This window comes from Kocuria carniphila (assembly GCF_004136555.1).
GTDB classification, from domain to species: Bacteria; Actinomycetota; Actinomycetes; order Actinomycetales; family Micrococcaceae; genus Kocuria; species Kocuria carniphila.
Window position 1 is genome coordinate 115,343 of the sequence record NZ_NOIT01000002.1, and the last position, 55,246, is coordinate 170,588.

A 55,246-nucleotide genomic window follows, 5' to 3' on the forward strand; every position below is an offset into this window, starting at 1 on the left:
CGAAGAAGAAAAAGCCTCCGAAGAACTGCGTGCCGAGAAGGACGCGGAGAAGGCGGCCGACGAAGTGGACTGACTCCTCAGCTATCAGCAACTGATCACCACGGGTGAGCAGTGAGAACCAGCGGAAGCGGCCCGGGATTCCCAGGCCGCTTCCGCTGTCTGCGAGACCGGCCAACAACACAGGAGCATCCCTGGCATTTGTGCGCGAAAACACTAAGACTTGAAGGGAGAAAGTGATCCCGAAGAGAAGGAGTGGATATGTCTGAGTTCAGCGGGCGCGTGGCATTGGTGACCGGAGCGGCGTCGGGAATCGGTGAGGCGATTGCCAAGGATCTGGCCAGGCGCGGTGCCAAGGTCGTGGTGACCGACATCGATTCGACCGGTATCGACAACGTGGTCCAGGCCATCATGGCCGCCGGTGGTGACGCCGCAGGTATTCGCCAGGACGTCTCCAAGCGCGAGGATGCGCAGGCGTCCGTGGACTTTGCCGTGCAGACCTACGGTGGCTTGCACTACGCCGTCAACAATGCGGGTGTGGGCGGCCAGGTCGAGGCCTTGGGCGAGACCGATATGGACGCGTGGGACCGCACCGTGGCCATCGACCTCAACGGTGTTGCGTACGGCATGGCCGCCGAACTTCCGGTGATCGAGCAGCATGGCGGTGGGGCCATCGTGAACATCGGCTCGATCCACTCGACCGTGGCCACCGGTGTCGGAAACAGCGCGTACACCGCCGCCAAGCACGGCGTGGTGGGCCTGACCAAGCAGACCGCCGTGGACTACGGACAGCGCGGAGTGCGCATCAACGCGGTGGGTCCGGCGTACATCGAAACCCCGTTGCTCGCGAACCTCCCTGCCGGTGCCAAGGAAGCATTGATCAACGCCCACCCCATGGGTCGTCTGGGCACCTCGGAAGAGGTCGCGCAGCTGACCACGTTCTTGCTGTCGGAGGGCGCATCCTTCATGACCGGCGGCTACTACCTGGTGGACGGTGGCTACACGGCCATCTGATCCGTCGCGTCTCTGAAACGTGCGGCCCGGAGCCTGGAAAAGGTCCGGGCCGCACGCCTGTTCCCAGTCAGTGGTGAGTGGGCCTGTGGCATGCGTCCTAACCCGCCAGTAGGTGACGTGTGTACACTGGCTAAGTTCCCTCGTGCATTTCACGAGGTTGGCGCGCCGGTCCAAGGCGCGCAGTTCGCGCCCCAGATTTGGCTTATGGCGCGTGCGCGCGGAATCGTTTCGCGTGGACCAACCTGAAAGACTTTCCTTGTCTACTAATTTCGTAAACCTCGGCGTGCCCGAGGTCCTTTCGGCTGACCTTGCCCGTACCGGCATCACCGAAGCCTTCCCCATTCAAGAAAAAACCCTTCCCGATTCGCTGGCCGGCCGGGACGTCCTGGGCCGTGGTCGCACAGGCTCCGGCAAGACCGTGGCCTTCGCGTTGCCGCTCGTGGCTCGCCTGGCTGGCATGGTCGACGACGCCGCTCGCGCACCTCGTCGCGCCAACCGCCCCACCGGGCTGGTGCTGGCTCCCACCCGCGAGCTAGCAACCCAGATCGACCGCACCGTGGCCCCGCTGGCCAAGGCCGCCGGCCTGAGTACCACCGTGATCTTCGGCGGTGTGTCCCAGAAGCGCCAGGAGCAGGAACTCGCCAAGGGCGTTGACATCGTGGTGGCTTGCCCGGGCCGCCTGGATGACCTGCTCAAACAAGGCGTTCTGACCCTGGATGAGATCCGCGTGACGGTCCTCGACGAGGCCGATCACATGGCCGACATGGGCTTCTTGCCCGTGGTCACCCGAATCCTGTCCCGCACGCCCAAGGGAAGCCAGCGTCTGCTGTTCTCCGCAACCTTGGACAATGGCGTGGACACCCTGGTCAAGAAGTTCCTGAGCAATCCCGTGTTGCACTCGGCGGACGTTGCCAAGGCAGCGGTGACCACCATGGATCACCACGTGCTGGTCGTGAACAACGACGACAAGCAGGCGCTCATCGAGACCCTGGCCTCCGGTACCGGTCGCCGCGTGATGTTCACGCGCACCAAGTACCGCGCCAAGAAGATGGCCAAGAAGCTCAACCAGTCGGGTATCCCCGCGGTCGACTTGCAGGGCAACCTGTCGCAGAACGCTCGTGACCGCAACCTGGCCGCGTTCTCCGAGGGCGAGGTGCGCGTGCTCGTGGCCACTGACGTGGCCGCCCGCGGCGTGCACGTTGATGACGTGGAGTTGGTCGTTCACATCGACCCGCCCGCCGAGCACAAGTCCTACCTGCACCGCTCCGGTCGTACGGCTCGCGCCGGCGCTTCCGGTTCCGTGATCACCATTTCCACGACCGAAGAGCGCGGCGACGTGGACAAGCTCATGCAGAAGGCCGGCGTACGCGCTCGCATTGACGCCGTATCTCCCGGTTCCGAGATCGTCGCGGACCTGGTGGGCGAGCGCGCCGAGCGCGTTGCCTACCAGCCCGCGCCCCAGTCCGGTAACGGTGGCGGCCAGGGCGGCCGTGGTTCCAAGCCGCGCTCGGGTGGTCGTTCCGGTGGCCGTAACGACGCCGCTCGCTCCGGCGGCCGCAATGGTGGCCGTTCCGGCTCAGGCCGTTCCCGCTCCGAGCGAGACGGTTCCCCTCGCGGCGGTGAGGCTCGCACCGAGGGCAAGCGTTCCGGTGGTACCCGTTCGGGCGGTGCGCGCAGCAACGTGTCCCGTTCCGACGCCGCCGGTTCCGGCAACCGTCGCTTCGGCGGCAAGTCGCAGGGTTCCGGTTCGGCATCGGGCGCTCGCAGCGACAAGCCTCGCGGTGAGCGCAGCGGCTCCGGCCAGCGTTCGCACTCGTCCGGTCAGACTCCGGATCGCGCAACCGCCGCGGCACAGCGCCGTCGTCGGGCGAATCGCCAGGACCAGGGCACCCGCTAAACTCGGGCACTGATCAAGTAGGGCGGCCAGTTTCGATCGAAACTGGCCGCCCTACTTTCTGTCGTCTGAAAGTGCTGTTCAGCTATTCAGCGCGTGAGCGTCACGGCTTGAGCATCCTCAGGAAGTCCAGGGTGAGCTCCGAGTGGTTGGGAACGTGCACCACACCGGGCTGGGGTGGGATCTCCTGTTCGCCCGGGACCGCCACGGTGATGATGCCTGCGGCAACGCCGGATTGTGCGCCCGAGGGGGAATCCTCGATGACCACGCAGTCCTGCGGCTCCACACCCAGGCGCTTGGCGGCCTGGAGGTAGGCGTCCGGATCAGGCTTGGGCTTCACACCCGCGGCGACCTCTTGGTCACCGATGATCACCTGAAAAAGGTTGTCCGGCGCGATCGATGCCGTGTACTTGGCGACGTCCGTGGTCGCATTGGTAACGATCGCCGCGGGGATCCCGGCCTCCGCGAGGTCTTTGAGCAGCGGCTCGACGCCCGCGATAAAGCCCGGAGGGTTCTCTTCGAGGATCTTCTCGAGCACGGTGTAGAACTCCTGGAACACCTGCTCCAGGTCACCGGGAACACCGAGCTCGCTGAGGCGCTCGACCGTCTTGGCGATGGGCTTGCCCAGGGTCGCGTCCGTATCGGCCTGGGTCCATTCCCCGCCGTGCGTTGCCGCCAACTGCTCCTTGCCCTGGGCCCACAGGGGCTCGGTGTCCACCAGGGTTCCGTCGTGGTCGAAAAGTACTGCGCGAGGGAATGAAGTAGCGGTCATAGTGTCACTGTACTGGCCGCATCTGACACCAAAGTGGGCGTGACTGGCGCCAAGATAGGGCGACAGCTGGTCTTCGTGAGGTGGGCGCTAGGATACTCAGCCGCTTGGGGACAGCCCGAGGGCTGCCATCAGTCCGGGTGCGATGAGATTCATGGTTCGGGGGCTCAGTGCCCCTGCGGGTTCAGCTTGGTTGAGATCTTCATCCCAGAGTTCCGTCAAGGAATCGCATACGATCCATCCGTGAATGCTCTCGCCCGCGGGGAGGGCGATAACTGTCGGAAGGTTCGCTTGGCGGTTTGTCGTGGTCACGCGAACCGCAAGCGCGGTGTCGAAGTTTCTATTTCGAGGATTGTGAGAGACGACGACCCACATTTTCGAGCCCACGGTCTGATCCAGTGTCGCTTCCCAAATTTGCCCCCGGAGCATCCGGGTCACTGGGGGCCCGCTGTGCCGCGAGGCCGTTGGGTAGCCCGCTTGCGTCGACTATCCCGGGAGTCTTGGATTTCCACTGCGATTTGGGCGTACTGAAGGTCCATATGGAACTCGCGAATTCGCTGGAAGCCCATTTCAACAACCGCATGAAGAAGGGCCGCATCGGATGACTTTTCGGAGACGTTACCGGGGAGGGTCTCAAGTACCTCGGGCGCTCGTCTGAGAGCCTCAAGATCTGCTTCGTCCCGATCTGAGAGGGGGAGGGATAGACGCCGGGTCTTTTGTGGGGATGACATGCATCAATCTTTGCAGCATAAATTGAATCACTCAAGAGCGGTGGGGCCGTAATTCACCTTGTTGTCTGGGCAGGGAGGTCGCAATCTTCGATGGCGGCGCACTTACGATGAAGACATGAGCACCTACGAAATGCATCCCCGCGAATTGCACCGATCCGGTTCTGCATGGCGACGCGCGTTGCCGGGGATGATGTCCACGGTGGCCATGGTGTTGGTGATCTGGGTCGTCTTCGGGCGGATCCTCGTGGATGCACTGGGGTCGCTCGTGTGGGTTTACGCCTTCGCGTTGGGACTTCCGCTCATGGTGCTGCACACGGTGGCCGCGGTGCTGTTCAGCAAGGACGCCAAGTTCTACCCCTCCCAAGCGGTCACCCAGCGCGCGGGTCTCACGGCGATTGGTTCATGGATCGTCACCGCGCTCTTCGGATTCTTCCTCCCGGACTCCACGCCGGACGGTCCAGAATCCGTGTTCACCGCCCTGACCGGCCCGGACATGTTGGGCATCTCCTATGGTTTCGCCAATACCTTAGGTGTGATTTCCATGGCCATGGCGGTCGCCCTGGTGCTGCTGGCGCTCACCGATCTCCGTAACACCCGGCGGGCCATGAGCGGAGAACCGCTCAGCGAGGACGAGCTGCTTGATCGTATGGAGGCCCAGCACGCCCGTGGTGAGTCTGGACAGGAAGGCGGCGCAGCGGCGTCGTCGGAATCGAACCTGCAGTGACGCGACCCCTGAAGACGGCGCGACTGATCTTGCGACCCTACTCGGTCGACGACGCCGCGTTCGTCCAGGACCTCTATTCGCGCGCGGACGTGCAGCGATACCTGGGCGACGGTGCGCAACGCGTGCGGACTCCGGAGGCCGCGCGAGCCAAGATCGCGGCGTGGAACGAGCGCTACGTGGCCGATCCGGTGCAGGGGTTGTGGGCGGTGTGCCTGGCGGACGGAACCATGACGGGGTCTCTGCTGCTCAAACCCATTCCCGACAGCGGTACCAAGGCGGAGCGGGACATCGAAATCGGCTGGCATTTCCACCCCGACCACTGGGGCCGCGGTTACGCAACCGAAGCAGCGCGGGTGGTCCTGGAGCACGCTTTCGCGGCCGGTCTCGATCGCGTAGTGGCCGTGACCAATCCGGCCAACAAGCCATCCCAAGCGGTGTGCCTGCGACTGGGCATGACGCACCTGGGGCTGAGCGAGGCTTATTACGACGCCGCCTGCGAACTTTTCGAGCTCACGGCACCGGCCGTGGGGAAGGGGCACTCGCGTGGCGAGCAATCCTGATCTGGTCATCGGCGAGGACGGGCTCGCGCGGCCCGTGTGGGCCGCCAAGGACCCGTTGCTGCGCGACTACTACGACACCGAGTGGGGCATGCCAGTCCGGGACGAGACCGGGATGTTCGAACGGGTGACGCTAGAGGCGTTCCAGGCCGGGCTGTCGTGGCGCACGGTCCTGGCCAAGCGACCGGCCTTCCGGGAAGTGTTCAAGAACTTCGACCCGGGCATCGTGGCGGAGTTCGGCCAAGCGGACGTGGACAGACTGTTGGAGGACGCCCGCATCATCCGGAACCGACAGAAGATCGTCGCGGCCATCAACAACGCCAAGGCCACGGTGGCCCTGCGGGAGGACGGAGGACTGGTGGATCTGGTGTGGTCGTTCAAACCCGCCGACACTCCGCGACCCGAGACGTTCGCGCAGGTCCCGACCGTCTCCAACGAGTCCAAGGCCTTGTCCAAGGAACTCAAGAAACGTGGATTCTCGTTCGTCGGGCCGACCACCATGTTCGCTTTGATGGAAGCGATCGGCATGGTGGACACCCACCTCCTGGGTAGTCACCGGCGAGGGACCTCCGGGGTGTGGGCCTGACACTTAAGGAAGCGTTCGTGTCTGATCGATACGGTGGAACGGAAGGCGCTGATCCGCGCCCCATCGCCACCAGCTTCTCCGGCTAGGAAAGGACATCACATGGCTCGTTTCACCGACAAAGTAGTGATCATCACCGGCGCAGCATCCGGCCTGGGCCTGGAATCCGCCGTTCGCATCGGCTCCGAGGGCGCCAACCTGGTCCTCGTGGACCTCAAGGAAGACGCACTGGAAGCCGCCAAGGAGCTGGTCCTCGAAACCGCCCCCGAGGCCAAAATCCTGACCGTGGCCGCCGACGTCTCCGACGAAGCCCAGGTCCAGAAATACGTGGACGCCACCGTCAACGAGTTCGGTAAGATCGACGGGTTCTTCAACAACGCCGGAATCGAAGGGCGGCAGAACCTCACCGAAGATTTCGGCGCCGATGAATTCTCCAAGGTGCTCTCCGTCAACCTCAACGGCGTGTTCTACGGTATGGCGGCCGTCCTGAAGGTGATGCGTGAGCAGGGCTACGGTTCCGTGCTGAACTGCGCGTCCGTGGGTGGCATTCGCGGTGTGGGCAACCAGTCGGCTTACTCCGCCTCCAAACACGGCGTGGTGGGTCTGACCCGCAACTCGGCGGTCGAGTACGGCCAGTACGGCATCACCATCAACGCCATTGCCCCGGGTGCCATCATGACCGCCATGGTCGAGGCGTCCCTCAAGCAGATGGACCCCGAGAACTGGGAGGAAGCGGGCATGCAGTTTGTATCCGTGAACCCGTTCAAGCGGTTTGGCAAGCCTGAAGAAGTGGCCTCGGTGGTCGCGTTCTTCCTGTCCGGCGAGGCTCCGTTCGTCAACGGCACGGTACTGCCTATCGACGGCGGGCAGTCCGCCAAGTACTGACGGTTGCGGCGGCGTCGGCCCGCTCGCCGACGCCGCTCACGAACTTGCCCCGCGAATCTCAACGATTCGCGGGGCAAGTTCCGTTCTCGAGATTTATTGGCCGCGGCGGCGCAGGTAGGTGTGCCCGTTGGCGTCCTTGACCATCTCGAAGTCGTCCTGGAGGTTCTGGTACCAGTCCTTGGCCTCGTCACTCATTTCGGTATTGCCGCGCAGGTTCATGGAGCTGCGGTTGGCCGGGCCCACGAAGCGCATCACGAAATTGTCGAAGCGACGGAACCGGCTCGGTTTGCGCGGAGTGGGCTGCTCGGACGGGGAATCGCTGGCCACGGTGGGTCCCTTCGGAAACGGCGGGCGAGGTGCCGGAATGCGGCACCGGTGACGGACACTATCTACTGTCCAGCTTAAGGCACTAAGTGAGATGGTGGGGACGCGTCGAGGGCCCCTGACCGTTTCCTATCAGGGGCCCTCGACATCATGCACAACCGTCAGGTACTAGGCCTGCTGCGTGTAGTCCTTGACGTTCTTGGCGGAATTCTGAGCCGAGCCCTTGAGCTGGTCTGCTTCACGCTGACCCTGGGACTTGACCTCTTCAGCACCGGACTGTGCGGTCTCCTTGACGGACTGCGCGGCTTCCTTGGCCGGCTCCTTCAGGTCCTGCGCGATATCCTGTGCGGCTTCCTTGGTGGAGTCCACGGCGCTCTGGACGTGCGGCTGAACGCGGTCAGCGGCATCGGCCACGAGTTCCTGTTCCTTCTTGCTCGAAGGCAGGAGCGAACCGACCAGCCAGCCGGCACCGAGGGCAATCAGGCCGGCGGCCAGCGGGTTGCCACGGGTCTTCGCCTTGGCTGCGGCCGGAGCATTGCTGACGGCGTTGCCTGCCTGATCCATGCGGTAGGAGGCCTCGTCGCGCAGATCGTGGGCGGCGTGGTGGCCAGCGACACGGGCGTCGTCCGCGGAACCCATGATGGATTCACGCACATCCTGGATCTTGTTGCGGGCCTTGTTCTTCTGGCGATCCACGACGTTTTCGGGGGTCACCTTTTCGGTGACGGCGTCCACGTCTGCGCTCAGGCGAGCACGGGTGGCTTCGATCTCGGCGCGGATTTCTTCGGGGTTCTGCTGGCTCATCGGGTCTCCTTGGAAGGCTTCACGGTATCCGGGATTTCGCTGACGGTTTCGCGGGTTCTCGGCAGCGGATCGCGAGTGGCGTGAGCCATCTTCCGCTTGCCCTGGTCGAGATTCTTCTTGCCCACTACGGCGAGGATCGCAGCGATGATCGCCCAGATGACCGCGACGATCAGCGCGGACCAGCCCAGGCCCATCACGTTGCCCAGGCCCCACATGAGTGCGAGGGACAAGAACAAGAGGACGAAGTGGCCGGCGACACCGGCACCGCCCAGGATGCCCGCGCCCTTACCGGCGTCTTTGGCTGAATCCTTGGCTTTCTCGACGGACTGAGTTGTCTCCGCCTTGGCCAGCGCAATTTCCTGCTGGATCAAGGTGGTCAGGTTGGTGCTCAGTGACTTGAACATCTCACCGAGCGATTCGTGCTCCGCCCGCTGCTCAGGCTCTGACGGTGGAATGGGGTGGCTCATCGACGCTCACCGTGCTCTCCGGGGTAAACGGAACCGGGAACCTGGTCGGTGTAGGTGCGGGGAGCCTGACCCTGTGCGTCAGCGTGGTACGCGTAGGTCTCGTCCGCAGCGGGAGTGCCGTAGACGCGCGGCTGATTGACGGCAGCGGCGTTGTTGCTGTTGCCGATCTCGTCGCTGTCCTTGGCACTGCGAGTTGCGCGGCCGGCCAGCAGGCCGATGCCCGCGGCGATCGCCAGGAAGGTACCGGGACGGCGAGCGGCGAAACGGCGAACGTCGCCGAGCAGATCCTCAGCGTTCTTGTTCTCGAGGGAGGAAGCAAACGAATCAACGGTGCCGGAGACATTGCCGAGCAGACCGGATACGTAGTCGGTTTCGGGCTTCTTGCCCTGAGAAATGGCGTTGACCTCGTCGCTCACGGAGCGCGCGGTGGACGCGAGACGCTCCTGCTGCGGGCCCACGTAGCTCTGCAGGTCGTCCTTGAGCTGGCCCAGGAGATCCTTGGCCTGGTGTGCGGCTTCGTCCTTGGCGGCTACGGCCTGGTCCTTGGCCGTCTCCTTCACTCGGCGGCCGGATCCGGCTGCCTCGTTCTTGAGCTGCTGACCTTCGGCCTTGCTGGATTCTGCCGCGATGTCCTTCTTGGAAGGCACTTCGGTGGAACCCTGGGTGTTGGCCTTCTGGCCGCCCGGACGCTGGTTGTTCTTGTTGCTCATAGTGGCACCTTTCATACAACACATGGTCGACTTGATAAGGGTACAGATCTTTTCCCAACAAATAAGGTTGCGTATTAACTTTTCCGCTGTCAGCACCGAACCTGGGGTGCGGGGTCATGGGCATCACATTCCTCGATTTGCTTTTTCGTGCTTTGACCCCTTTACATTCAGACTTGAGCGTAGTAGACTCAACTTAGCTGAACTAGCAAGAATCACAACTGTCAGAAGGAGCTGCTGTGGACACCAAATTCACCACTAAGTCTCAAGAGGCGTTGGCTGCAGCGGCCACGAATGCCTCGACCGCGGGTAACCCGCAAATCGAACCGGCACACCTGCTCAAGGCCCTGATGGACCAGCGCGAAGGCGTGGCCGTTGCCGTGCTCAAGGCCACCGGCGCCAACGTGGACGCCGTTTCCGTGAAGGCCAGCGACATCATCAGCCAACTGCCCAGTGCATCGGGCTCCAACACCGCGCAGGCACAACTCAACCGGGCGGGACTGCAGGCGCTGCAGGCTGCGGAGAACTACGCGCGTGAACTCGGCGACGACTATGTCTCCACCGAGCACTTGCTCTTCGGAGTCGCCTCCGGCAGTGACAAGGCCGCGAATGCTCTCGAAGAAGCAGGCGCCGGTCCCGCAGAACTGCGCAGGGTGATTCCTGCCGTCCGCGGGGATCGCAAGGTGACCAGCCCGGACCCGGAGGGAACCTTCCAGTCCCTGGAGAAGTACGGAACGGACCTCACCGCCATTGCCCGTGACGGAAAACTGGACCCGGTGATCGGCCGTGATTCCGAGATCCGCCGCGTGGTCCAGGTGCTGTCCCGCCGTACCAAGAACAACCCCGTGCTGATCGGTGAACCCGGTGTCGGTAAGACCGCCGTGGTCGAGGGGCTGGCTCAGCGCATGGTCGCCGGTGACGTACCGGAGTCTCTGCGTGGCAAAACACTGATCTCCCTGGACCTGGGCTCGATGGTCGCGGGTGCCAAGTACCGCGGTGAGTTCGAGGAACGCCTCAAGGCCGTCCTTGACGAGATCAGGCAGTCCGAAGGTCAGATCGTGACCTTCATCGACGAGATTCACACCGTGGTCGGTGCCGGCGCCTCGGAGGGTTCCATGGACGCGGGCAACATGCTCAAGCCCATGCTGGCGCGCGGCGAGTTGCGCCTGATCGGTGCAACCACCCTGGACGAGTACCGCCAGAACATCGAGAAGGACGCCGCCTTGGAACGCCGCTTCCAGCAGGTGTACGTGGGTGAGCCATCGGTGGAAGACACGGTGGCCATCCTGCGTGGCCTCAAGGAACGCTACGAGGCACATCACAAGGTGCAGATTGCGGACTCGGCACTGGTTGCAGCAGCCACGCTGTCCAATCGGTACATCCCGAGCCGTCAGCTGCCGGACAAGGCCATTGACCTGGTGGATGAGGCCGCTTCGCGGTTGCGTATGGAGATCGACTCCGCTCCGGAGGAGATCGACCAGCTGCGCCGCCAGGTGGACCGCCTGACCATGGAGGAACTTGCCCTCGAGGACGAAACGGACCCGGCGTCCGTCGAACGCCTTGCAGCGCTTCGCCAGGACATGGCGGACAAGCGGGCCGAATTGGATGCACTCAACGCTCGTTGGGAAGCCGAGAAGGCCGGTTTGAACCGCGTCGGTGATCTCAAGGCCAAGATCGACGACCTACGCTCGCAGGCCGAACGCGCCCAGCGCAACGGTGATCTGGGGGAGGCTTCGCGATTGCTGTACGGCGAGATTCCTGGTCTGCAGAAAGACCTTGACGCTGCACAGGCGCAGGAGGAAGAGGCCGGCGAGACCCCCGAGGACACCATGGTCTCGGAAGAGGTCACCGCGGATGACATTGCCGAGGTGATTTCCGCCTGGACCGGTATCCCCGCCGGCAAGATGCTGCAAGGTGAGTCCGAGAAGCTCCTCGACATGGAGGAGATCCTCGGTAAGCGTCTGATCGGTCAGAAGCCCGCTGTGCGCGCCGTGGCGGACGCCCTTCGTCGTTCGCGTGCCGGGATCTCGGACCCGGACCGCCCCATCGGGTCGTTCCTGTTCCTGGGCCCCACCGGTGTCGGCAAGACCGAGCTGGCCAAGTCCCTCGCGGATTTCCAATTCGACGACGAGCGCGCCCTGATTCGTATCGACATGTCCGAATACTCGGAGAAGCACTCCGTCTCCCGTCTGGTCGGTGCCCCTCCGGGCTACGTCGGCTATGACGAGGGCGGCCAGCTGACCGAAGCCGTACGGCGTCGTCCGTATTCGGTGGTCCTGTTGGACGAGGTGGAGAAGGCTCACCCCGAGGTCTTCGACATCCTGTTGCAGGTCCTCGATGACGGGCGTCTGACCGACGGCCAGGGCCGCACCGTGGACTTCCGCAACGTGATCCTGATTCTGACCTCCAACATGGGCAGCCAGTTCCTGGTCGACCAGAACTTGGACATGGAGCAGAAGAAGGAAGCGGTCATGAACGTGGTCAATGCCTCGTTCAAGCCCGAATTCTTGAACCGTCTGGACGACATCATCATGTTCGATCCGCTGTCGGTCGAAGACCTCGCAAAGATCGTCGACATTCAGGTGGCTCAGCTCGCCAAGCGGCTTGAACCGCGTCGTCTGACGCTGGATGTCACCTCGGCTGCCAGCGAATGGTTGGGCCTGGCCGGTTACGATCCCGCCTACGGTGCTCGCCCGCTTCGCCGTCTGGTGCAGCGCGAGATCGGCGACCGCCTGGCTCGCGGCCTGCTCTCCGGAAACATCGTGGACGGTGACACGGTGGTCGTGGACGTCAACCCTGACGTCGCCACCGAGGGCCTCACGGTTACCTCGTCCCACGACGCCGCCGCCGGCTCGCCTTCCAGCAGCAACGACGATGACATCGTGGACGCGGAGATCGTCGAAGACTGATCCGCGGTAATACTGATCCGCGGTAATTAGGCAGACATCAACCCAGTCTGACCGATGCAATACAGCGCCGGTAGTGGCCCCGAGGGGGGTTACTACCGGCGCTTCTGCCTGTCCGCTGTCTTGGTGTGGAAGCGCGGAATGTTCAGTGGGCCCCGTGAACCGCTCTTCGATCAGGTGGAGTTCGATTGGCGGGAACCGGTCGGGGCTGTCCGGCGATTGCTACTGCGCCGATAGTCGCAGCTGCGAAAAACACCAGGGGTGCGGAACCGAGGTCTTGCAGCGTGCCGAGAAGCCAGGCGCCAACGGCCTGTCCCAGTGCCAGGGCCACAAAAAGAACGACCGTTCCCGCAGCGGCCGAGCGTGGGGTCAACCGCATGGCCCACACGATCAGGACGCCCGTCATGGCGGTGTAGCCCGCGCCGAACAGTGACACCGCTGCGAAGGCGATCACCGGGTGCCCGGGGTCCACTCCGACCCCTGCGGTGCCCACTAGCATCGCCAGGTTGGTCAGCGACCACGCCCGACTCAGCGACCAGCGTTGAACGAGTCGGGCGGCCAATGCGCCGGCAACGCTCATGGCACCCAGCAGAATCCAGGCCGTGACCGAATATGACTGCCCGGTGAAAAAACTGGGGGAGGCCGCATCGAGTGCTGATCGGCCGAAGGTCCATACGGCGGCACTCCCCGCCCCCGAGCACAGGGCGATAGCAACGACGCGTCGCAAGGCGAGAAGGTCGTGCGGGCGGACGTGTGCATCTGCAGCCGGCTCACCGAACCTCGAGGTGTGGTGAGGGTGCCCGGCGCGAGCCGAGGTGAGTGTGGCCACCGTGGCAAGCGCCGTGGTGATGGCGATGATGGTCCATCCGGTACGCCAATTCTCGGTTGTCGTTGCCAACAACAGGCCGGCGGCAACAAGCCCCACGCCCGTGCCCGAATTGACCGTGGTCTGGGCGCCTTCTCTTTTGGCTTCCCCGATGATGCGCGAGATCAGTCCCACGGTTCCCGGTGTGGCGAAACCTGCGCCGGCGCCGGCCACCACCACTCCGATCCCCAAAACCACGGTACTGGGGGCAGCCGCCACCGTGAGTGCACCCGCCGAGGCAGAGGCTCCAGCGCAGACCACGAGGAGACGAGGCCATGTGGCTCCGCGCGCGGCAATTACGGCGGCGACACAGTAGGACAGGAAACTACCCGCCTGAATCATGCCCGCGGTGGCGCCATCGAGATCGAAGGCCTGCTGGAACTGCGGAAGAAATAGGCCGTATCCGAACCGCGCCAAACCGTACGTGGCGGCGATGAGTCCCATGCTGCTGAGGATGAGGCGCATAGGAAGCTCCTTTCTAAAACGTTCGTTACACTTATAGTAACGTACGTTCTAGTTTCCTCGGTTTAGAGTTGAGTTGATGATGGTGACGAGGACCCCGGCGCGGACCCGATTGTTGGAGGCGGCGGATCGACAGCTGTTCACGCGTGGCGTTCAGGCGACCCCGGTGGACGATCTTCTGCGCGAGGCGGAGACCTCCGCGGCAACGCTTTACGCGCAGTTCGGAAGCAAAGACGGTCTGCTGGCGGAAGCGCTCGAAGGCCGGCTGGCGAATTGGCAGGCCGCGTGGGACGCGCACATCGCCGAAGCTTCTGACGACACGTCTCGTTTGCTGGCGATTTTCGACGCTCTACTCGCATACCGCGAACGTGGCCGCCCATCGGCACGGTGGTGTGCCTTCCTCGCGACGGCTTCGGAAATGTCCGACCCGCCGAAACCAGTGCGGTCCGTTCTGGAAGCGGACTCGGCATTACTGCGGAAACGACTGCTCCATCTCTCGCATCCCTTGGCCGGAGAGCGAGCGGCGGACTTGGCCGATGCCGTGGAGCTCATTTACTCGGGCGTTCTGGCCTCGCTCCTCCGGGATGACCCCGTGGATCCGATAGCTGTTGGCCGCCGCTCGGCAGCGGTGGTAGCCGCTTCCTACGGTTCTTAGAAAGGACCCCGCATGAGCGCTACATCGAGCCTGGCCCGCGTGGACGATTTGCTGCGCTCGCGGAACTCCGTGCATCACGCAGTAGTCCTCCTGGAAAGCGCAGACGGGTCTCGGCGCCACACGGCGACCACCGGTCGGGCGAACGTGGATGGGCGATTCATCACCGCGTCCATCAGCAAACTCTTCGTTCACGCCATCACGTACGCGCTCGTGGATCAAGGGATTCTCGAGTTCGACCAGCCAGCCGCTCAGTGGCTCGGTGCTGACTCTCTTCGCGGTGTGCATGTCATCAGGGGGCGCGACTATGGCGACGAGATCACACTGCGCCATCTCGTGACGCACACCTCCGGCCTTCCCAACCTGGAAACGGCCGGAGTCAACGGGGCACCGTCCCTTGAGAAGCAGGTCTTGCGGAGGGACCGTGAGGTGCCCCTTTCAGAGGTCTTGGACCTCCACCGCCACGTGGCCGCCAAATTTCCGCCCGGCGCGGGTCGCAGGGCGCAGTATTCAGATACCAATGCAGACCTGCTGGCGTTGATTCTCGAACGCACCACGGACACGCCCTACGAGCAGTTGATCAGGGACTACGTCCTGGAACCATTGGGCCTTGGTCGCACGGGCCTCGTTCGCGCCGATACGACCGATACCGCCCCGGTCTTCCGACGACGCCGCCCCGTCACCTTCAATCGCTATATCTCGTCCCAGCGTGGTTCCGGAGGAATCGCGGCATCAGCCTCGGACCTCATGAAGTTTTTGCGCGCTTTCATGGAGGGCGAGCTGTTCTCCCCGGAGCACCTGTCGAACCCTGATTGGCGACGGACTCAGTACGGGCCGCTGCAATAGGGCCCGGGCGTGATGCGATTGCAGCTCCCACGATTGATGTCGCCGTTCTTGCCCGCCCCGGAGATCATCGGGCACTCGGGGTCGACGGGCAGTTTCGCGTTCTACAGTCCGCCCTATGAGACCTACGTCGTGGGTACCGTCAACCAGATGTCTGGTATCCCGTTCGAATACGTCTACCGGTATCTCAACGCGTTCGCGCGGTAGGTGGCGCGAGCGGCGTCGTCGGCGGGGGAGGAAAGCACACAGCGCCGGCGACCTTCCCGAATAGGGGCGGCCGACGGCGCTGTGCAGTGCGAGGACGCTACTTGGCTGGTTCGTCCTCCACGTACTTGTCCTCGCGGTAGTCGTAATCAATCGGACGATCGTCTTCGTCGGTGCGCTGATACCAGGCGCTGATGCGCTCCGAGGTGGAATCGACGTCGTGACCGGCCGCAGACGGGCCCTTCTCGTGGCGGATCTCGATGGCGAAATCATCACCGTGCTGGTCCATACCCTGGCGCACGGCGTTGTCCAACGCCTTGCGGGCGTAACGGTGTCGCAGGCTCATGGGGTCGGTGCTCAAATCCCGCAGGAACGCGGGGATCAGGGCGAGCAGGATGATTGCGAACGGTAGCGCCGCCACGGTGACCAAGTCTTGGAGCCCCTGCAGCGCATCCGAACCACCCACCAGCAGCATCACGGAGGACACGCCGGCCAACGCGAGTCCCCAGAAGATGGTGATCTTCTTGTCCGGGTGCGGCTTCCCCTGCTGGGACATGGACGCCATTACCAGAGTTGCGGAGTCCGCGGAGGTGATGAAGAAGACGGCCAGCAGGATAATGATCGCGATGGGCGTGATCTGGCTCAGGGGCAGCGCACCGAGCATCAGGAAGAGCATTTCCTCGGGGGAAGCCGCGCTGGCGATGTCTGCGCCGGAACGCTGCAACCAAATGGCGGTGCCGCCGAAGATGGAGAACGCGAGCACGCAGATCAGGGTGGGTGCCAGAAGCACCACGGTCACGTACTGGCGCAGGGTGCGACCGCGCGAAATGCGGGCCACGAAGACACCCACGAAGGGCGCCCAGGAAACCCACCAGGCCCAGTAAAACAGGGTCCAGTAGCGCATGAACTCTTCGGCCTCGGGACCCCAGGACGCGGACATCGAGATCATCTGGAACATCTCGCCGAAGTAGGTTCCGACCACGGAAGGGATGAAGTTCAGCAGGAATACGGTGGGGCCGGCCACGAACAGGAAGAACGCGACGATGGCCGCCAGGACCATGTTGAAATTGGAGAGGCGACGAATGCCCTTGGCCACTCCGGACACGGCGGAAATCAAGAACACGCAAGTCAGTACGGCAATGATGCCGATCAGCAGGCCGTTGCCCACCTCGCTCATGCCGGTGATGATCTGCAGACCGCTACCGATTTGCAGGGTGCCCAGACCCAAGGAAGCGGAGGTCGCGAACAGGATGCCGATGATCGCGAAGGTGTCGATCAGTCGACCGCCCACGGTTAGGTGCGCGCGCTGACCGAAGATGGCGGACATCAGCAACGGCCGACCGCGGCGGTAGGCCGCGTACCCCACGGCCGCGCCCACCAGCGCGTATATGGCCCACGCCTGCAGGCCCCAGTGGAAGATGGTCTGTGCCATGGCTGAGTGCATCGCCTGGTACGTTTCGGCTTCCGCACGGCCCGGCGGAGGAGTCATGTAATAGGTGATCGGCTCGTACACGCCGAAGAAGATCAGGCCCACGCCCATGCCCGCGGCAAAGAGCATCGCGATCCACGAACCCATGGAATAGGCGGGAGCTTCGCCGTCCTTGCCGAGGGGAATCCTGCCGTAGCGGGAGAAACCCACGTAGAGCAGGAACAGCAGCACGACCGCGGCCAGCAGTGTGAAGACCCAACCGCCGTACGTTACGACGCCGGTCAGGGCTGCGGAAGCGACCTGGGTGAGGGTTTCGGTGGACACCGCACCCCACACCACGAATCCCACGATCAGCGCACCGGCCACACCGAACGTGATCTTGTCGGTGCGGTAGCGGACGCGCTGTTCTTCCACGGAGACACCGGGGATCAAGCCCGGGTGTGTGTCGTGGGGGTAACTGGCGGGGGGATCGTCGGACCCGGATACCGGGCGGGACGAGGAGCTCATAACGGAACCTGCGTTCTGAACTGAAGATGGCGGCGTCGGCCGCCCGGACCGTTAGACCTTACCGGTTTCTACTGAGACGCAGCGTCATGAAGGTGTCCACCGAAAAGGCACTAACCGACGAGTAGGCACTGTCCATAAGCTCATGAGGGGCTGGAAACGACCCGGGGAGTGGGCAATTTCACGTTCAATGGGGAACCAACATGACAATTCAATATCGATCCATGATCCGTTCGACGTTGGCTTTCGCCGCAGCGTCGTTCATGATCGTCAACGCCATGCCGGCCGCGGCCGCAGAAACTGAAGAGGACTCGTTCTCGTTCGCGACGCTGGGTATGTGCGACCAAGAACCTGTGCGTAACCTGTACTGAATCACCATGAATGGTGACACCAGCGCGAATAATTACCTGAAATTCACCGTAAACCCGCACGTTCCGGCGGGTGGGTCAACCACCGGGTCCAGCTCAGGCGAAGTGGTCAATTACGAGCGGGTTCGCTTCGACCGAGGTCATGTAGAGGGTTTCTCCCAATGTGAGTGACCCCTCGTCAGCAAGGGCGGGTAAAAGCATGTAACCTGGACCTACGAAAAACTGACAAGATACTCCGGGGCCGTACTGTGTGCGCAGTGCGTTGAACAGTGCCGCCCATCGGACACGAGACGCAGAGGGGGTCACGCCATGGGGCGCGGCCGTCAAAAGGCGAAGGCGACACGGCAGGCGCGGGAGATGAAGTACTTCAGCCCGCAAACCGACTACTCGGCGCTGCAGCGCGAGCTGCGGTCCAACAAACCGTCCACCCGAGCCGTAGACCACGAGGATCGTCATGAGGAAGAAGATGATTACTCGGCCTACGCGGAGAAGTACTCCGACTACGACTGACCTGGTTCACGCGGAAACCCACTGAGGCCCGCACGACCGGCAGTGCAGCGCATGCGTCACGCGAACGTGGAGCACCACGTTTCGGGTCCAAGGACGTTGTAGTTCACAAGGAACCGCCCCACACCACGAGTGGTTGGGGCGGTTCCTTGTGCGCTTTTCTTCCCGCTCCGCGAATGACTCAGTGGGCGTACTTGCCCGTCATGAGCACCCCGCCGCCGTTCACGCCCTTGGCGCCTTGGACCCAGTCCAACCCGGCGTCCTTGGCGGACGGATCCACGGGGCCCACATGACCCATGATCCAAGAGCTCACGCCGCGCTTGTTGAGGTGCTCCACCGCGGCATCTGCGACTGAGGGGTCAACGATTGCGACCATGCCCACACCCAGGTTGAGGGTGCGTTCCAGATCGGGCTGGGGAACGTTGCCCAGCTGACCGACCAGCTGGAAGATGGCGGGCAACTCCCAGGTGGAACGATCCACGGTGGCCTGCAATCCTGCGGGCAGCACGCGTGCCAGGTTGGCTGCCAAACCGCCACCGGTCACGTGCGAGAAACCGCGCACGCCGTGGCCCGTCTGCCCGTCTTCTCCGTTGACGGGGAAGGCCCGAGCCAGGTCCAGGACATCAGCCGCGTACACGCGCGTGGGCTCAAGCAGTTCTTCGCCCAGGGTGCGTCCGAGTTCCGAGACCTGACGATCCAGCTGCCAGCCGGCCACATTGATCACCCGGCGCACCAGGGAGTAGCCATTGGAGTGAATGCCGGAGGATGCCATGCCGATGATCACGTCACCGGACTGCACGCGGTCCGGGCCGAGCAGCTCGTCGGCCTCGATGATGCCGGTGGCCGCTCCCGCGACGTCGTACTCGTCCGGGGCCAGCAGGCCCGGGTGCTCGGCAGTCTCGCCACCGACCAAGGAGGTTTCGGCGGCGTCGCAGGCCGCGGCAATGCCACGCACGATGTCCGCGATGCGCTCTGGAACCACCTTGCCGGTGGCGATGTAATCGGTCATGAACAACGGCTTGGCGCCCACCACCACGATGTCGTCCACGACCATGCCCACCAGGTCCCAGCCAATGGTGTCGTGGATGTCCAGGCTCTGGGCGATGGCCACCTTGGTGCCCACACCGTCCGTGGAGGTCGCCAGGTAGGGCTTGCGGTACTTGGTGAGTTCCGAGACATCGTAGAGACCGGCGAATCCGCCCACCCCACCGACCACGTTGGTCGAGTGAGTGGCCTTGACCGCGGACTTCATGAGTTCCACGGCGCGATCACCGGCTTCAACGTCCACTCCGGCGCTCGCGTAGGTCACGGACTGGGCGCTGGCGCCGTCTTGGATGTTGCTCATGCGCTGTTCTCCTGGGTGGCAGGTGTCTGAGGTTCGGTCTCGTTCAGCTCGTGGTGCTTCGCCGACGGCGCTGAGCTGCCCGGCGCTTCAAGCACGGCCTTTCCGAGCTTGTCGGCTTCGGGCAGGGGAGTGGGGTACGTGCCGGAGAAGCATGCGGTGCACAGGATCTCCCGCGGCTGCTTGGTCGCCTCGACCATGCCTTCCTGAGAGATGTACCCCAAGGAATCGGCACCCAGCGAGGCGCGGATGTCTTCCACTGCCAGCCCGTTGGCGATCAGCTCCGCACGCGAAGCGAAGTCGATGCCGTAGAAGCACGGCCACTTGATGGGCGGGGATGAGATCCGAATGTGGATTTCCGCCGCACCGGCTTCGCGCAGCATGCGCACCAGTGCACGCTGGGTGTTGCCGCGCACGATCGAGTCGTCCACGACGATCAGCTTCTTGCCCGCGACGATCGAACGCAGCGGGTTGAGCTTGAGCCGGATGCCCAGTTGTCGGATGGTGTCCGAGGGCTGAATGAACGTGCGTCCGACATATGAGTTCTTGACCAGGCCGTGACCGAACGGAATACCGGCTGCCTCCGCGTAGCCGATGGCCGCGGGGGTTCCGGACTCCGGGGTGGGCATGACCAGATCGGCCTCGACCGCGTGCTCGCGAGCCAATTGGCGGCCCATTTCCACGCGGGATTCGTACACGGAGCGGCCGTTGATGGTGGTGTCCGGGCGGGCCAGGTACACGTACTCGAACACGCAACCCGCGCGCTTGGGTTCGGCGAATTGACGGGTGCGCAGGCCGTTCTCGTCCACGGCAATGAACTCGCCGGGCTCGATCTCGCGAACCAGCGAGGCGCCGACGATGTCCAGGGCGGCGGTCTCGGAAGCGACCACCCAGCCGCGCTCCAATCGACCCAGCACCAGCGGGCGGATGCCCTGGGGGTCGCGAGCGGCGTAGAGCGTGGTCTCGTCCATGAAGGACAAGCAGAAGGAGCCGGTGAGCTTGGGCAGCAGGTGCATGGCGGCGTCCTCGAGCGAATTATGAGGATGCTCCGCCAGCAAGGCCGTGATCAGCGCGGTGTCCGTGGTGTTGCCCTGGGCCATTTCGCCGCGCGACGGGAAACCGGACTTGTCGATCAGCTGGTCGTACAGCTCAGCCGAGTTGGTCAGGTTGCCGTTGTGCGCCAACGCCACGGTTCCGTGCGGGGTGGCACCCAGCGTCGGTTGTGCGTTGGCCCAGTGCGATCCACCCGTGGTGGAGTAGCGGCAGTGGCCCACGGCCACGTGCCCCTGAAGGGTGTTCAGGACGGTCTCGTCGAAGACCTGGGAGACGAGACCCATGTCCTTGTAGACCGAGATACGGTCGCCGCTGGACGTGGCAATACCCGCGGACTCCTGCCCGCGGTGCTGCAACGCGTAGAGACCGTAATACGCAAGTTTGGCTACGTCCTCGCCGGGGGCCCACACACCGAAAACGCCGCACGCGTCCTGGGGGCCTTTTTCGCCGGGGAAGATGTCATGAGTGAGTTTTCCATCGGATCGAACCACAACAGCAGTGTCTCACGATCCGGGGCGGTCACCACTGTCGTGTACGTCATCAACCTGTGCGGTGACATCGCGGGTGCGCTTGAGCGAAATCTTGTCGACGATCAATGACACGACCGAGCCAAGGCCTGCGCCGACCACCAGGCCGATGACCAGGAAGAACCCCATGATGGAGCCGCGGGTGTAGAACTGGGATTCCGGACCCAGCAACCCGAACAGGACGCCGGCCACGGCACCCAGAATCGCACCGGTGATGAGGAATGCGAGCAGATTGGGAGCGCGGCGAATGGTCATCTTCTCTTCGCGCGAAGGCTCGTCGGATGCGTGTTCGGGGGTGGTGTGGGGCATGGAACTCATGGGTTCCAGGCTATCGCGGGTTCGCCGTGACCGCTCACACCAGCGCTGGCGGGGGACCGGGGGTTTGCTGACAACCCGGTCAGCTGAACAGCGGTAGCCAGTCCGAGAGGTCGGTTCTGGTTCCCGACGCCGCCACGGTCCCGTTCCCCACGGCGCTCGCCCAGTCGAGTTGTCCGGTGGCCAGCCGGAGCCAGGTGAGAGCATCGGTCTCCACCACGTTCGGGGGAGTACCGCGCGTGTGCCGAGGCCCGGCCACGCACTGGGTCACACCGAACGGGGGTACGCGTACTTCCACCGAGTTGCCCTCGGCGCGGGTTGCCAGCTCTTCCAAGCAGTAGCGCACGGCCAACGCCGTGGTCTTACGCGGTGTCGATTCGGGGTCCTGACGCCACTGGGTCAGTGCCAGGGTGCCGTCCGCGGGATTGATCTTGCGACGCACGCTCACGGTGCAGTGCCTCCAGGAATAGGTGCGACATGGCTGGTGCGGAACAGTTCGCGACAGCTCGGGTCAAGACGGCGTGGGACAGAGGATGAGTGTGCGGGTCAGGCGAGCAGGTCCAGAACGGGACGCGCGAGCTTGATGGCCCCCACGGGTTTCCCGGCCCCGGTAATGGGGCGCAGGACCTTGTCCAGGACGCGAGCGACGTCGTCGGAGGAAATGGCACCTACCTGGGCGAGGAGTGTGAGGCCCACCAGCGCATTGGCTCGAGAGGAACCGTCGAGCATCTTGATGGCCACGGACCAGCCGCTACGCGTGCCCAGACCCAGCACACCTTCCGCGCCGAGCTTGGTGATCACGTCGAGTTCCTCCATGATCACGGTGTTGGAGCGGCCGGGGCCTTGAACGTATTCGGGGTAGTCGAGCATGGAGGTCGCGACCGTGGCGGCGCGGGCGTCGGCCTGAATATTACGTGCCGCGCGGCCCAGCGTGGAGTACATGCGAGCCAGGCCGGTAAGCGTGAGGGCGGTAAGCGGTGCACCGCAACCGTCGATGCCCACGTGCTGGACCTGTTCACCGGAGAAGTCCTCGATGGTCTCGACCACGAGCTTCTGCAGCGGGTGCTGCGGATCCAGGTAGCTGTCCAGGGGCCATTCGTTGACCACGCAGGCCCACAAGAAGGCCGCGTGCTTGCCCGAGCAGTTCATGCACATGCGGTTCTTGCCACGCTCGGTGCGGATCAGCCAGGCGCGGGTGTCCTCGTCCTGCGGCCAGTCCTTCGGGCACTGCAGGGAGTCTGGGGTCAGGCCTGCCGCCTTGAGGATGGAACTCACGGCGTCCAGATGGTCGAACGTACCGGTGTGGGAGGCGGCTGCGATGGCCACCTGATCCCCGCGCAACGGCGCGCCGGCCTTCATGGAGGCGATGGCCTGGAACGGTTTGAGCGTTGAGCGGGGGAAGATCAGTTCGTCCGGGGCGCCCAGTGACAGGGCCACGGAGCCATCGGGTGCCAACACCACGGCCGAGCCGCGATGCCGGGATTCCACGAACCCGCTGCGCTCCACCTCGGCGAGATCGACGGCCTGTTCAGAACTGAATGTGTGCATGAAGTCCAGTATGTCAGCGCGATCATGCGAAACGTTGGAGTAGGTGGACCCAGTGCCGATACGCTGAGCACGTGAAGGTTTTGGTGGTGGGCCCAGGCGGCCGAGAACACGCGATAATCAAGTCCCTGCTGGCAGATCCCAAGGTCAGTGAAGTCCACGCTGCGCCAGGTAACGCCGGGATCGCCCAGGATGTCCCCGTGCACGCCGTCAACGCGCAGGATCCCGAGGCGGTCACCGAGCTGGCTCGCCAACTGCATGCGGATCTCGTGGTCGTGGGCCCCGAGGCGCCACTGGTCGCGGGCGTGGGGGATGCCCTGCGCGCGGCCGGCTTCCCGGTGTTCGGGCCCTCCAAGGATGCCGCGCACATCGAAGGCTCCAAGGCGTTCGCCAAGGAGATCATGTCCGCCGCCAATGTGCCCACCGCGCGTGCCGTGGCCACCTCCGACATGGCCGACGTGCGCGAGGCGCTCACTGAGTTCGGCGCCCCGCACGTGGTCAAGGACGACGGTCTGGCCGCGGGTAAGGGCGTGGTGGTCACGGACGAGCGTGACCGCGCAGAAGCCCATGCCCGCGAGTGCATCGAGGCCGGCGGCGCGGTGGTGATCGAGGAGTTCCTGGACGGCCCTGAGGTCTCCTTGTTCGTCATCACCGACGGTGAGCGCGTGGTTCCGTTGATCCCCGCGCAGGACTTCAAGCGCGTGCGCGACAACGACCAGGGCCCCAATACCGGTGGCATGGGTGCTTACACGCCTCTGGGCTGGCTGCCCGAGGGCTTCACGCACGAGGTCGTCGAGCGCGTGGCTCGGCCCGTGGTCAACGAATTACGACGCCGCGGCGCACCCTTTGTAGGCGTGCTCTACTGCGGCCTGGCGGTCACCAAGCGCGGCGTGCAGGTCATCGAGTTCAACGCGCGTTTCGGAGACCCCGAGACGCAGTCCGTGCTGGCAATGCTCGAATCCCCGCTCGGGGAGCTCATGCTCGACGCCGCGCAGGGTCGCCTTTCCGAGGACCGAGCGCTGCAGTGGAAGCCCGGCGCATCCGTGACCGTGGTGCTTGCCGCCCAGAACTACCCCGGCGCCCCGCGCAAGGGCGACGTCATCACCGGGCTGGAGCAGGTCGGGACCGTGGACGAGACCCACGTGATCCATGCCGGCACCGCCACGAATGACGCAGGAGAGGTTGTTTCCGCAGGTGGCCGCGTGCTGGCCGTGGTGTCCCACGGGGCGGACCTCAACGAAGCGCGTGAGCGTGGTTATCGTGGGATGGAAGTGATCTCCCTCCCCGGCGCGCACTACCGCAGCGACATTGCGCTCGCTGCTGCCGAGGGGCGCATCACCTTCCCGACCACAGCTGAGGAGCAAGCATGAGTGAGCACCCCGCACCGCTCGAGATCCCCGGGTGGAAGCACGCCTATACGGGCAAAGTTCGTGAACTCTACATTCCGGACGAATCCCGCCTGCGCGCTACTGGCGTGGCCATCAACGACAACGCCGAGTATCGCGCCGGATCCGTGCTGGTGGTCGCAAGTGATCGGATTTCCGCTTTCGACCAGGTGCTGCCCACCGAGATCCCGGACAAGGGCATCATCCTGAACCAGTTGTCCCTGTGGTGGTTCGAACAACTCACTGGGATTCCCAATCACATTCTCACGACCGACGTGCACGAGTCCGTGCGTGGTCGCGCGGTGATCTGCAAGAACCTGTCCATGTTCCCGGTCGAGAACATTGTGCGCGGTTATCTGACCGGCTCCGGCCTCAAGGATTACAACGCATCGGGGTCGATCTGCGGCGTGAAGTTGCCCGAGGGCCTGGAAGATGGTGATCGGTTGGAAAACCCCATCTTCACCCCCACCGGCAAGGCGGAACTGGGCGAACACGACGAACCCATCACCTTCCAGGAAATGGCTGATGTGGTGGGCAATGCGGTTGCCGATCGTCTCCGCGAGCTGTCGCTCAACATTTATCTCGAGGCCGAGGAGATCGCACGGGAACGCGGGATCATCGTGGCCGACACCAAGATGGAGTTCGGTCTGGACTCCTACCGCGGTGCCATCACCCTGGGTGACGAGGTTCTGACCCCGGATTCATCCCGGTTCTGGGACGCCGAGACCTACAAGCCGGGTCAGGCCCAGCCCTCGTTCGACAAGCAGTACGTTCGCGACTGGTTGCGCTCCGACGAATCCGGGTGGGACGGCAACGGGCCGGTACCGGAACTTCCCGAAGACGTGGTCGAGAAGACCCGTGCACGATACGTGGAAGCCTATGAACGACTCACCGGGCGCGCTTTCGACCCCAAGGGACCCTTCTACGAAGTCGCGGGCCCCACGGAGTACTGAGCGCGCGGAGTACCAAGCGCGGGACAGCAACGCGGTCCGTGATTTTTGATCTTGACGCCTTGATTCCTGAGTACTTGATTCCTGAGTACCGGGGCTCCTTGGCCGCCCTGACTGGGGTCGGGGCGTTGGATCCTAGCCTGCTGGGACCGCGAAGTCATCCGGTGGATCATCCCAGCGGGCGGCGCTCATCGCCACCTGTACCAAGTGGGCGTCGGTGTCCTTGAGGGGTGTGCCCTCGTTCACGTAGTGCTCGCGGGCTGCGATCTGCAAGTGATCCGGCAGGGAGCCGTCCGCTCGAACGATCCGCCACCAGGCGACGTCGTCCCCGGCGAGACCGCGGGACATGATGCGCGCCGCAAGCCTGGCCGAACTCAGCCCCGCGAGTTCGGCCACATCACCGTAGGACAGGACCGAACCGGGCGGTACCAAGAGGACCACGTTGCGCACTGCTCGTGCGGCGGCGTCTCCGGTGAGCGGGTAGGGCGAATCAGGCATCGCCAAAGGGGATCCGCACGTCCAGAACCCATCGATCGTCCTGGGGGCCGTAGGTGACTTCACCATTGAGCAGCGCAACGCGCTCCTGGATCCCGTGCAGACCGTAACCGGAGGTCATCGGGAACTCACCGTCATCGGACCTGTATGACTGCTGCAGTTTGTTCTCCGTGCGGATCATCACCGAATTGGCATCCGTGGTGAGCGACAGCAGGCATGTCGAGCCCGCAGGGGCGTACTTGATGATGTTGGTGGACGCCTCCTGGAGGATGCGTGCCGCGGTACCGCGTACGGAGGTGGGCAGTTTCTCGAAACCGTCGACGGTGTTCACGGTGACCGAGAATCCGGCTGCTGTGAGACTCGCGCTCAGGGAGTCGACCAAGCTTTCCAGGGAACCGGTCGTCAAACCGGACGAGTTGTCATTGCGGCTCACAGCGCCCGGGGATTCGCGCAGAATGTGCAGCAGAGTACGCAGTTCCTGCAAGCCAGAGCGGGCCGCGTTCTCCATGGTGGAAATGGTGTCGTGCAGAACTACCGGGTCGTTCTGTCGGTGGGATCCCGCGGCCTGCATGGTCACCAGGGTGAGCTCGTGGGCGACCACGTCGTGGAGGTCACGTGCGAGCTCCAATCGTTCCTGTTCGCGCAACTGCTGGTGAGCGGCCTCGATGCTCCTCAGCCGCGCTTTGTTCTCGCGATGCTGGATCACAAAGAATCGCAACGCCACGCCGATGAGCACACCAGTCACCAGGGGCGTTCCCATGATCCACAGAACGTCCGTGGTGCTCTCCACCACCACGGCCGTGATGGTCCACGCTGCGAGGATCACGCTGTAGATGATGGTCATGACCCGAGGCAACATGCTCACCGTGGCAATGGTGACGATGACCGCGCAAATCAGGGTGAAACCGTAGTTGTGCGTGAACAGTGCGAGAGCCAATGGAACCAGAAGTAGGGCGCTCGCAATTCCCGGGCGCCACGCGATCAGTGCCAATGAGACGTAGCCCAGGATCATCTGAACGGCAATGACAACCATCGTGGCGGGGGCTTGATCCACCGATTCCAGCGCCCGAAGATCGTCGAAGAGCGCGATGGCGGCGAAAAGTACCAGTGTGACTCGAAGCCAGACCGGGAGTGGGCTGGTGCGGTTAAATCCCTCCCGCACTGAGGTGGAACCAGCCGGTGCGGCGATTACCACCCGCCGCAGAGTTGGGGGACGTACCGGCACAGGACGCTACCGGGTCCCTTTTCCGCCGGGCCCTGCTGAGCACTCAAGGTGGGGCCACCCAGGGTGAACAGGAGCGAGCACGCGATCAGAGCTGCTGCGAGGGCTCGTTTGAAACTCGTCAAAGAGCCGGTTTGGTCAGCATGGATGCGGGAAATGGCATGAGGAGAGTTCATGCCATCAGTTTATGATCAGATTATGAGTTTGTGCACCCTTATTTTGGTAGATGACCATCCACTCATGCGTGACGCGTTGCGGAATTTATTCGATGCGGAGCCCGGTTTTCAAGTTTTGGGTGAAGCGTCGGAGGGCGCGGAGGCGGTGCAGAAATGCCTCGAGCTTGACCCGGACGTGGTGCTCATGGACATCAGAATGCCCGGAATGGATGGGATCGAGGCCACTGCTGAGATCGTTCAGCAAGCTCCGCGTTCAAAAGTTTTGGCTCTCACAACCTTTTCTACTCTGGAGTATGTTGTCCCGGCACTGAGAGCGGGTGCCTCCGGATATCTGGTCAAAGACGCCCGACATGAAGAAATTGTTTCGGCGGTGCTGCAAGTTCGCGAGGATGAAATGACGCTGTCGCAGTCTGTGGCGAATTCGTTGGCCAACAATGTTCTCGGTGATGTGCCCGTTCCCTCGGTGCGCAGAAGTCGGAGCGCAACACCCAGTACACCGCCCGCGGCCCCCGCCGCAGCGAGCCAACAATCCTTCGTGCCGGACCTGACCGCACGGGAACTGGAAACCCTGCGCTGGATCGCCAAGGGGCTCAACAACAATGAGATCGCGGACCAGATGAAGGTCTCCCACGGCAGCGTCAAGGCGTACGTGTCCCAGCTGTGCGACAAATTGGGTGCACGGGACCGCGTGCAGGTGTTGATCGCGGGCATCCAGAGCGGTCTGGTCGAGCCCGAACTGACCGAAGATCTGACGCAGTGAAGTCACTCACAGGCTTTTAACAGGTTAGAGGCCTCAACTCTGGCCATTTGGCCATGTTCTCCCGGTGGTGAAGTGCGGCAAAGTAATACATGAACACGACGAAGGAAGTGTTCATCGACTCAGGACCTTGAGTGGACGCGGTGAGTGTACGGCGCCGTAGCACGAAAGCTTGGGTCACGCTGAACTCGCGGCGGGGGTCTTGTACGGCCCTCCCCGGTTAGAGCTCCGGAAGACTTGGATCACCTTGCGTGACGCTCCGAGACTCCCGTCGCGTCAGCACCATGAGAAGTAGAGTGCGGCCCCTCTCGACCAGGAGGGGCCGCACTACTTTTTCAGATCAGAAATGTGGCGCTGGTCGGTCTGCGATTACTTCTCGGCTCGGGGTACCAGGCTGTAGAACCAGGTGATGTGATCGCGCAGCAAACGGGTCGCTAGTTTCCCATCGCGATCGGTCACTGCCGTGAAGATGTCCCGGTGCTGGGTTTGCAGCGTGGCTCGGATGCTTGGCCAATCCTCAAGGGTCGCTACCGTCTCTTGCACGTAGCCGATGGTTGCTTCGCGCAGCGACACCATGATGGTCTCCAGTACCACGTTGCCGGCCAGCGAGGTCAAGAGCAGGTGGAACTGGGCGTCCAAGGCATGGAACTCGTCATTGGAGATCTCCGGGTCGTCCATGCGGTCCAGAAGATCGCGGGCATGGCTCAGGATGTCGTCCCGGTCAGTGTGATCGTCGTTCTCGCCCGAGGCTGCGTCCCAGGCTGCCTGGGTCTCCAGCAGGAGGCGCGTGGTGACGACGTCCTTGACCGGTAGCGCCCTGGTGGCGATGTGCATGCGCAGTGCCCATCCGAGAGCGGCCGAGGGTTCGGAAATCACCGTGGCACCGGCTTGCGGGCCTGATCCGGTGGCAGAGCGCGCCAGGCCCATGGCGTCGAGGATGCGTATTGCCTCGCGTACGGACGCCCGGGAAATGCTGAAGTGCTCCGCAAGAGCCCGTTCTGCAGGCAGCTTGTCGCCCACCCGGATCTTCCCGTGGCGCAACTGCTCCTCGAGCCAGTTCAACACCACCGTGTAGGCGGGGGTGGCAACCATGCGATCCTCCTGCGGTCGTTGAAAGAAAACCGCCCGCCACCCGTGATGCACGAGTGGCGGGCGGTTTATGCATCGCCAAGTCTATGCGGCGGGAAGCATCCAAGCGAGCACGTTGGACTGCAGGAACACCAAACCGCACAGCACGATCAGCATGCCGATGGACCAGGGGATCACCGAACGGAAGATCTTGGACTCCTGCCCCTGCATGCTCACTGCGGTCGCGGCAATGGCCAGGGACTGCGGCGAGATCATCTTGCCGACCACGCCGCCGGAGGTGTTGGCCGCGGTCATCAGGTAGGGATCCAGTCCGGATTCCAGAGCGGCGGTCTTCTGCAGGTTGGCGAACAGCGCGTTGGCGGAGGTATCCGAACCGGTCACGGCGGTGCCCACCCAACCCAGGACGGGGGAGAAGAATGCGAACGCCGCGCCCAGCCCGGCCACGAACGTACCGATGGAAATGGTCTGGCCGGAGAAGTTCATGACGTAGGCCAGAGCCAACACGGACGCAATGGTCAGGGCGGAGAAGCGCATCTTCCACGCGCTGCGCCCGATCTCCGCAATCGCGTTGCCCACGGTGAGCTTGAAGCGGCCGTGGTGGTTGAACACGGAGTAGATGATGGCGACCAGCAAACCGGAGATCAACAACAGGGTGCCGGGGCTGGAGAGCCACTGGAAGTTGTAGACGGAACCGGAAATGGGTTCACCGGCAGAGTTGAGCAGGTGACCGTGCAGGCCGGGCCACGGGATCTTGATGTCGGTGGCGGCCAGTGCCTGAGGAATATTGACACCCCAGGTCCACAGCTTGGCGATACCGAAGACCACGACCACCAGGATGTAGGGCAGAACAGCCATCCACGCACGCACGGGGGTGAGGCCTTCCACGCTCTGGGGGCGATCAATGCCCAGATCCGCACGGACCTCCTCGGTGCCTTTGGGCTTCCAGAAGCGCATGAGGATCACGGCGGCGGCCAGGCCGGCCAAGGATGCCACGACGTCCGTGAGTTCGTAGGAGAAGTGCGTGGCGCACCACCACTGGGCGATGGCGAACGTACCGCCCACGGCCAGCGCTGCGGGCCAGGCCTGCTTGAGGCCCCGAACGCCGTCGACGATCATGAGCAGGAAGAACGGGACCACGAACGCGAAGAACGGTGCCTGGTGGCCGACCACGGCGCCGATGTGGGCCGGATCCAGGCCGGTGAGCACGCCGGCGGTGGTGATGGGGATGGCGATGGCGCCGAAGGCCACGGGCGCGGTGTTGGCGATCAGTACCACCGTGGCGGTCTTGAGTGGCTTGAGGCCCAACGCCAGGATCATGGTGGCGGTAATTGCCACGGGCGCACCGAAACCGGCGAGGGCTTCCAAGAGGCCGCCGAAGCAGAACGCGATCAGCATAGCCTGGATACGCAGGTCGCCGCCGCCGATGGTGTCGAAGATGGTGCGCAGATCCTCGAAACGTCCGGACAGTACCGTCACCTGGTAGAACCACAGCGCCATGACCACGATCCACACGATGGGGAACAAGCCGTAGACGGCACCCTGAGTGGCGCTCAATGCGGCCAGCTGCGCGGGCATGTTGAACCCGAAGATCGCGACGAGCAGGGCGGCACCCAGAGCGGTGAGGCCGGCAACGTGCGCGCTGGTCTTGAACGCCAGCAGCATCACGAAGAACGTGAGCAAGGGGATGCAGCCCACCAGGGCTGAAAGTCCGACACTGCCACCCACGGCGTCGGTCATGGCGGTAAATGTGGTCACGCTGTCTCCTGTGCGCTCCGGTGGGTCCGTTTGTATGGTCGGACCACAATGGTCAGACCACGAAGCATACATGATGCTCGTCACACCGCACAGTTACTTCCGGAGCGCTTTGCCGGGGTGATCAAGAAGCTTGCTTGTGTGATCACGTTCACTCACCTAGCATGGTCAGACCACAGGAGCCAGAGTTATCGGAGATCAACGTTGTGAGAATCGCACTGTTCGCCACGTGCATCGTGGACGCTATGTATCCCAAGGTGGCGCTGGCCACCGTGCGCGTTCTGGAGCGCCTCGGCCACGAGGTGGTGTTCCCGCAGGGACAGGGTTGCTGCTCGCAGATGCACGTCAACAGCGGCTACTTCGACGACGCGATGCCGGTCATCCGTAATCACGTCAAGGCCTTCACCGAGGTCGAGTTCGACGTCGCCGTGGCGCCTTCCGGCTCGTGCGTCGCCTCGCTGGGACACCAACAGCCGATGGTTGCACGCAAGTGCGGGGATGACCTGCTGGCCGAACAGGCCGCGGATGTTGCCGCCAATACCTATGAACTCTCCGAACTGTTGATCGACGTGCTGGGCGTGACCGATGCCGCCGAGCAGCTCGGTTCGTGGTTCCCGGACACCGTGACCTATCACCCCTCGTGCCACGGCATGCGTTTGCTGGACCTGGGGGATCGACAGAAGGACCTGGTGAAGTCCGTGGGTGGCATCGACTACCGGGAACTCCCGGATGCCGAAGAATGCTGCGGATTCGGCGGCACGTTCTCCTTCAAGAACCCGGACGTCTCCGGAGCCATGGCGGAAGCCAAGCTGCGCAACATCGAGGCCTCGGGCGCGTCCCTGTGCACCGGAGGCGACTCATCCTGCTTGATGCACCTGGGCGGTGCCGCATCCAAGCGCAAGGCGCCCGTGCGCACCGTGCACTTCGTGGAGATTCTGGCCTCCACCAAGGAGAATCCCCTCGTGGTGGAGGGGCCCGTGGAACTGTCCATTCCCGCGCGAGGTGCGCGAGTGGCGTCGAACGCTGGAGGTAACCGATGAGCATCACCGATCTGGGCATGCCCGCGGTGCGTCCCGTGCACGGGCAGGGCAATCTGCACGCACAGGTCGCGTTCCCCAAGGCCGCCAAGGAAGAACTCAAGAACGATCAGATGCGGGCCAACATCCGGCACGCGACGCACACCATCCGCGGCAAGCGCGCCAACGTGGTGGGCGAGGTCCCGGACTGGCAGCAGCTGCGCGATGCGGGGTCCGCGATCAAGGAACGCGTGATGGCCAATCTGCCCGAGCTGCTCGAAGCGTTCGAGCAGAACGTGATCGCCCGCGGCGGCGTGGTGCACTGGGCGCGTGACGCGGATGAGGCCAACCGGATCGTGACCGAGCTCGTGCAAGAGACCGGCACGTCGGACGTCATCAAGGTCAAGTCCATGGCCACGCAGGAAATCGGTCTGGACGCGCACCTCGAGGAACACGGCATCACCGCGACCGAGACGGACCTCGCGGAGTTGATCGTGCAGCTGGGTCACGACAAGCCCTCGCACATCCTGGTGCCCGCGATTCACAAGAACCGCGAGGAGATCCGTGAGATCTTCCGCCGCGAAATGCCCGAAACCACGGACGAGCTCACGAGCGAACCGCGGGTTCTCGCTGAGGCCGCGCGGCAGCACCTGCGGGAGAAGTTCCTGGCCACGCGCGTGGCGATCAGCGGTGCGAACTTCGGCATCGCCGATACCGGCACGCTGTCCGTGGTCGAGTCCGAGGGCAACGGTCGCATGTGCCTCACGCTCCCGGACACCCTGATCACGGTCATGGGGATCGAAAAGCTGCTGCCTTCGTACGAGGACCTCGAGGTCTTCTTCCAGCTGCTGCCGCGGTCCTCGACCGGCGAGCGGATGAACCCCTACACCTCGCTGTGGACGGGGGTCACGCCCGGCGACGGGCCGCAGAACTTCCACGTGGTGCTGCTCGACAACGGCCGCTCCGCGGTGCTGTCCGATCCGGATGGTCGTTCCGCGTTGCACTGCATCCGCTGCTCAGCCTGCCTCAATGTATGCCCGGTCTACGAGCACGCCGGCGGTCACGCGTACGGTTCCACGTATCCGGGGCCCATCGGCGCAATCCTGTCGCCGCAGCTCACGGGCATCACCTCCGAGGAGAACGCATCCCTGCCGTACGCGTCTTCGCTGTGCGGCGCCTGCTACCAGGTGTGTCCCGTCAAGATCAATATTCCGGACATTCTGGTGCACCTGCGCGACGAGGACATTCGCACCAAGCACGGCGAACGCACCCAGGACGACGCCGCCCCGGCTCCCGTTTCTCACGACCTCGCCACGGAATCCGCGGACAACTGGCGGTCGGAGAAAGCGCTGACGGGTGATGCGGATTCCGAGCGGACCGATCCTGGCACACGTTCTCGAGGTGCGACCGTGCGCGGAGCAGCGAGTGACGTTGCCGCGTCCGTGCGATCCGCGGGACGCAAGATTTCTAAGTCCGCTCCGGCCAAGAAGGTCCCCACCCAGATGGACGCCATGATGAAGGGGGCCTCGTTCGTGATGTCCTCGGGTAAGCGCATGTCCCTGGCAGAAAAGGGTCTGCCGCTGGGCCGTGTGGTCGCCGGACGCGATCACGCCATCGGTTGGCTCCCCGGCATGGTGGGTGGTTGGACGCAGCAGCGAGACATCCCCGAACCGCCCAAGCAGTCCTTCCGCAACTGGTGGAAGAAACACGAGGGTGAGACCGAACAGCGACTGGCCCAGGACGGCGTCGTCGCTTTTGCTTCGAGCGAGGAATCTGCGGACGGGCCCGCGACCACGCGACGGACGGAGCAGGACGATGCTGTACCGGCGATCCCGCCGGAGAACTCTGCAAAACAGCCCACCGCCGAGCCGGACCAGCTCGGCAACGGCACCAACGACCAGGACGGAGCACAGCGATGAGCGCGGACGCCAAAACCGAGATCTTGGCCCGCATCCGCGGCGCGCTGGCCGATCAGCCAGCCGTGGCGGAGACTCCGCGGGAGTATCGGAAGACCTCGGAATTGTCCCGCGAGGAGATCGTGGAGATGCTCGAGGACCGGTTGCTGGACTACAAGGCCAATGTGTTCCGTGAAACCGCGGAGACCGTGGCGGAGCGGATCGCGACCCAGCTCGGCGCGTCGGCTCGTTACGTGATCCCCGATGTGTTCGATACCGCGTTCCTGCCGGAAGATACCGCTGCTCGCCGTGCGATCGTCGATCCGAACGATGCTCGTAAGGCGTCAGCTCTGGGTGTGCGCGAACTGAACCAGGTGGATGCGGTGGTGACGTCCTCCACGGTGTCCTGTGCGCAGACGGGAACGATCTTCCTGTCCGGCAGGCCCAATGAGGGACGTCGCGCGATCACCCTGGTCCCGGATCACCACATCTGCATCGTGCCGCTGGATTCGATCGTGGAACTGATCCCGGAAGCCATGGCCCGTGTGGAGCCGACCGCTCCCACGACCATGATTTCCGGGCCATCAGCGACTTCGGACATCGAGCTGGAACGAGTGGAGGGCGTCCACGGCCCCCGCACCCTGGATGTGATCCTGCTGGGCTGATGGAGCCGGCGTCCCCGGACCGCTCGGACAGCCTCATGTGAGGCAAGAACAGCCACCCAGCGTGGTGTGAGGGAAGTGCTGAATTCTTGCAAGAATTCAGCACTTCCCTCACCTAAAACTAGGATCCTGCAGTTTCCTCACCTGAGGTTCGGATCTCGCTCCCGCGCAGGACAGTCCGAGCAGCTGCGCGGTTCACCAGGAAGTGTCGCCTCGGGTCAGGGCGTCATAGCCGGAGTCCACGAACAGCACCTGGCCGGTGACCTTGCCCGCCGCGGTCGAGGTCAGGAAGCAAATGGCCGACGCAATGTCCTCGGCACGAGCGGGGCCGTTCAGCGGAGAGGGCATGCCCTGTTCCATCTGCTGGCGACCCTCTTCGGTCGCGAAAAGCTGCTCGGTCATGGGCGTGATGACCACACCGGGAGCCACGGCGTTGAGCGAGATTCCCGCGCCTGCGAACCGTTCGGTGGTGGCGTTGCGGCGGACCCAGCGGGCCACGGCCTGTTTGGAAGAAGAGTAGTTGAGGTAACCGGCCATCCCACCGGCGGCCACCAGCTGCTCGCCAATGGCGGCGGCGGTTTCGCGGTCGCCGTTGAGCATTGCGTCCAAGAGTTCATCATTGGCGGGGTGCAGTGACGCGGCGCTTGCGGTAATGCACACGCGGGGCGCATCGGAGTTGCTCAGCAAGGGAAGCAGCCCATTGACCGTGCCCACCGCACCGAAGAAGTTGATGGCCACATCCAGGGGAGCCTGCAAGGAGGTTCCCGCGTTGGCGATTACTCCGTCCACCACGGAGGTCTGCTGGGATACCTCTTCGACCATCCCGGCGAGGCCCTCCTCGGTGGAGAGGTCCGCGACCACTTCGGTGTTCTTGAGGTCAACGCCGATGACCCGGTGACCTTGGTCGATGAGCTGAGCGGCGGCGGCCTGACCGATTCCGGATCCGGCACCGGTGACCACGTAGACGCGAGGGGCAGCAACTTCAGTGGTGGGCACAATCTCTCCTCAGTGACACGGCCGACCCGGGCGGCGCGGCCGTCAACTTAATGGTGACACGCGTATCTGAAAGCAAGGGCTCGAGGCACCCCGTGTGGGGAAAAGCGGCCCTGCAATCTAAGGTGATGAGGGTGCAGAATCCATGCCGGGAATCGGCATGTGCATCACATGAGACTTCGATGCCCGTCAGTAGCTCGGCAGCGTGGGATCCACGTCTTGGATCCACGCCAAGACTCCGCCGTCCAGGTGTTTGACGGTGTCCTCCCTCAGTGCGTAGTCCGCGCGCAACGCACCGAGTGCCTGAGCGGAGCGCACCCCGGCCTTGCAATGCAGGATCACGTTGCCCTCCACCGAATCCGGTAGCGCGGACACACCTCGGTCCAGGATCTCCTGGAGCCGGACCTGCACGGAGCCCGGGATGGAGACCAGGTCTCGCTCCCAGTCATCGCGCACGTCGATCAGCGTGAAGGACGTTTCACCCAATGAGCGAGAGGTCAGTAACACAGCCAACTCGGAAGCGGTGAGGGTTTCGTGGGAGGCGGGAGAGGCGTCGTCGGCGGTGGGGAGGCCGCAGGCCACGGCGACCTGCGAGAGATCGGTGACCGGCGGACGATCAGGGTCCGGCAGGATGGAGAGCTCGCGCCAGGTCTGGGCTAGAGCGTCATGGATGAGCACGCGACCCACCAGCGGGCGGCCGATGCCGGTGATGAGTTTGAGCGCTTCGGTGACCATGACCGAGCCAATGGTGGCCGGGAGCATGCCGAGTACACCACCCTCCGCGCACGACGGCACCTGACCCGGCGCGGGCGCCTCCGAGAAGAGATCACGGTATACCGGACCGTGGCCGGACCAGAACACCGAGACCTGGCCGTCGAAGCGCAGGATGGAGCCCCACACGACCGGAATCCCCACGAGCTCCGCGGCGTCCGAGACGAGATAGCGCGTACCGAAATTGTCCGCGCCGTCCATGATCAGGTCGTAACCGGAGAAGATGTCCAGGGCGTTGTCGGTGGTCAGGCGCTCGCCGTGCGCGTTGACGGTGACCAGGGGGTTGAGGCGGGTCACCGCGTCCGCGGCGGAATCAACCTTGGGGCGGCCGATGTCCGCCATACCGTGCACTACTTGGCGCTGCAGGTTGGACACGGAGACCACGTCGTCGTCGATCACGCCGATGGTTCCCACACCCGCGGCCGCCAGATACTGCAGGGCCGGGGCACCCAAGCCACCGGCTCCGATGATGAGCACGCGCGCGTTCTTGAGGCGCCGCTGACCCTCGACCCCGAGTTGCGGGAGCGTCAGGTGGCGGGAGTAGCGCTCGAGTTCCTCGTGGTTGAGCTCCGGCGTGGGCTCGACGAGGGGCGGGAACGGGGAAACTGCGGTCATGAAACGTGCGACTCCTAGTGCGAGGGGGCGGACGAAGTGGGAGATGACAACGGCGCGGCTGACGGCGCCAACGGGTCCGCTCGCGAAGCTGACTGCCCGGACGACGGCGCGGCTGACGGTGCCGGCGGGTTCGCCGGTAAAGAGGACTGGTCGGATGAGGGCGCGGGCCAGTCCCCGCGAGGAGCGGCACCGTCGGTACCTGAGGCGCCGGCTCCCGTCCCGATCCGCCCCGCCATCGGCGAGGACGCGACGGCGTGCGTGCGGCGTGCGATCCGGCCTGCGCCGCGCGCCAACCGTCCGGCCTCCACCGCATGGCGCATGGCCTGGGCCATGTTCACGGGATTCTGGGCGCGGGTCACGGCGGAGGCGAGCAGAACCGCGTCGCAACCGAGCTCCATGGCCAACGCCGCCTCGGATGCCGTACCGATGCCAGCATCCAGCACCACGGGAACGCTTGCGCGAGCGGCGATCAGCTCAATATTGTGTGGGTTCAGAATGCCCAGACCCGTGCCGATCGGCGCACCCAGCGGCATGACGGCGGTGGCCCCGGCCTGCTCGAGGTGTAGCGCCAGAACGGGGTCATCGGAGGTGTACGCGAAGACTTTGAAACCGCGCGCCACAAGCTGTTCGGTGGCGTCGAGTAGTTCGAGACCGTCCGGGAGCAGTGTGTCCTCGTCCGCGATGACCTCGAGTTTCACCCAGTCCGTTTCCAGCGCTTCCCGCCCCAGCTCCGCGGTCAGCAACGCGTCCCGTGCCGTGTAACAACCGGCGGTGTTGGGCAGCACCTTGATGTCGTTGCGGTGCAGGATCCCGTAGAGGCTGTCCCGGGGTGTCGACGTCGCTGCGTCACCAACCGAAGAGGCGGTCCCGTTACGAGGTGCTTCAGCACCACCGCTGCGACCAGCGTCGGAACCCAGGCCAGCGCCGGAACCCAGGCCCGACCCGGGCGAGTAACGCCGCACCGCCACCGTGGTCAGCTCCGTCCCCGATGCCAGGAGCGCGCGCTCCAACATCGCCAGGTCGGTGAGGCCGCCGGTACCCATGATGAGCCGCGAACCGAGCGTCACGCCGTCGATGGTCAAGTCGTCGGTGGTCATTTCAGCCTCCCTGCACGGCGGTGACGATCTCCACGGTTTGGTTCGCCTCGAGCAGTGTGTCGGACCACCGCGAACGAGGAACCACGGCGTGATCCAGGGCCACAGCAATGCCCAGTGGCCTGCCGTCAGCCGCGCGGCCCGCGGCGGTGATGTCACGGCCGGTCAGATCCGCAACGGCATCGGCCACGGACAGGCCCTCGGTGAGAGGAACCGGATGTCCGTTGACCTGGATGGTGTCCTGAGGAGCGGTATTCATGTTGTTCACCTGTTACATCTCGGGGTGCGCGGGAGAATGCCGCGCGGGGTCGGTCGAGGTCAAGAAGTCGGAGTCGTGCTCGTGGCTGACGGCCGGGTCCGCGACACCGGTCGCCAGTTCTGCGGCCAACCGGGCGGCCACGGGAGTCAACAGAATTCCGTGCCGGAAATGACCGGTGCTGATCACCAGGCCGGTCACGGAGCACAACCCCATGTACGGCAGATCGTCCGGAGTCCCCGGGCGAGCGCGGGCCAGCATCTCCAGCACATCGCAGTCGTCCACAGCGGGCAGGATGGCGCGTGCGTCCCGCAACAGTTGGTGCACGCCACCGGCCAGTACGGACGCTCGCCCGTCTTCGCGACTCGTGGCGCCCAGCACCAACGTCCGGTCGGCTCGGGGCACCAGGTACACGGCCCGCCCGTGGACCTGCCCGCGAACCGTGCGTGTGATCAAGTGTTCCTCCCCGGGCAGGAGCAGCGAATCGGGCACGCTCAGCCGCAGAATGTCGCCGTACACAGGGCGCAGCCGCAGGGTCAGGCCCGCGGGTAGCTGTCCGGTATCGCTGGTGTTCAGTCCAGTGGCCAGCACGACGACGTCGCTCTCGACCGTCTCGCCTCCCTCCAGGAGCACTCCGGTCACCTGGGGTTCGGTACCGCGGGTTGAGAGAACTCGTTCGACCTTCGCGTGGAACCAACGCGCGGGGCCGGGGTCTGTGGCACCGTTCAGCGTGTCAATGGCCGGTGCGTCCAGGGCTTGGATCAGGGATGCGGCGAGCAGTCGGGGGTCCACCTGATGGTCCGTGGGAACCCTGATGGCACCCGCGACATGCGGTGCGAGAGCGGGCTCTAGTTTCCGGGCCTGACGAGCTGTGATGTTCTCGACCTGCATGCCCGCGGCGCGCTGGTGGGCTGCGAGGTCCTGCAAGGCGTGTGCATCGGCGGAGTCGACTCCCAACACCAGGGTCTCTTCGGTGCGGTAGCCGGTGGGGAGCCCGGAGGCAGCGGAGACCCGCTCGATGAATGCCGGATACTCCACGGCGGAGGCAGCCATGAGGGGGTACAGGCTTTCCTGGCCGTACTGGGTTTCGGCGATCGGGGCGAGCATGCCCGCGGCAGCGTGGGTGGCTCCCGAGGCGGGACGGGGGTCTGCGAGCGTGACTGCTACGCCGCGGCGTCGTAATTCGAAAGCGGTCGCCAGACCAATCAAGCCGGCGCCCGCGACCACTGCGTGCCGTGGCGCACTGTGGTGCTGGACGGGTGGCATGGGTGCCACAACACTCCCTCCGGCGGCATGATCCGCATCAGGTTTCCGGTCGGCGGCTCACGCCCTCTCAGCCCGCTGCGGTGGTTGCCGGGGCAACAGTCGCGGACTCCCGTGGAACTACCGGTCATGTGACCGGTACCTCTCAGTGTAACCGTGACCCGTGGCACCATGGCCACATGAGTGAGCAACAGAGTCAGGGAACCCGTAGGCGTGATGCGTTCGCGAATGCCAAGTTGTACGTGTGTGTCACGGCGCGAAAAGAGCGCGGTGACCTGCGGGAATTCCTGCATGCCGCGTACGAGGGCGGCGTGGACATCATCCAGCTGCGTGACAAGAAACTCGAAGCCGCGGCAGAGATCGAGGCCATCGAGGTGCTCGGCGAGGTTGCACGGGAACACGGCAAGCTGTTCGCGGTCAATGATCGGGCAGACGTAGCGATGCTCACCGGTGCGGATGTTTTCCACGTGGGGCAGGGCGATCTCACCACCCCGCAGGCGCGCCAGTTGCTGGGCGATGACGTGATCATCGGCCGCTCGTGCCTGTCTCGTGAGCAAGTGGACGGAGCGATTGCGGACGAGGGCCTGGACTACTTCTGCACCGGACCCGTGTGGGAAACGCCCACCAAACCCGGACGTGCCGCCGTGGGGCTGGAACTGCCGAAGTATGCCGCGGAGCACGCGGGAGACAAGCCGTTCTTCGCCATCGGCGGGATTGACGCCGAGCGGTTGCCGTCCGTGCTCGAGACCGGCGCGTCACGGATCGTGGTGGTTCGGGCGGTCACGGATGCCACCGACCCGGAAGCTGCCGCTCGCGAGCTGCGGAAATTCTTGTAATTACGTAGTTCTGGGCTCGCAGTTTTCCGGGTGACATTCGCACCACGGCGTGACACCGGGGAACTTTCCGCGGTGATCCGCGACCCATTGGTACACGCGATCCTGGGCCGTTCGTACTGGTGGGATGCGGTAGAGCTTGCCAAAAATGCGGGTGCCGAGGGCGGTGTCCAGAGTCTCGGCTACGGCCGCTGCGCCGGCCGATGGTGTCCCGCCGACCACGGCCCAGACCGCAGTGTGAGCTTGTGATTCGGTGAGACCGAAGCGCTCCAGCACGTCAGGTTCCTGATACGCGTGGGTGCTGATGCGACGGTGACGGTCGAGTCTGTGCACCCACCCCACGGCGCGGGTGCAGAAGCCGCAGCGGCCGTCGAAAATCAGGTCCAGGTGCGCCTCGGTCGGTGTGACTTGTCGGTCGGTCACAGAAGCACTGACCCACTGATGCACGTGGTGCAGTGCCCACCCACCCAGACATTCTCAGCGGCATCCGACGTGACGGTCACGCGCCCGCGGCGCCCCATGGCCGTGCCTTGCTGGGCAAAGTACGACGACGCCGCCTGGCCGGTTCGCATGAGCCACTGCGCCAGGCTCGCGTTGAGACTTCCCGTGACGGGGTCTTCGTAGCCGCCGGTGCCGGTCACGAACGCGCGGACCTCGAACTGCTGCGGGCTGCTCTCCGGATAGGGGCCCACCACGCCGATCTTGTAATTCCCCAGCGCCGGGTAATCCGGTTCGATGGCCAGGACATCGTCTGCGGAGGGCAGCAAGACAGCTGCCCACCCCGGCCCGTTGTCGACCCACTGATGGGCCACGATCTCCTCGTCATCCAGACCCAGTCCCGCAGTGACCTGCTCCAGCATGGCGGGATCGAAGTTTCCCGAGCGCGAGGTGGGCGGGGCGGCAAAGGTCAGAGCGCCGTCGTCGGTGGGGCGGACCTCGACCAGGCCCGCGGTGCATTCCTGAACAATGACGTCGCGGGAGCGAGGGGTATTACCCGCCTCGAGCCACGCGTGGGCCGAGCCGAGCGTGGGGTGACCCGCGAAGGGGAGTTCACCGCCGGGAGTCCAGATGCGTAGCCGGTAATCGGCGTCTGGCGAGGTGGGCGGCAGGACGAACGTGGTTTCGGACAGGTGGGTCCACCGCGCGAAGCGGGCCATGTCCTGGTCGCCGAGGTCCGTGCCGTCGAGGACGACCGCCACCGGATTGCCCATGTAGGGCTCACGGGAGAAGACATCGACCTGGGCGAACGGGCGCTGGCGCTGCTGATCAGTCATGGGTCGATTCCATCACATGCTTGACTGCGCGCATCATCTGTTCGAAACCCGGTTCCTCCACCGGAAAGTGTCCGGCGTTCTCCAGCAGCCGCCACGACTTCTGGGCACCAATGCGTTCGAAGAACGGGCGGCTGATCTCCAGCGGGGTCCAACGGTCGTCACCGGGGTGGAGGAGTAGCACGGGCGTGTCCGTGAAGTCCTCAGGTTCGATCAGGGGCGCAGATTCCATGTAGCTGCGTATCCAGCCCAGAGGCACACGGCCACCGCCGCCGCGCCGGTCTCTGACGACCTCACGTACCAGTCCCGGATCGTTGGAGATGTGCCGGATGTCCGCGATCCAACGGATCGGCACGCGCAGGTTGGCAGGTGGCCCTTGCACCAACTTCAAAAATGGCCCGGTGAGTCGTGCCAGCAAGGGATGCCACGTCAACCGCGCCCGCACACGGGGATCACGCGGATCCAGAAGGCACGTGACGATCAGACGAGCGGCGAGACCTGTGGCCGCGGCGGCGTCGTAAGCCAAAAGCCCACCCATGCTGGCACCCAGGATGATCAGGGGGCGCTCGTCTTCCTCCGCGCGAAGCAGGTCGATCAGGAGTTCGCGCCAATCGTCGTAGCGGATGCGCTCCGGGCGATCGGTAACGGTCATGCCGTAGCCGGGGAGGTCCGGCACCGTGACATGGGCCCCGAGCGAGGCGAAGTGCGCGGCGTACGGCCAGAAGGCATCGCTGTTCCCGCCGGCGCCGTGAACCAGGAGGATGCGTACCGGCGCGTCCGGGGCACCCACGCGGTCCAGGTGGACCTGGGAGTCACGCCAATGCCAGGTGTCGTGGGAACGGCGGATGTCCTGGCCGTTCACGGCCGGAACATGCTTCTCGTAGCGGCGGTCATGCGGAGTGGTCACTGCAGCCTTCCGATATGAAAAAATCCCCTTGCCGTCACGGATCGTGATGACAAGGGGATCGTTGGTCGGGATGACAGGATTTGAACCTGCGACCTCGTCGTCCCGAACGACGCGCGCTACCAAGCTGCGCCACATCCCGAAATTTGCAGGCGTGCCCGCAAACAACTGCTCCAGCTTAGCGGCAGGGGAGCGTGAATGTGAAATCCAGTGGCGGACTCGAACGTGCCGGCTGTCCACGACTTACTGACCACAGTGTCGGGAATCACAGGTAAGGTCCCCTATATGAATGCGCGGCCCGCCTCCGGTGACAACAACTCCCCGTCGAAGAGCAGCCCCATCACTTCTCGCACCTGGATCCGCGTGGGACTCGCAATGTTCGCGGTGGGTTTCGGAACTAACCTCTTCGCGCCGATGCTCGAGGTCTACCGAGATCAGGACGGCATTTCGGAAGCCTCCGTAACCGCGATGTTCGGCATCTACGCGGCGGGACTGGTGCCCGCGCTCCTGATCTTCGGCCCCGTGTCCGACCACTACGGCCGCCGCGCCGTGGTGCGACCGGCACTGATTCTCGTGGCGGTGGCATCAGGAATCCTCGCGGCCGGCAGCCAAGCGCCCGAGTGGGTGCTGTACGTGGGCCGGTGGATCATGGGTTTTGGTGTGGGCATGGCCATGTCCTCGGGCTCGGCGTGGATCAAACAGCTGTCCGTGGACCGCCCGACCGCCGGCCCGCGTCGCGCGACCATCGTCCTCTCGGCGGGCTTCGGCGGCGGACCACTGATCGCCGGCCAGTTCGCGGAGTTCCTGCCCGGTCCGCAGATCACGCCCTATCTCTTGCACATCGCCCTGGTCATCGTGACCATCCCGCTCGTCTGGGGCGTTCCCGAAACGCAGTTCCCCGCGGAGGGGCGCGTCAAACGGCCACCGCTCGTTCCGCGCATCGCACTGACGGGTCGGTTCTTCTGGGCGGTCGCCGCGTGGGCCCCGTGGGTCTTCGGCACGGCCACGGTCGCGTTCACGAGCATCCCCGGTTTCGTCACGGACAACGTTGAGTACCCGGTCGCCTACCTCGGCCTGATCTCCGGCGTGGGCATGTTCTCGGGTGTCTTCATCCAACCGGTCGCCGCGAAACTCGCCACGTACGGCTGGTTGCCACTCTCGGTCGTGGGCCTTGGCGCCGCGAGTGTCGGCCTGGTGCTGGGCGCCGTCGCGATCGAGGTGGACAGCGCACTGTTGGTGATTCCGGCCGCGATCATCCTGGGCTGCAGCTACGGCATCATGATGGTTTCCGGTCTGCGCGAGGTGGAGATCATTGCCGAACCCCACGAATTGGGTGCGCTCATCGGCGTCTTCTACACCCTCACCTACACCGGATTCGCGGTGCCGTTCGTGCTTGCCGTTCTGGGTCCCTTTGTGGGCGATCTCTTCGGCATCGGCCCGGTCCGTGGCTTCATCGCATGCCTGGCCTTCGGCGTGGTCGTGTGCCTCGTCTCGACCGTTCCGGTGGCGCGGGCAGCCTCACGAGCCGTACCGCACCCGCGTCGCGAAGTCTGACGACGCCGCTCGCTCACGCCATCGACATAGCTCCCGACTCGCGGGCCGGCTGTTCACCAACGTGCGTCCCGAGAGAGCGGTGCCACCCCACGAACGACGCCGCTCTGGGGCCAAGCCTGCTTAGCGTCACCTACTCACGCGCTCGAGCACTTGCAACACATGCTCGTAGGGTTTGCCGGTGGCTTCGGTCATGCCCTGCTCGCACGTGCGGTTGAGGGAAACGTAGGCATCGTAGTAGGTGCCGTTCACCTCGGCAGCTTCCGGGGCCGTGGCGGCCGCGGTGAGCTCGGGGTGCAGCATGCCGCGATCGCCGGCGTAGCCACAGCAACCCCAGGCGAAGGGAACGGTGGCTCGTTCCGCTGCAGCATTGGCCAGCCGCATCAGGTGGTCGTTGATGCCCAGCTGAACCGACGAGCACGTGGGGTGGACGGCCACAGAACGCAACGGGTCAGATACGGCGATCCGATCGAGCACATGCTCCGAGACGAATTCCACGGCGTCCACGAAACGCAGCGGTGCGTACTTCTCGGACTCTGCGGCCAACTGCCGCATGGTCTCCAGCCCTTCGGTACACGAGGATGCATCACACACCACCGGCAACCGCCCGTGATCCGATGACTTCCACAGTGTCTCCAGCGTGCGATGGGACATCGTCTGGTAACCGGTGGGCAGCCCCTTGGACTTCCAGGGCGTGCCGCAGCACGAAGCCGTGATGCCCTCGGGAACGCTCACTTTCACCCCGGCCCGCTGGCACAGCTTCAGGAATGCCTCGGAGGCGGACGGGCCGGTGCCCTCGACCGTTCCGAACATGGCCCCGATACACGCGGGGAAGAACACGGCCTCGGCAGCTTCGGCAGGAACGTTCGCGGGCGACGTCGTCAAGAAATCGCGCGATCGGCCACCCGCCGGCAGTTGCGGCTTGTACTGCGGGACGTTCTCCGCGCCCAGGGCTGCGCGGGCCACCGTGGTGGCGCTGACCGGCAGTACCGCCGGCAGCCGCTTGGCCACGGACAACGCGAAGGCGGCACCGGGAGCTGTCACGGACCAGGAACGTGCAAGGCCCGCCCACACGAGATCGGCGACCTTTGAGTGGTTCTCGGAGCGCAGCCGACGCACCAGGTCGCCGGTGTTGATGTGCACCGGGCACGCGGTCACACACATGCCGTCCACGGCGCAGGTGTCCAGCCCGGCGTAGTCGTACTCGCGGGACAACCGGGCGGCCAACTCGTGCTTGCCTGCCAACTCCGCCTCCGCGATTTCGCGGCGACCGGCAATGCGCTGCCGCGGGGTCAACGTGAGGTTCTGCGATGGGCATACGGGCTCGCAGTAACCGCACTCAACACAACGGTCGACCTCCTCTTCCACGGTGGGCGCCGTCTTGAGGTCGCGCAGATACGCGGTGGGGTCATCGGTGAGGATCACGCCCGGGTTGAACCGGTAGGCGGGATCGATCAGTTGCTTGAGTTCGAGCATCACAGCGTAGAGCTCATCGCCGTACTGCCGTCGCACGAACGGCGCCATGATGCGCCCGGTACCGTGCTCGGCCTTGAGCGCGCCGCCGCGATCAAGCACGAGATCCACCATGTCCTCGGTGAAGCGTTCATAGCGCTTGAGCTGCTTGGGGTCCGTGAACTGCTCGTTGAGCATGAAGTGCACGTTGCCGTCCTTGGCGTGCCCGAAAATCACCGAGTCCTCGTAGCCGTGCGCGTCGAACAGCGCAGTCAATTCCTCGCACGTCTCACCCAACTGCGGCACCGGCACCACGATGTCCTCGAGCAGCGCATTGGAACCGGTCGGCCGGTTGCCGGCCACTGTTGTATAGAGGCCCTTGCGCACGGTCCAGAGGCTCGCGCGTTCCTTGGGGTCGGTGGCCAGCTGCGCGGGACTTTCCAACCCCAGGTTTTCGAACAACGACGACGCCGCCCGCGCTTGGTCCCGGACCTCGGCTTCCGAATCCGCCTGGTATTCCACGAGCAGCGCGGCCTGTTGGTCCACGGAGATGTCCATGATCACCGGAGGAGCCTGGCCGGTGCGTTGGGAGACCTTCAACGAGGTGGCGTCGAGGAGTTCGACGGTGGCGGAATGGACATCCACCAACTGCGGAACGGAGCTCGTAGCCGCCACCACCGTGGGGAACACGAGCAGGCCGGTGGCCACGAACCGATGAATGGGAACGGTGCGGAAGACCGCCTCAGCCACGAAACCGAGCGTGCCTTCCGAACCAATCATGAGGTGCTCGAGGACCCGCACCGGTTCCTCGAAGTCGACGAACGCGTTGAGCCCGTAGCCCATCGTGTTCTTCATGGCGAACAATCGCTCGATGGTGCGCACCGACTCGGGGTTCTCCACGACCCTGCGTCGCAGCCTGAGTAGACCCTCATGAAGTTCGGGTTCGGCGGCACGCAACTGGGAGTCCGCATCCGGGGCCGCAGTGTTGATCACTGTTCCGGAGGGCAGCACCACGGTCATGGATTCCAGGGTGCGGTAGGTGTTGAACTCGGTGCCGCACGCCATCCCTGATGAGTTGTTGGCCACCACACCGCCCACGGTGCATGCGGCCTCACTCGCGGGATCCGGACCCAGCTTGTACCCGTGGGGAGCCAGGCGGGCATTGACCTGCCGGATGGTTACCCCGGGCTGAACGCGCACCCGGGCACCGTTGTCCAGGACCTCGACGTCGCGGAAATGGCGGCGCGTGTCCACGAGAACCTGATCGGTGACGGCCTGCCCGGACAGCGACGTACCGCCCGAGCGCAACGTGAGACCCAGCCCGTGTCGAGCGGCGGCCGCGAACATACTGCCCACGTGCTCTGCGCTCTGGGGGCGTACCACTGCTTGCGGTTGCAGCAAATAGTGGGATGCGTCATGAGCCAGAACGCGGCGTTCCAGCTCGCTCTCGGCAATCGCGGTCGTACCGCATGCCTCGCGCACCTGCGCCACGAAACGCTCGGTGGCGGTGATGGATTGTTCCTGAACGGGTGCGCTCATCTGATGCTCCTGCCGGGTGTGACGGTCCTGACACCCATTGTAAGACCACAGGCCGACATGCACTCGGCACTGCCACCGGAAGCGTGGTTCTTGGCAGTCAGAGGGCCGGCCGATCGAAGTCAGGCGGCGTCGGCGGGTCTTAGTCCGTGAGCGTGACCAGCACCGCTTGGGGAGGGCAGAACAACCGCACAGGGGCGAAACGGGATTCGCCGAGCCCTTGCGATATATTGACTGGCACGCCGCGGTGATCGATCAGGCCCTTGCAGATGGCGGGGTCCAGGTCGCAGTTGCTCACCAGGGCGCGACCTCCGGGGAGGCAGACCTGACCGCCGTGGGTGTGTCCGGCGAAGACGAGATCCGCGCCGTCGGCCACGAACCGGTCCAGGGTGCGCAAGTACGGGGCGTGTGCCACGCCGATACGGAGGGCGGCAGCGTCGTCCTCGAAAGAGGCAGCGGGAAAACCCGGGTGCCGGTCGTAGGCGAGGTGCGGATCGTCCACGCCCGAGAAGTCGAGCACCGTGTCCCGTACGCGCAGCCGATCGTGGCGATTGATGAGCCCGGTCCAGCCGGCGGCGTCGAAGGCGCGGTGCATGTCCGCGGTGGGCAGACGTGTGTTGTCCGTCGGATCTTCGCTGGCAGTGGTCTTCCACAGGTACCGGAAGGGGTTCTTCAGCTCCGGCGCGAAATAGCAGTTGGAACCGGGAACATACACGCCCGGGAACTCGAAGAGCGGCTCGAGGATCTCCAGCAGATAGGGCAGCGCCCGCATGTGGGACAGGTTGTCGCCCGTGTCGATCACCAGGTCCGGACGAAGTGCCGCCAGCGATTGGACGAAGCGCTTCTTGGCCTCCTGGCCCGGGACCGTGTGCAGGTCGGAGATGTGCAGGATCCGTAGCGGCCTGGACCCCGCGGGCAACGCCCGCAGAGTCTCTTGCCGCAGTTGGAACCTGCGCCGTTCACCAAAGATCCCCCACGCGGCGGTGCCCGCGCCCACGGCACCTACCCCTGCGGTAAGTGTCGCGGCTGCGCGGGCGCCGTTACTCATGGAACTCATTTGTTCGTGGAGAGCACGCGTGACGGCGGATCCGAGAACTCGGACGTGTCGTAGTCGCGGGCCACGTCACGCATGTAGTTCTGCCACTGGGCACCGGCGTAAGTGGAGCCGTCCACCCAGTCCGTGTCCGAGCCGCCCGTGCGGCCACCGATGGACAGACCGTTCAGCGAACGGGAGCCCAGCTCATAGTTACCGACCCACGAGGCGGTGGACAGGCCCTTGGTGTAGCCCATCATCCAGGTCTGGGTGGAGTTGTCGGTGGTGCCGGTCTTGGCGGCGGATGCGCCCGGAAGGTCGATATCACGCTGCCAACCGGAACCGCGGGTCAGAGTCTGGTTCAGGGTGTAGTTCACGCCCTGGGCCACTTCTTCCTTGATCACGCGTTCGCACTTGTCCGCGGGAACGTCATAGGTCTTGCCGGTGAAGTCCTCGACCTTGGTCATAGAGCGGACTTCACACATCACGCCATCGTTGGCGAAGGCCGAGAATGCACGAGCCATGGTCATGGGCGCGATGTCCACCGAACCGCCCAGCAGCGAGGACAGGATGGTCGTGTCCACGGGCTCACCGGTCTTGCCGTCGCGGATGCCCAACTGCTCGGAGATCTCACCGATGTCGCACAGGTCCAGATCGGCAGCCATGGCGAACAGCGCGGAGTTGATCGAGTTGTACAGGCCGTAGTCGACCTGCATCCGACGCTCGTAACCGCGCTCCGCGTTCTGGAACTCGAAACCGTTGCCGTCGTCGCCGGGCTCGTACTTCACGCCGCCGGGCAGGCAGGATGCGCGCCACTTGTAGTCGGCCGGGTAGTGCGTGCGGCTCGCGTCAATGGTGGCCTTCACGCCCTTACCCGCGTTGATCCACTGGGCCAGGGTCAGCGGCTTGTAGGTCGAACCCACCTGGAAGCCACCGGCACCACCCATCGTGGTGTCCACGTTGAAGTTGTAGGTGGTGTTGGAGTCGCCCTCGGCACCGGAGTAGAAGGTGTTCTGTGCCATCGATGCGATGTGACCGTTCTCGGGCTCCAAGGACACCAGGGCAGTGGAGACGTTGTCCGGGTTGTTGTCACGCGGCTGGGTCTTGTTGACCTCGCGCTCGGCGGCGCGCTGCGCGTTCATGTCCAGCGTGGTGTGGATGGTCAGGCCGCCGCGCTGCAGGGTGGCCAGACGCTCGTCCGGGGTGGCACCGAAGGCCTCGGACTGCATGAACTCGTTCTGCACGTAATCGCAGAAGTACGGTGCGGTTTCAGCGGCAGTGCAGCCGGAATTGCTCGTGTGGATGTCCAGATCCAGGGGAGCCGCAACGGCCTGATCGTGTTGCTGCTGCGTAATGGAACCGGTCTGCAGCATGGTGTCGAGCACCAGGTTGCGACGCTGTTCGGAGGCTTCCGGGTTCGCTTGAGGGTTGTAGTAGTTGGGGGACTGGACCATGCCGGCCAGGACTGCCGACTGCTGAATGTCCAACTCGGACGCCGGGATGCCCCAGAAGTACTGGGCTGCGGCCTCGACACCGTAGTTCTGGCCACCGAACAAGACAATGTTGAGGTAGCCCTCCAAGATCTCGTCCTTGGACATCTCCTGTTCCATGGACAGTGCGAGCTTGATCTCCTTGATCTTGTCCACCACGCCCTTGTCGGAACCAATGGTGCTGGCCTGCTCGCCGGCACGGACCTGCTGGTCGATGAGCAGGTTGTTCACGTACTGCTGAGTGATGGTGGAGGCACCCTGACGGGCACTCGGGCGCAAGATGTTGTTGCCCATGGCGCGCACGATACCGCCGGTGTCCACGCCACCGTGCTCATAGAAGTCACGGTCCTCAATGGCCAGGATGGCATCCTGCATGTGCGGGGACATGTCCGCCAGCTCGACCGGTTCACGGTTCTGAGCGAAGAACGTCGCAATTTCGGTTCCGTCGCGAGCGACCACCGTGGAGGAGCGGGACAGCGGACCCATCTCCATCTCATCCGGGAGGGACTTGAACCATCCGATGGAAGCGTTGGAAGCCATGCCAACTGCCGCTGCGGGCGGAACGAGTAACCCTGCTGCCACGATGCCTGCGACGACTGCGGTGGCGAGGAAAGCCACAACGTTGCCGAAGACCGAGGTGGACTCGGAGTCCGAATTCTTGCGTGATGCCATTGCGCCAGTGTACAAGCCAGGACTGGAAGCAAGTGTGCACCAGAGAGCACTGTCACAGTGGTTCGCCAGCAAACTTTGAACGGACATGACCGGAGCCTGGCACTAGGGTGGTGACCATGACCACTTGGGAGTATGCAACCGTTCCGCTCATGATCCACGCTACTAAGCAGATCCTCGACAACTGGGGTGACGACGGCTGGGAGTTGGTGACCGTCCTGCCGGGCACTCAGGCCGCCGATGTTCCCGCCGGTAACGTCAACGCACCGGTCCAGACCAACCCCATCGCGTATTTCAAGCGACCCAAGAACTGATCGACCTGCATCGAAAGGGCCACCCAGAACCATGAGCAGCTCGATTGAAGAACGCATCAAAGAACTAGGACTCACCCTGCCCGAGGTGTCCGCGCCGGTGGCGGCTTACGCTCCCGCCGCGGTCTCGGGCAAGTACGTCTACACCGCGGGTCAACTGCCGTTCGTCGACGGCGCTCTGCCCGCCACGGGCGTGGTGAGCGAGACCGAGGGTGAGAACCACGTCAGCCCGGAACGCGCCAAGGAATTGGCCGCGCGCTCGGCCCTCAATGCCGTGGCGGCCGTCAAGGCCGAGATCGAAGACCTGGACCGCGTGGTCCGAGTTGTGAAGGTCACCGGGTTCGTGGCCTCCGCCCCCGATTTCTACGGTCAGCCCGGCGTGATCGATGGCGCATCCACGCTCCTGGGCGACATCTTCGGAGAAAAGGGTAAGCATGCCCGTTCAGCGGTGGGTGTGAGTGTGCTGCCGCTGAACTCGCCCGTGGAGGTCGAACTGATTGTCGAGTTCAGCTAACACCACGGCTCGCGGGTCGGCCGAACGGTTGTTCCACGTTCCGCAGGCGCATCGGAAGGCCGCGTTGGCCTGGTTGGATCGGGGCGTGGGAATCCACGGTTCGGCCCCCAGGCACGCGTCCTCCGTAGTGGTGGTCCGCGATGGCGACCACGGTGTGGAAGCGCTGATGATGTTCCGCCCGGATCGGCCGTCATTTGGACAGCTTTCCTTCCCCGGCGGGCTCCTGGAACCCAGTGACGACGAACCGCTCATCTGGTCCGGACCTCGCCCCACCGAGTGGGCCAACAAGCTCGGCTCGGATGATATCGGCCTGGCTCGTCGAGCCGTGGTCGCCGCTGCACGGCGGGTGTTCGTGGAAACAGGGTTGCTCTTCGCCGGTTCCGAGGGCGACGGCATAGCCGAGCACGTGGACGGCGCGGACTGGATGCTGGCGCGTCAACAACTCTCGGACCTGGACATCTCTTTCGCCGGGGTCCTGTCCAACAGGGTGTTCGCCTTCAGAACCGAACTGCTGCGTCCGCTTGCTCGCTGGATGACCTCCGACTTCGTCCACCAGCGCGTGGACCTGAGATACTTCGCCGCGGTGCTCCCCGTGGGGCAGCGGTGTTCGCCCCTGAAAACCCGCGCCAGGGACTCATGGTTGGGGTGGGTTGATGCCGCGACCCTGCTTGAGCATCCCCACGACACTGCGGTACCCGCACTCTTTGCGGACCGGAACGCTCAGCACGGAGAATCCGGCCAGGAGTTCAATCTGGGAGAAGTGGCCACCCCGGGTGTCCAGACGATCCTCGGCATGATCGCGCGGGCGAATTCGGCCATTGCTTTCCTCAGCGCCCGCCGGGACATGACCGTTCAAACCCCGTCATTGGATGTTCGAAACGGTGACCCGGTGCTCGTACTGAACAACTGAAAACGCCGCGGCACCCGAGTGGGTGCCGCGGCGTCGTCGGCGGGTCGGCGCGTGACACGCGACCGCCGCGCGGAAGTCTTAGCGCGAACGCTGCTTGAGGCGCTGCAGGTCCAGGATGACCACGGCGCGCGCCTCCAGACGGATCCAACCGCGCTGTACGAACTCGGCCAGGGCCTTGTTCACGGTTTCACGGGAAGCGCCCACGAGCTGAGCCAGCTCTTCCTGGGTGAGCTCGTGAGCCACCAGGATGCCGTCCGTTGCGGGGCGGCCGAAGCGGTCCGCGAGGTCGAGCAGTGCCTTGGCGACGCGGCCCGGAACGTCCGAGAAGACCAGATCGGCCAGGTTCTCGTTGGTGCGGCGTAAGCGGCGGGCCAAAGCCTGCAGCAACTGCGCGGAGACCTCCGGGGAGCGGGTGATGACCTTGCGCAGGTTCTCGTGCTTCAACCCGGCCAAGCGCGTCTCGGACACGGCGGTTGCCGAAGTGGAGCGGGGGCTCGGGTCGAACAAAGCCATCTCCCCGAAAATCTCACCCGGGCCCATGATGGCCACCAGGTTCTCGCGGCCGTCGCTGGCGGTGCGGCCCAGCTTGATCTTGCCGGAAATGATGAAGTAGAGCTGATCTCCGGGATCGCCTTCGTAGAAGAGGGCGGAGCCGCGGGAGAGGTCAACCTCGGTGATCTCCTCGGTCAGCGCGGAAAAAGCTTCATCGTCCAGTGAAGCAAACAGCGGGGCGCGGCGGAGGACGTCGGTATCCAAGGTGGTTCTCCTCAACAGTTGGGGGTGCGCCGACTGAAGGCGCTATTTGTCACCATCGTAACGAGTTTCACACTTCACGGGGCTGACAAGCCCTTGCGCTGAGTGTGAACGCATCGTGTGACGGGTTTATGACGGTCTGTGATCAGCGTAACGCACGGTCCGGTTTCACGGTTTTCTCAGACCCGAGCCCTAAGCTCACTAACTACTTGTCTACCGCCCGCAGCCTGCGGCGCGACCTCGAAGGACGTACATGAACCTGGCACTTAACCTGCTCGACATCATTTTGGTGATGGTGTTGGTGGGCTACCTGATCGCTGGGCTGTCCAGGGGTTTCTTCCGCTCGCTCGCCTCACTGGTGGGCTTTGTGCTCGGCGCTGTGGCCGCGTTCTGGGCGGGGCCATGGATCTCCGCGCAGGTGGGTTCCGAGCTGCGCATCCCCTTTGTTCTCGTCACGGTGCTGGGTCTCCTGGTTCTCGGGCAGATTTTGGGCGGGCTTGTCGGAAACTTTCTGGCACGTCTTACCGAAAAGACAGGTTTGGGTGTGTTGGACCGCATTGGCGGGGGCGTTCTGAACGTTGCCGTTGCGGCCATCGTGCTGGCGCTGCTCGGTTCTCTAGTGGGCCAGTTGGGTATGCCGTCTCTGTCGCAACAGGTGGCGAGTTCCTCCGTGCTGCGCACCATTGAGAAGTACACGCCGGAGCCGGTCCGTGAGGCCATGACCCACACGCGCGACGCCGTGAGTGGTTCCCAGGGCATCCGCCAACTCGATTCTCTGCTGTTCCCCGTTGAGGCGGCCCCCGAACCGGAGCAGACCACCGACTCCAACGCGGTGGAGGCCGCGGGCCAGTCCGTGGTGCAGGTTTACGGCACCGCGGATCAATGCGCACAGAACCAGACCGGTTCAGGGTTCGTGGCCGCGTCCGGACTGGTCGTCACCAATGCCCACGTGGTGGCCGGTGTCGATCAGCCCGTGGTGCAAACCCGCGACGGTCGCGTGTATCAGGCCCACGCCGTGCAGTACGACGACGCTTCGGACCTCGCCGTGCTCTACGCCCCGGATCTGCCGGAGGCACCTTTGCCCATGAGCAATTCGGTGGAGCGAGGCCAACAGGTTTCCTTCGCTGGGTACCCGCTGGGCGGTCCGTACACGGTGCGCCCGGCAACGATCCAGGGTGAGGCGTTCGCCCCGGTCCAGAACGTGACCACCGGTGACACTCTCTCGCGCAGCATCATCCAGATCGCGGGTCGTGTGGAACAGGGCAACTCCGGCGGACCCATGTTGGACGCCAACGGCAACGTGGTGGGCGTGATCTTCGCCAAGGCGGTGGAGGGCGAGGCCGGCTACGCGATTCCCATGGAGCAGGTCACCACCATTCTGGAAGCCGCGGCAGGGTCGACCGCCCCGATTGCCACCGGCGAGTGCGTGATGTCCTGATCAGGCGAACCAGCCGTTGACCGTTTCAGGATTACGTTCCATCCAGTCCCGAGCCGCTTGCAACGGATCCTTGCCGTCCAGGTTCACGGCGCGATCCATTTCATTGACGGCCTCTAGCGGGTAATTGATCCGGGCCACCACGCGGCGAGTTTCCTCCGGAAGGTTGTCCCAGCTCTGGCGGTACGCCAAGAGCGACGCACGATCGGGTGCGGGGAACGCCCCGAGCGGATCGGCCAGCGGGCGCAGCTCGTACACGTCATTGAGGTACTGCGGCTGCCACAGGGGAGTGGCGAACCAATCCCCGGCCTTCATGCGCTGGTTGACGGTGTCGATGATGGCCTGCAGGTCACCGATCTCCTGATGCCAGCCGAGCGAGGCCAAACCGTAGGACTCGATGAGCTGCTCGGAGCGCATGGTCAACCCCGCGCCGGAAGTGGTGCCCTGCACGGTGAGCGTGGTCATCCGTTCGGCCACCCCGGGCTTGGCCAGGTCCTCGAGCGAGAAGACCAGATCCTCTGGGATGTAAGCCGGAACGGCCCAGTAGAACATGCAGCCCTCGTAGAGCACGGCGGCTTCGACCGCATTGTCCTTGACCTGTTCCCAGTAGACCTCGTGCCCGCCGGGCAGCCAGGCGTCCGCGAACAGATCCATCTCACCGGCGGCCAGTTGCGGATACATCTCCGGGTGCGGTCCTTCGACCACGTCCACGGTGTGGCCCAGTCGCACCAAGACCTCCTCCACCACGGCGGCCGCTACCTGGTGGAAGGATTCGTCGATGCGTCCGTAGACCAGACGAGCGTTCGAAGACTGTTCAGCGGTGGTCATGGAGAGGGTCCTAACTGGTCGACGTGGACGAAGTCTTGTGAAGTTCGTTGGCCACGACCTGCACGCCCAGCTCGTACCCGAGCACACCGGCACCGGCGATGACGGCCGTGGCCTGCGGGGACACGAAGGAGACGTGGCGGAATGATTCGCGCTGGTGCACATTGGAAATGTGGACTTCCACAATCGGGATTTCGCACATCTCCAGGGCGTCATGCACGGCGATCGAGTAGTGGGTGAGGGCCGCGGGATTGATCACGATTCCACACGCATCGGTGCGCGCCCGCTGGATCCATTCCACGATCTGGCCTTCGTAATTGGACTGTTCGAAGATCACGTCCAGTCCGTACTCGGAAGCCTTCGCGCGCACGTTGGCTTCAACGTCCGCGA

The 55,246-nt window shown here is 64.4% G+C and carries 56 protein-coding genes, 1 tRNA gene and 1 pseudogene (2 of these 58 cut by a window edge); 25 read left to right on the plus strand and 33 right to left on the minus strand.

All coding sequences use genetic code 11. The annotated features are described in order from the left end of the window. The 3 genes from EWV37_RS01940 to EWV37_RS01950 form a co-directional block, all read left to right on the plus strand. Positions 1-73: the end of a type 1 glutamine amidotransferase domain-containing protein gene (locus EWV37_RS01940; RefSeq protein ID WP_095796396.1), read on the plus strand. It extends 704 nt beyond the left edge of the window; 73 of the gene's 777 nt are visible here — the last part of the coding sequence; its start codon lies beyond the left edge, outside the window; the stop codon is at positions 71-73. A gap of 185 nt (positions 74-258) precedes the next feature. Then, positions 259-1,011 carry an SDR family NAD(P)-dependent oxidoreductase gene (locus EWV37_RS01945; RefSeq protein ID WP_095796397.1) on the plus strand — a complete coding sequence of 251 codons (753 nt, stop codon included), beginning with the start codon at positions 259-261 and terminating at the stop codon, positions 1,009-1,011. A 256-nt stretch (positions 1,012-1,267) separates the two neighbouring features. Continuing rightward, complete coding sequence (locus EWV37_RS01950; protein WP_095796398.1) at positions 1,268-2,908, plus strand: DEAD/DEAH box helicase; 1,641 nt, start codon at positions 1,268-1,270, stop codon at positions 2,906-2,908. A gap of 100 nt (positions 2,909-3,008) precedes the next feature. Here EWV37_RS01950 and EWV37_RS01955 read toward each other — a convergent pair whose 3' ends face one another. Then, a complete protein-coding gene (locus EWV37_RS01955) occupies positions 3,009-3,677 on the minus strand; it encodes an HAD family hydrolase (protein ID WP_129699582.1) in 669 nt (222 codons plus the stop codon). 96 nt (positions 3,678-3,773) lie between these two features. After that, positions 3,774-4,103, minus strand: a complete 330-nt coding sequence (locus tag EWV37_RS15830) for a type II toxin-antitoxin system PemK/MazF family toxin (protein ID WP_380098262.1) — start codon at positions 4,101-4,103, stop codon at positions 3,774-3,776. 417 nt (positions 4,104-4,520) lie between these two features. Between EWV37_RS15830 and EWV37_RS01965 the strand changes: the two genes are divergently transcribed. The 4 genes from EWV37_RS01965 to EWV37_RS01980 all read left to right on the plus strand — a co-directional run bounded on the left by EWV37_RS01965 (position 4,521) and on the right by EWV37_RS01980 (position 7,154). Next, positions 4,521-5,129 carry a hypothetical protein gene (locus tag EWV37_RS01965; protein WP_193554289.1) on the plus strand — a complete coding sequence of 203 codons (609 nt, stop codon included), beginning with the start codon at positions 4,521-4,523 and terminating at the stop codon, positions 5,127-5,129. Beyond that, a complete protein-coding gene (locus EWV37_RS01970) occupies positions 5,126-5,689 on the plus strand; it encodes a GNAT family N-acetyltransferase (protein ID WP_165189173.1) in 564 nt (187 codons plus the stop codon). Before EWV37_RS01965 ends, EWV37_RS01970 begins: the two co-directional genes overlap by 4 nt. Next, positions 5,673-6,272, plus strand: a complete 600-nt coding sequence (locus tag EWV37_RS01975) for a DNA-3-methyladenine glycosylase I (protein ID WP_095796401.1) — start codon at positions 5,673-5,675, stop codon at positions 6,270-6,272. Before EWV37_RS01970 ends, EWV37_RS01975 begins: the two co-directional genes overlap by 17 nt. A 99-nt stretch (positions 6,273-6,371) precedes the next feature. After that, positions 6,372-7,154: a glucose 1-dehydrogenase gene (locus EWV37_RS01980; RefSeq protein ID WP_095796402.1), complete on the plus strand. Its 783-nt coding sequence runs from the start codon at positions 6,372-6,374 to the stop codon at positions 7,152-7,154. 93 nt (positions 7,155-7,247) lie between these two features. Here the strand turns inward: EWV37_RS01980 and EWV37_RS01985 are convergent, their stop codons facing one another. The 4 genes from EWV37_RS01985 to EWV37_RS02000 form a co-directional block, all read right to left on the minus strand. Beyond that, on the minus strand, positions 7,248-7,481 hold the full coding sequence (locus tag EWV37_RS01985) for a hypothetical protein (RefSeq protein ID WP_095796403.1): 234 nt from the start codon (positions 7,479-7,481) through the stop codon (positions 7,248-7,250). 165 nt (positions 7,482-7,646) lie between these two features. Further along, positions 7,647-8,282 carry a DUF3618 domain-containing protein gene (locus EWV37_RS01990; protein ID WP_129699584.1) on the minus strand — a complete coding sequence of 212 codons (636 nt, stop codon included), beginning with the start codon at positions 8,280-8,282 and terminating at the stop codon, positions 7,647-7,649. Then, entirely contained in the window at positions 8,279-8,749 is a 471-nt protein-coding gene (locus EWV37_RS01995; protein WP_095796405.1) for a phage holin family protein, read from the minus strand. The genes EWV37_RS01990 and EWV37_RS01995 overlap by 4 nt, the downstream gene beginning before the upstream one ends. Then, the gene (locus EWV37_RS02000; protein ID WP_129699585.1) at positions 8,746-9,459 is read right to left on the minus strand and encodes a hypothetical protein; all 714 of its coding nucleotides are present in this window, start codon (positions 9,457-9,459) and stop codon (positions 8,746-8,748) included. The genes EWV37_RS01995 and EWV37_RS02000 overlap by 4 nt, the downstream gene beginning before the upstream one ends. 236 nt (positions 9,460-9,695) lie before the next feature. Between EWV37_RS02000 and clpB the strand changes: the two genes are divergently transcribed. Then, positions 9,696-12,365 (plus strand): ATP-dependent chaperone ClpB, encoded by a 2,670-nt coding sequence (gene clpB / locus EWV37_RS02005; RefSeq protein ID WP_129699586.1) that lies wholly within the window; start codon positions 9,696-9,698, stop codon positions 12,363-12,365. 142 nt (positions 12,366-12,507) lie between these two features. Here clpB and EWV37_RS02010 read toward each other — a convergent pair whose 3' ends face one another. Beyond that, positions 12,508-13,692 carry an MFS transporter gene (locus tag EWV37_RS02010; protein WP_129699587.1) on the minus strand — a complete coding sequence of 395 codons (1,185 nt, stop codon included), beginning with the start codon at positions 13,690-13,692 and terminating at the stop codon, positions 12,508-12,510. Between the two features lie 76 nt (positions 13,693-13,768). On the opposite strand from EWV37_RS02010, the gene EWV37_RS02015 reads away from it, so the two are divergent. Genes EWV37_RS02015 through EWV37_RS02025 form a run of 3 tightly spaced genes read left to right on the plus strand, consistent with a single transcriptional unit; the run spans position 13,769 to position 15,391 of the window. After that, positions 13,769-14,344 carry a TetR/AcrR family transcriptional regulator gene (locus EWV37_RS02015; RefSeq protein WP_129699588.1) on the plus strand — a complete coding sequence of 192 codons (576 nt, stop codon included), beginning with the start codon at positions 13,769-13,771 and terminating at the stop codon, positions 14,342-14,344. A 12-nt stretch (positions 14,345-14,356) separates the two neighbouring features. After that, positions 14,357-15,187: a serine hydrolase domain-containing protein gene (locus EWV37_RS02020; protein ID WP_129699589.1), complete on the plus strand. Its 831-nt coding sequence runs from the start codon at positions 14,357-14,359 to the stop codon at positions 15,185-15,187. A 9-nt stretch (positions 15,188-15,196) separates the two neighbouring features. Then, positions 15,197-15,391 (plus strand): hypothetical protein, encoded by a 195-nt coding sequence (locus tag EWV37_RS02025; RefSeq protein WP_129699590.1) that lies wholly within the window; start codon positions 15,197-15,199, stop codon positions 15,389-15,391. A 97-nt stretch (positions 15,392-15,488) separates the two neighbouring features. Here EWV37_RS02025 and EWV37_RS02030 read toward each other — a convergent pair whose 3' ends face one another. Continuing rightward, entirely contained in the window at positions 15,489-17,324 is a 1,836-nt protein-coding gene (locus EWV37_RS02030; RefSeq protein ID WP_129699591.1) for a BCCT family transporter, read from the minus strand. Positions 17,325-17,545: 221 nt separating this feature from the next. Here EWV37_RS02030 and EWV37_RS15455 point away from each other — a divergent pair, with 221 nt between their 5' ends. Both EWV37_RS15455 and EWV37_RS02035 read left to right on the plus strand, forming a co-directional pair. Further along, positions 17,546-17,692, plus strand: a complete 147-nt coding sequence (locus EWV37_RS15455) for a hypothetical protein (RefSeq protein WP_158222896.1) — start codon at positions 17,546-17,548, stop codon at positions 17,690-17,692. Positions 17,693-17,998: 306 nt separating this feature from the next. Beyond that, positions 17,999-18,199, plus strand: a complete 201-nt coding sequence (locus EWV37_RS02035) for a DUF3073 domain-containing protein (protein ID WP_095796411.1) — start codon at positions 17,999-18,001, stop codon at positions 18,197-18,199. A gap of 178 nt (positions 18,200-18,377) precedes the next feature. Here EWV37_RS02035 and purM read toward each other — a convergent pair whose 3' ends face one another. The 5 genes from purM to EWV37_RS02060 all read right to left on the minus strand — a co-directional run bounded on the left by purM (position 18,378) and on the right by EWV37_RS02060 (position 22,981). Then, positions 18,378-19,541 carry a phosphoribosylformylglycinamidine cyclo-ligase gene (gene purM / locus EWV37_RS02040; RefSeq protein ID WP_095796412.1) on the minus strand — a complete coding sequence of 388 codons (1,164 nt, stop codon included), beginning with the start codon at positions 19,539-19,541 and terminating at the stop codon, positions 18,378-18,380. Beyond that, on the minus strand, positions 19,538-21,082 hold the full coding sequence (purF, locus tag EWV37_RS02045) for an amidophosphoribosyltransferase (RefSeq protein ID WP_095796413.1): 1,545 nt from the start codon (positions 21,080-21,082) through the stop codon (positions 19,538-19,540). The genes purM and purF overlap by 4 nt, the downstream gene beginning before the upstream one ends. A gap of 12 nt (positions 21,083-21,094) precedes the next feature. Next, positions 21,095-21,436: an ABC-2 transporter permease gene (locus EWV37_RS02050; protein WP_129699592.1), complete on the minus strand. Its 342-nt coding sequence runs from the start codon at positions 21,434-21,436 to the stop codon at positions 21,095-21,097. A gap of 79 nt (positions 21,437-21,515) precedes the next feature. Beyond that, the gene (locus EWV37_RS02055; RefSeq protein WP_095796415.1) at positions 21,516-21,881 is read right to left on the minus strand and encodes a sterol carrier family protein; all 366 of its coding nucleotides are present in this window, start codon (positions 21,879-21,881) and stop codon (positions 21,516-21,518) included. Positions 21,882-21,979: 98 nt separating this feature from the next. Further along, the gene (locus EWV37_RS02060) at positions 21,980-22,981 is read right to left on the minus strand and encodes an asparaginase (protein ID WP_129699593.1); all 1,002 of its coding nucleotides are present in this window, start codon (positions 22,979-22,981) and stop codon (positions 21,980-21,982) included. Between the two features lie 71 nt (positions 22,982-23,052). On the opposite strand from EWV37_RS02060, the gene purD reads away from it, so the two are divergent. Together purD and EWV37_RS02070 are read left to right on the plus strand one after the other, a co-directional pair. Continuing rightward, positions 23,053-24,348 carry a phosphoribosylamine--glycine ligase gene (gene purD / locus EWV37_RS02065; RefSeq protein WP_095796417.1) on the plus strand — a complete coding sequence of 432 codons (1,296 nt, stop codon included), beginning with the start codon at positions 23,053-23,055 and terminating at the stop codon, positions 24,346-24,348. Beyond that, entirely contained in the window at positions 24,345-25,316 is a 972-nt protein-coding gene (locus EWV37_RS02070) for a phosphoribosylaminoimidazolesuccinocarboxamide synthase (RefSeq protein WP_095796418.1), read from the plus strand. The genes purD and EWV37_RS02070 overlap by 4 nt, the downstream gene beginning before the upstream one ends. A 132-nt stretch (positions 25,317-25,448) precedes the next feature. On the opposite strand, the gene EWV37_RS02075 is transcribed toward EWV37_RS02070, so the two are convergent. From EWV37_RS02075 to EWV37_RS02085, 3 genes are read right to left on the minus strand one after another with little or no spacing between them, the layout of a single operon-like run. After that, complete coding sequence (locus tag EWV37_RS02075; protein WP_095796419.1) at positions 25,449-25,811, minus strand: MGMT family protein; 363 nt, start codon at positions 25,809-25,811, stop codon at positions 25,449-25,451. Beyond that, positions 25,804-26,970 (minus strand): sensor histidine kinase, encoded by a 1,167-nt coding sequence (locus EWV37_RS02080; RefSeq protein ID WP_129699594.1) that lies wholly within the window; start codon positions 26,968-26,970, stop codon positions 25,804-25,806. Before EWV37_RS02080 ends, EWV37_RS02075 begins: the two co-directional genes overlap by 8 nt. 26 nt (positions 26,971-26,996) lie before the next feature. Then, a complete protein-coding gene (locus EWV37_RS02085; protein WP_129699595.1) occupies positions 26,997-27,206 on the minus strand; it encodes a hypothetical protein in 210 nt (69 codons plus the stop codon). Between EWV37_RS02085 and EWV37_RS02090 the strand changes: the two genes are divergently transcribed. Continuing rightward, positions 27,205-27,966: a response regulator transcription factor gene (locus EWV37_RS02090; protein ID WP_095796420.1), complete on the plus strand. Its 762-nt coding sequence runs from the start codon at positions 27,205-27,207 to the stop codon at positions 27,964-27,966. The genes EWV37_RS02085 and EWV37_RS02090 overlap by 2 nt on opposite strands. 366 nt (positions 27,967-28,332) lie before the next feature. On the opposite strand, the gene EWV37_RS02095 is transcribed toward EWV37_RS02090, so the two are convergent. Continuing rightward, positions 28,333-29,055 carry a FadR/GntR family transcriptional regulator gene (locus tag EWV37_RS02095; protein WP_095796421.1) on the minus strand — a complete coding sequence of 241 codons (723 nt, stop codon included), beginning with the start codon at positions 29,053-29,055 and terminating at the stop codon, positions 28,333-28,335. A gap of 81 nt (positions 29,056-29,136) precedes the next feature. Further along, positions 29,137-30,807: an L-lactate permease gene (locus EWV37_RS02100; protein WP_095796422.1), complete on the minus strand. Its 1,671-nt coding sequence runs from the start codon at positions 30,805-30,807 to the stop codon at positions 29,137-29,139. Between the two features lie 203 nt (positions 30,808-31,010). On the opposite strand from EWV37_RS02100, the gene EWV37_RS02105 reads away from it, so the two are divergent. From EWV37_RS02105 to EWV37_RS02115, 3 genes are read left to right on the plus strand one after another with little or no spacing between them, the layout of a single operon-like run. Further along, entirely contained in the window at positions 31,011-31,844 is an 834-nt protein-coding gene (locus tag EWV37_RS02105; protein WP_095796423.1) for a (Fe-S)-binding protein, read from the plus strand. Further along, positions 31,841-33,739 (plus strand): LutB/LldF family L-lactate oxidation iron-sulfur protein, encoded by a 1,899-nt coding sequence (locus EWV37_RS02110; protein ID WP_095796424.1) that lies wholly within the window; start codon positions 31,841-31,843, stop codon positions 33,737-33,739. The genes EWV37_RS02105 and EWV37_RS02110 overlap by 4 nt, the downstream gene beginning before the upstream one ends. Continuing rightward, on the plus strand, positions 33,736-34,380 hold the full coding sequence (locus EWV37_RS02115; protein WP_095796425.1) for a LutC/YkgG family protein: 645 nt from the start codon (positions 33,736-33,738) through the stop codon (positions 34,378-34,380). Before EWV37_RS02110 ends, EWV37_RS02115 begins: the two co-directional genes overlap by 4 nt. A 192-nt stretch (positions 34,381-34,572) precedes the next feature. On the opposite strand, the gene EWV37_RS02120 is transcribed toward EWV37_RS02115, so the two are convergent. The 5 genes and pseudogenes from EWV37_RS02120 to thiO all read right to left on the minus strand — a co-directional run bounded on the left by EWV37_RS02120 (position 34,573) and on the right by thiO (position 39,372). Further along, entirely contained in the window at positions 34,573-35,373 is an 801-nt protein-coding gene (locus EWV37_RS02120) for an SDR family oxidoreductase (protein ID WP_095796426.1), read from the minus strand. Between the two features lie 186 nt (positions 35,374-35,559). Then, the gene (gene moeB / locus EWV37_RS02125; protein ID WP_129699596.1) at positions 35,560-36,756 is read right to left on the minus strand and encodes a molybdopterin-synthase adenylyltransferase MoeB; all 1,197 of its coding nucleotides are present in this window, start codon (positions 36,754-36,756) and stop codon (positions 35,560-35,562) included. Positions 36,757-36,980: 224 nt separating this feature from the next. Next, positions 36,981-37,853 (minus strand): annotated as a pseudogene (locus EWV37_RS02130) (thiazole synthase); the annotation flags it as partial. Position 37,854: 1 nt separating this feature from the next. Then, positions 37,855-38,109, minus strand: a complete 255-nt coding sequence (gene thiS, locus EWV37_RS02135) for a sulfur carrier protein ThiS (protein WP_165189176.1) — start codon at positions 38,107-38,109, stop codon at positions 37,855-37,857. A 12-nt stretch (positions 38,110-38,121) separates the two neighbouring features. Continuing rightward, a complete protein-coding gene (gene thiO / locus EWV37_RS02140) occupies positions 38,122-39,372 on the minus strand; it encodes a glycine oxidase ThiO (RefSeq protein WP_095796643.1) in 1,251 nt (416 codons plus the stop codon). Positions 39,373-39,548: 176 nt separating this feature from the next. Between thiO and thiE the strand changes: the two genes are divergently transcribed. Then, a complete protein-coding gene (thiE, locus tag EWV37_RS02145; RefSeq protein WP_129699598.1) occupies positions 39,549-40,205 on the plus strand; it encodes a thiamine phosphate synthase in 657 nt (218 codons plus the stop codon). Here thiE and EWV37_RS02150 read toward each other — a convergent pair whose 3' ends face one another. From EWV37_RS02150 to EWV37_RS02165, 4 genes are all read right to left on the minus strand, one after another. Next, positions 40,206-40,625 (minus strand): thiol-disulfide oxidoreductase DCC family protein, encoded by a 420-nt coding sequence (locus EWV37_RS02150; RefSeq protein WP_238663006.1) that lies wholly within the window; start codon positions 40,623-40,625, stop codon positions 40,206-40,208. Beyond that, the gene (locus EWV37_RS02155; RefSeq protein ID WP_095796430.1) at positions 40,622-41,476 is read right to left on the minus strand and encodes a PhzF family phenazine biosynthesis protein; all 855 of its coding nucleotides are present in this window, start codon (positions 41,474-41,476) and stop codon (positions 40,622-40,624) included. The genes EWV37_RS02150 and EWV37_RS02155 overlap by 4 nt, the downstream gene beginning before the upstream one ends. Further along, positions 41,469-42,380 (minus strand): alpha/beta hydrolase, encoded by a 912-nt coding sequence (locus tag EWV37_RS02160; protein ID WP_165189179.1) that lies wholly within the window; start codon positions 42,378-42,380, stop codon positions 41,469-41,471. The genes EWV37_RS02155 and EWV37_RS02160 overlap by 8 nt, the downstream gene beginning before the upstream one ends. Before the next feature lie 62 nt (positions 42,381-42,442). Next, a tRNA-Pro gene (locus EWV37_RS02165) sits at positions 42,443-42,519 on the minus strand. A 143-nt stretch (positions 42,520-42,662) separates the two neighbouring features. Here EWV37_RS02165 and EWV37_RS02170 point away from each other — a divergent pair. Further along, a complete protein-coding gene (locus EWV37_RS02170; RefSeq protein WP_129699599.1) occupies positions 42,663-43,931 on the plus strand; it encodes an MFS transporter in 1,269 nt (422 codons plus the stop codon). 126 nt (positions 43,932-44,057) lie between these two features. Here EWV37_RS02170 and EWV37_RS02175 read toward each other — a convergent pair whose 3' ends face one another. From EWV37_RS02175 to EWV37_RS02185, 3 genes are all read right to left on the minus strand, one after another. Then, a complete protein-coding gene (locus EWV37_RS02175; RefSeq protein ID WP_129699600.1) occupies positions 44,058-46,919 on the minus strand; it encodes an FAD-binding and (Fe-S)-binding domain-containing protein in 2,862 nt (953 codons plus the stop codon). A gap of 139 nt (positions 46,920-47,058) precedes the next feature. Further along, a complete protein-coding gene (locus tag EWV37_RS02180; protein WP_129699601.1) occupies positions 47,059-47,973 on the minus strand; it encodes a metallophosphoesterase in 915 nt (304 codons plus the stop codon). Next, on the minus strand, positions 47,970-50,111 hold the full coding sequence (locus EWV37_RS02185) for a transglycosylase domain-containing protein (RefSeq protein WP_129699602.1): 2,142 nt from the start codon (positions 50,109-50,111) through the stop codon (positions 47,970-47,972). The genes EWV37_RS02180 and EWV37_RS02185 overlap by 4 nt, the downstream gene beginning before the upstream one ends. Positions 50,112-50,227: 116 nt before the next feature. On the opposite strand from EWV37_RS02185, the gene EWV37_RS02190 reads away from it, so the two are divergent. The 3 genes from EWV37_RS02190 to EWV37_RS02200 are packed head-to-tail and all read left to right on the plus strand — an operon-like array spanning position 50,228 to position 51,843. After that, complete coding sequence (locus EWV37_RS02190; RefSeq protein WP_095796646.1) at positions 50,228-50,422, plus strand: DUF4177 domain-containing protein; 195 nt, start codon at positions 50,228-50,230, stop codon at positions 50,420-50,422. 31 nt (positions 50,423-50,453) lie between these two features. After that, on the plus strand, positions 50,454-50,933 hold the full coding sequence (locus EWV37_RS02195) for a RidA family protein (RefSeq protein ID WP_095796436.1): 480 nt from the start codon (positions 50,454-50,456) through the stop codon (positions 50,931-50,933). After that, entirely contained in the window at positions 50,917-51,843 is a 927-nt protein-coding gene (locus tag EWV37_RS02200) for an NUDIX hydrolase (RefSeq protein WP_238663007.1), read from the plus strand. The genes EWV37_RS02195 and EWV37_RS02200 overlap by 17 nt, the downstream gene beginning before the upstream one ends. Positions 51,844-51,921: 78 nt before the next feature. On the opposite strand, the gene EWV37_RS02205 is transcribed toward EWV37_RS02200, so the two are convergent. Beyond that, positions 51,922-52,599, minus strand: coding sequence for a Crp/Fnr family transcriptional regulator (locus EWV37_RS02205; RefSeq protein WP_016996325.1), 678 nt, complete (start codon positions 52,597-52,599; stop codon positions 51,922-51,924). 250 nt (positions 52,600-52,849) lie between these two features. Here EWV37_RS02205 and EWV37_RS02210 point away from each other — a divergent pair, with 250 nt between their 5' ends. Continuing rightward, entirely contained in the window at positions 52,850-54,034 is a 1,185-nt protein-coding gene (locus tag EWV37_RS02210; protein ID WP_095796438.1) for a MarP family serine protease, read from the plus strand. Here the strand turns inward: EWV37_RS02210 and EWV37_RS02215 are convergent, their stop codons facing one another. Next, a complete protein-coding gene (locus tag EWV37_RS02215) occupies positions 54,035-54,859 on the minus strand; it encodes a glycine betaine ABC transporter substrate-binding protein (protein WP_129699603.1) in 825 nt (274 codons plus the stop codon). It lies immediately after the preceding gene. Positions 54,860-54,869: 10 nt separating this feature from the next. Then, positions 54,870-55,246, minus strand: partial view of a type II 3-dehydroquinate dehydratase gene (gene aroQ, locus EWV37_RS02220; protein ID WP_095796440.1) — the 3' portion only. 88 nt of this gene lie beyond the right edge of the window; the window shows 377 of its 465 coding nt (coding positions 89-465); its start codon lies beyond the right edge, outside the window; it ends in the stop codon at positions 54,870-54,872.

What these genes read in the sequence shown, in the direction of transcription:
- EWV37_RS01945 (WP_095796397.1), top strand. Translation starts at nt 259, where the DNA reads ATGTCTGAGTTCAGCGGGCGCGTGGCATTGGTGACCGGAGCGGCGTCG.
- EWV37_RS01955 (WP_129699582.1), bottom strand. Translation starts at nt 3,677, where the DNA reads ATGACCGCTACTTCATTCCCTCGCGCAGTACTTTTCGACCACGACGGA.
- EWV37_RS15830 (WP_380098262.1), bottom strand. Translation starts at nt 4,103, where the DNA reads ATGCTCCGGGGGCAAATTTGGGAAGCGACACTGGATCAGACCGTGGGC.
- EWV37_RS01965 (WP_193554289.1), top strand. Translation starts at nt 4,521, where the DNA reads ATGAGCACCTACGAAATGCATCCCCGCGAATTGCACCGATCCGGTTCT.
- EWV37_RS01980 (WP_095796402.1), top strand. Translation starts at nt 6,372, where the DNA reads ATGGCTCGTTTCACCGACAAAGTAGTGATCATCACCGGCGCAGCATCC.
- EWV37_RS01990 (WP_129699584.1), bottom strand. Translation starts at nt 8,282, where the DNA reads ATGAGCCAGCAGAACCCCGAAGAAATCCGCGCCGAGATCGAAGCCACC.
- EWV37_RS01995 (WP_095796405.1), bottom strand. Translation starts at nt 8,749, where the DNA reads ATGAGCCACCCCATTCCACCGTCAGAGCCTGAGCAGCGGGCGGAGCAC.
- EWV37_RS02000 (WP_129699585.1), bottom strand. Translation starts at nt 9,459, where the DNA reads ATGAGCAACAAGAACAACCAGCGTCCGGGCGGCCAGAAGGCCAACACC.
- EWV37_RS02010 (WP_129699587.1), bottom strand. Translation starts at nt 13,692, where the DNA reads ATGCGCCTCATCCTCAGCAGCATGGGACTCATCGCCGCCACGTACGGT.
- EWV37_RS02015 (WP_129699588.1), top strand. Translation starts at nt 13,769, where the DNA reads ATGATGGTGACGAGGACCCCGGCGCGGACCCGATTGTTGGAGGCGGCG.
- EWV37_RS02020 (WP_129699589.1), top strand. Translation starts at nt 14,357, where the DNA reads ATGAGCGCTACATCGAGCCTGGCCCGCGTGGACGATTTGCTGCGCTCG.
- EWV37_RS02030 (WP_129699591.1), bottom strand. Translation starts at nt 17,324, where the DNA reads ATGAGCTCCTCGTCCCGCCCGGTATCCGGGTCCGACGATCCCCCCGCC.
- EWV37_RS15455 (WP_158222896.1), top strand. Translation starts at nt 17,546, where the DNA reads ATGATCCGTTCGACGTTGGCTTTCGCCGCAGCGTCGTTCATGATCGTC.
- EWV37_RS02035 (WP_095796411.1), top strand. Translation starts at nt 17,999, where the DNA reads ATGGGGCGCGGCCGTCAAAAGGCGAAGGCGACACGGCAGGCGCGGGAG.
- purM (WP_095796412.1), bottom strand. Translation starts at nt 19,541, where the DNA reads ATGAGCAACATCCAAGACGGCGCCAGCGCCCAGTCCGTGACCTACGCG.
- EWV37_RS02050 (WP_129699592.1), bottom strand. Translation starts at nt 21,436, where the DNA reads ATGAGTTCCATGCCCCACACCACCCCCGAACACGCATCCGACGAGCCT.
- EWV37_RS02060 (WP_129699593.1), bottom strand. Translation starts at nt 22,981, where the DNA reads ATGCACACATTCAGTTCTGAACAGGCCGTCGATCTCGCCGAGGTGGAG.
- EWV37_RS02070 (WP_095796418.1), top strand. Translation starts at nt 24,345, where the DNA reads ATGAGTGAGCACCCCGCACCGCTCGAGATCCCCGGGTGGAAGCACGCC.
- EWV37_RS02075 (WP_095796419.1), bottom strand. Translation starts at nt 25,811, where the DNA reads ATGCCTGATTCGCCCTACCCGCTCACCGGAGACGCCGCCGCACGAGCA.
- EWV37_RS02090 (WP_095796420.1), top strand. Translation starts at nt 27,205, where the DNA reads ATGCCATCAGTTTATGATCAGATTATGAGTTTGTGCACCCTTATTTTG.
- EWV37_RS02085 (WP_129699595.1), bottom strand. Translation starts at nt 27,206, where the DNA reads ATGAACTCTCCTCATGCCATTTCCCGCATCCATGCTGACCAAACCGGC.
- EWV37_RS02095 (WP_095796421.1), bottom strand. Translation starts at nt 29,055, where the DNA reads ATGGTTGCCACCCCCGCCTACACGGTGGTGTTGAACTGGCTCGAGGAG.
- EWV37_RS02110 (WP_095796424.1), top strand. Translation starts at nt 31,841, where the DNA reads ATGAGCATCACCGATCTGGGCATGCCCGCGGTGCGTCCCGTGCACGGG.
- EWV37_RS02115 (WP_095796425.1), top strand. Translation starts at nt 33,736, where the DNA reads ATGAGCGCGGACGCCAAAACCGAGATCTTGGCCCGCATCCGCGGCGCG.
- moeB (WP_129699596.1), bottom strand. Translation starts at nt 36,756, where the DNA reads ATGACCGCAGTTTCCCCGTTCCCGCCCCTCGTCGAGCCCACGCCGGAG.
- thiS (WP_165189176.1), bottom strand. Translation starts at nt 38,109, where the DNA reads ATGAATACCGCTCCTCAGGACACCATCCAGGTCAACGGACATCCGGTT.
- thiO (WP_095796643.1), bottom strand. Translation starts at nt 39,372, where the DNA reads ATGCCACCCGTCCAGCACCACAGTGCGCCACGGCACGCAGTGGTCGCG.
- thiE (WP_129699598.1), top strand. Translation starts at nt 39,549, where the DNA reads ATGAGTGAGCAACAGAGTCAGGGAACCCGTAGGCGTGATGCGTTCGCG.
- EWV37_RS02155 (WP_095796430.1), bottom strand. Translation starts at nt 41,476, where the DNA reads ATGACTGATCAGCAGCGCCAGCGCCCGTTCGCCCAGGTCGATGTCTTC.
- EWV37_RS02170 (WP_129699599.1), top strand. Translation starts at nt 42,663, where the DNA reads ATGAATGCGCGGCCCGCCTCCGGTGACAACAACTCCCCGTCGAAGAGC.
- EWV37_RS02175 (WP_129699600.1), bottom strand. Translation starts at nt 46,919, where the DNA reads ATGAGCGCACCCGTTCAGGAACAATCCATCACCGCCACCGAGCGTTTC.
- EWV37_RS02180 (WP_129699601.1), bottom strand. Translation starts at nt 47,973, where the DNA reads ATGAGTTCCATGAGTAACGGCGCCCGCGCAGCCGCGACACTTACCGCA.
- EWV37_RS02185 (WP_129699602.1), bottom strand. Translation starts at nt 50,111, where the DNA reads ATGGCATCACGCAAGAATTCGGACTCCGAGTCCACCTCGGTCTTCGGC.
- EWV37_RS02190 (WP_095796646.1), top strand. Translation starts at nt 50,228, where the DNA reads ATGACCACTTGGGAGTATGCAACCGTTCCGCTCATGATCCACGCTACT.
- EWV37_RS02195 (WP_095796436.1), top strand. Translation starts at nt 50,454, where the DNA reads ATGAGCAGCTCGATTGAAGAACGCATCAAAGAACTAGGACTCACCCTG.
- EWV37_RS02210 (WP_095796438.1), top strand. Translation starts at nt 52,850, where the DNA reads ATGAACCTGGCACTTAACCTGCTCGACATCATTTTGGTGATGGTGTTG.
- EWV37_RS02215 (WP_129699603.1), bottom strand. Translation starts at nt 54,859, where the DNA reads ATGACCACCGCTGAACAGTCTTCGAACGCTCGTCTGGTCTACGGACGC.